The organism is Bacillus sp. X1(2014) (genome assembly GCF_007678255.1).
On sequence record NZ_VEED01000011.1, the window covers coordinates 115344 to 173014 of the forward strand.

Sequence of the window (57671 nt, forward strand, 5' to 3'; positions counted from 1 at the left end):
GTTATATTACACCATTATGAAATTTAGAAAGGAGTGCACTGAATTTTGCCTCGATATCATACCGTAAAACAAGCCGGTGAACATGAAATTATTATACAAAAATCACGATTTATTGCCCATGTCCAAAGAACGGAAACTGAATTGGACGCTCAAGAATTCATCCAAGCTTTGAAAAAAAAATATTGGGATGCTACCCATAATTGTTCAGCCTATCTTATTGGTGAGAATGATCAAATTCAAAAAGCCAATGATGACGGAGAACCAAGTGGTACAGCAGGAGTACCTATACTTGAAGTTTTGAAAAAAAGAAAATTGAAGGATACCACAGTTGTCGTTACCCGTTACTTTGGAGGAATTAAATTAGGGGCCGGCGGCCTTATCCGCGCTTATGGGAAATCCGCATCAGAAGGTCTGGATGCAGTCGGAATCGTCGAAAGAAAGTTGATGCAGATCTTCTATATTACTATGGATTATTCTTGGCTTGGAAAGATTGAAAACGAATTAAGATCTTCCAGTTATATACTTAAAAATATTCAGTACCAAGAAAATGTCGATTTTGAAGTATTTGTGGAAGAGGAGCAGCAACAGGCATTCACCGAATGGATGATTGAATTGACAAATGGACAGGCCGAGATCACAAAAGGAGAAATGACCTATCTAGAATGTGATATTTAGGCATTTCTCATCTCTCACTTTGTCCAAATGCAGGAAATTTCAATTTACAAAAAATTTCAATTTACCAATCTCCATAAATATTATAAAATAGAGTAGATTTTCAACAAAAGCTGACATTTTTCTACTTTATACTAGGAGGCAATCTATGTCTATCAATAGACAGGTTTATAAAAATAAGAAAAAAGGTAAGAAAAAGCGAAAACGAATTTTGCTATGGATCATTATGCCGATTCTATTATTGATTGTCGGTGCAACAGCATACGGCGGATTTCTATATAATAAAGCCGAATCAGTCATGAATAAATCCTACAAGCCGATTGAGCGTGATAGCAAACAGGCGAAGAACGTAGAACTTGAAAATACGTCAATCCTATTTATCGGTGTCGACGATAGTGAAAAAAGAAAGGCAAGCGGCAGTTCTCGTTCCGACGCACTAATGCTGGCTACTTTTAATAAAGAAGAAAAATCTATTAAACTATTAAGTATTCCACGTGATTCCTATGTTCATATTCCCGAAAAGGATATTTATACAAAAATTAATCACGCTCACGCGTACGGCGGTGTGAAACTTACACTTGAAACAGTAGAAGAATTACTTGATATTCCTGTCGATTATTATGTAAAAATGAACTTTAACGCGTTTATTGATGTCATCGATGCCCTTGATGGTGTCGAAGTAGACGTCCCGTTCACCTTCTCTGAACAAGATTCCGAGGATCATGCTAAAGCCATTACCTTGGAAAAAGGCTTACAAGAACTAGATGGTGAAGAAGCTCTTGCATTTGCACGGACCAGAAAAATTGATAGTGATATTCAGAGAGGAATGCGCCAGCAGCAAATCTTTAAGGCGATTCTCGCAAAAGGTTCATCCCTTAAATCGATTACTAATTACACCGATGTTATGGAAGCAGTCGGAAAAAACATGTCAACCGATTTAACGTTTGATCAAATGAAATCATTTATTAGCTATGTCCAGGCTGGATCTGGAATTGATGTTGAATCGATGTCACTAAAAGGATCCGACTCCTATATTGACCATATTTATTATTACCAACTTGACGAAGCTGCTTTAGAAGAAACAAAATCTAAACTGAAGGCACACCTTAACTCAACAACAACAGCAAGTTCGACAGAAACAGAATAAACCAAAGAACCCGGATCTTTAAAGGATCCGGGTTCTATTTATTTTTTGTATAAATTTCAAGTAAAAGAAAACAATAAAAGGGTAATCCACAGTTGTGATTCACCCTTTTAATAGTAACTATTATATTATCTGTTTTTATTCAGAATCCCCATAATGCGAAGGAGCGGCCGATAATTTTTATTGATTAATCCAAGCGTTTCAACAAAGAGCTCAATCGCCAAAACGATTATGGTCATGATTAAGATCGAACCCCATACGGTTGTGATCGTAAAAATAAAGGCTGCAAGACCAAACATGGCACTCATTGCATAAATTAACAGAACCGTTTCGCGATGTGTAAAACCTAGTTCTAGTAAGCAATGGTGTAAATGGGATTTATCTGGAGCTGCTAATGATTTCTTATTATAAATACGGCGGATGATAGCAAAGAATGTATCCGAAATGGGAACACCTAAAATAATGATCGGAACAACAAACGAGATTAAGGTTACATTTTTAAAACCGAGCAAGGAAAGAACTGAGATCATATAACCAAGAAAAAGCGCACCGGAATCACCCATAAAAATTTTAGCTGGATGAAAATTATAGATCAAAAATCCTAACGTGCTGGCAAGAAGGATTGTCCCCATTGCGACTACATATCCATTCCCCATCACAATCGCCATCCCGGAAATAGTGATAAAGGCAATCGAGGAAACACCTGCGGCCAAACCATCCAGACCGTCAATCAAATTAATTGCATTCGTAACGCCCACAATCCAGATGACTGTGATTGGAATACTTAAAACCCCAAATTCTAAGTAGCCGTTAAACGGTAGGTTAATAAACTCTACTTCCACCCCGCCCCACATGACGACGATCAGTGCGGAAATGATTTGTAAGGAAAATTTGACCTTGGCTGACAATTCATAGATATCATCTAACATACCAGTAAGTAATATAATAACTCCCCCAGCAATAATGGCTGCATGATAGGGACTATTTGGTTGGAGAATTAATAGACCGAAAAGGAAACTGATATAAATCGCTAACCCGCCTAATCGCGGCATAATCTTAGAATGTACTTTGCGCTGATTAGGACTGTCCGTTGCTCCTAATTTAAAAGCCAACTTTTTGACAATTGGAGTAATTAAAATGGAGCATAAAAAACATAATATTAAGGTCAGATATAACATAAAGACCCTCCCTATTAGTATAATGCCCCATTAATAAATTTTAGAAACAGGCACATATTTCTAAGTACACTACAACGACCCTATTATAGCACACCCAATTTTGCTTTGGTATAAATTAATAAATTGTTGGAAAATTTCGACTACAAGCAAATAATTAGACTAATCAACGTCAATATCTTCTCTTATAATGTAAGACGTATGACTGCTACAAAAAGTTACATTTTTTTAATCGTCAGTTCTATTCCTGGTAAGTTTTACTTTGAATATTGTTGATAAAAATCTAGGGATGGCAAGCATTCTTCTCCACCTTGAAGGCTGAGTAATCAAGCGATAAAACCATTCGAGATTTATTTTTTGCCAGATTCGCGGGGCACGTTGGACTTCGCCAGCGAGCACGTCGATGCTTCCCCCCACCCCCATAAATAACCCCTTTGAAAAATGTGGGAGATTTTCTGTAATCCATTTTTCTTGTTTAGGAAAACCCAAGGCAACAAAGATAATATCCGGACCTTTGGCTTTAATCTCAGAGGTAATTGTGTTTTTCTGCCAATCAAAAAAACCATGATGACTACCTGCAATATGTACCTGGTTAAATTGCCTTTGGATATTTGTAAGAGCTTTTTGATTTGTTTCTTCCTTTCCACCTAAGAGGTAGATGCTCCAATTTTTCTTATTCGCCTCCTCCAGAAGTCGAATAGTTAAGTCATATCCCGTGACACGCTCATAAATAGGTTGATTCAATATTCTCGAGGCAATAATAATCCCAGCACCGTCAGGGACAACGATATCAGCGGATTGAACAATCGTCTGATACTCTGGATGATCTTTTGCATACATAACAATTTCCGGGTTTGCCGTTACGATGAAGTACTTTTTTTGGTCGTGAATCGCTCTAATTAGTAATTCCACTACTTCATTAAATCTTTTATTTAAAAAGTCAATCCCTAATATATTAACCAAATTAGTTTTCATATTTAGAATCCTCTTAACATTTTTCCTCTAATTTATTTATGTAAAGAAAACTCGCCCACTGGCGAGTTATTTAGATTGTGGCTAAGCCCCTTTGTTTTTGCATTACTTCTTCACGGAATTTTTTCTGTTCTACATCAGTCATTGATTTATATTTCTTTAAGAAGGTTTCGTATTTTGGAATAACCTCTTTAACAGGACCAAATTCTTTTATTTCTCCATACTCAAGCCAAACTGCCTTTTCACAAAATTCCTTTATCTGTCTCATGGAGTGACTAACAAAGAAAATCGTTTTTCCCTTTTCTTTAAAATCAAACATCTTTTTCTTGGATTTTTCAGCAAAAACCTGATCTCCTACTGACAAAGCTTCATCAACGATGAGAATATCAGGATTTACAGTAACAGAGATAGCAAAACCAAGACGGGATTTCATCCCGCTTGAGTACTTCTTAACCGGCTGGTCAATAAATTTTCCAATATCGGCAAAATCAATGATTTCCTGTTCCATATCTTTAATCTCTTTCTTTTTGAAACCAAGCATCAAACATTTTAATTCTATATTCTCCCTGCCTGTTAATTGATTATCAAGACCCGATGAAATTGCAATGATTGAGGTAGTTCCTCTTGTGATGACCTCGCCGGAACTAGGAGGAATCACCCCTGCAATAATATTAGACAAAGTCGACTTCCCGGAACCATTCACCCCAACCAGACCAATTACATCCCCACGATTGGCGGTAAAGGAGATATCCTGAAGCGCATAAAAATCTTCTCCATACCCTCCTGGTAAAATAACATCGAGAAGTTTTTCTTTTGGTGATCTATGCATTTTATACTTTTTAAAAACATTTTTAACATTTACTGTTTCATTCATTTGGATTCACCACCTATTTATAAGTAATCCACAAAGCGATTTCTAAACTTTAAATGCAGGGCAGATCCAATCATGAACAATATAATTATGGTTATCCAAAAATATAAAGTATACTCTGGGTATTCCAGCGGATACCATGTTGTACCTAGTAAAGCTGCCCTATAGCCCTCTACAATATAGTATAGCGGATTAATTTTTAATAAAAAGACATAATCTACTCCCTTTATCATTAAATGATCTACATGCCATAAAAAAGGAGTAACGTACAACAGCATTTTTAATATGGACTGAACTACCTGCTGTACATCCCTGACAATTGTTGAGAGAGTAGAAGTTATGAGTGCAAGTGCTAATAAAAAAAGTAAAGTCGCCAGCATAAAATATGGTAATTGAACAAAATAAAATGTTAATTTATAGTCAGTAAATTGTAAAAAAACAGTGACTACAGCAACTAACATTAAATGCGTATAAAAATTCGCCATAATTACAAATGAGGGAATGACACTCATTGGAAAATTCATTTTCGAGATCAATTGAATTCTGGAATAAATAGACCTAGAGGATGCAGAAATAGCAGGATTAACGAAAAACCAGACAATCATTCCCGTTACCATCCAAATAAAAAATGGAACCTGTATACCATTATCCATTGGAACCTCTCTGCCTTTTCGAATTCCGGCACCGAAAACAAACCAATAAATAGTCAGTTGAATCATTGGATTCAGTATTTCCCAAAATCTGCCAAGATAATTATTCGTATTTGCACTTTTCAATTCAAAGGCAGATAACCTCAGGATAAGGTAAAAGGAACTGATTTGCTCCTTTACAATAGTAATCATCGATTTCATGAAAATTGTCCTTCCTATCGCTAATAATAACCTTGTTCATTATACATTAATTTCTCCAAAGGGACATAATAAAAAACAAAGCTTCGACATGAGAATATCGAAGCTTGTCATATTTTATTAATTAATACCCTTTACTCTTGGATTTAAACCTCTCCCCAGTAAAAATGGTTTGCACAAGTTTTTGACTTGACATACCCTTAGAGTATTGATTCCATTTTTCTGAATATATTTCGACAAGGCTAAGATCAAATCGGTCGCTTTTAATTAATTCAATAATCGAATCTGTGTCCTTGACCATTGGACCTGGTAAATTTTCTTCAAATCCTGCCATGACTCCACGTTCCTGTTTATATTTTTCTAAGTCATAGGTAAAAAAAATCATCGGTTTTCGTAAAAGAGAAAACTCGTATGGAATCGAAGAATAGTCGGTAATTAAATAATCGGCTGCAACAAGCAAATCATTAATTTCATATTGATTTGAAGAAAGGTCAACAACAAAATCCGGAAATTGTGTTGAATAATCAACATTATGACTTATTGCAGGGTGTAATCGTAACATTAAAATATAATCAGTTCCAAGCTCCTTTTCCATTTTCCCAATATCAAGGACTAGTTCAAAATGACCCAATTCATTGTCACGATACGTCGGAGCATACAAAATAATTTTTTTGCTCTTTAATACTGGATGTTTACGGATTAACGATTTGACTGCCTCTTGTTTCGCTTGAGAATTAAAATAAAAATCAGTTCTTGGAATTCCGGTCTGCAGGATATTCTCTTTTTTAAGATGAAAGGAATTAATAAAAATTTCCGCCATGATATCCGAACCGACGACAACTTGATCAAATTTACTGTATACCTTCAGAAATCGCTGTTTTGCTTCACCGGTGCGAGTTTTTATCGATTCATCTTCAAGTCCAAACTTTTTCATGGCTCCTGATGCATGCCATAATTGAATGCATTGGACCTCGTCTTTAAATGTTGCCGCAGCTAAAAAGCCGAAATAATTATCTACGAAAATATGGCGAGATGTGGCTAAGTGGAACACCGCTCTTATCCAATTACTTACTACAAAAGGCAACGCAGTTCCTTCATTATAATTTTTAAACTTATGTAACACCTTTTTTTCACATAGAAAAATCACTTCGGTTTGGATACTTTGCCGAAGGATTTCTTCAAATACATACTGGCTATTATCGCCAAAACTTACAACAAATGTGGTTTTGTTTCGAAGTGGAAATAAATTAAAAAGAGCAAACAAGAATTTAAAGACAAATAAATAAAAACAAATGGCTAGTTCCCTAACCATTTGTGACAGCATTTAAATCTTCTTTTATTTGTGAAGTAGAGATCCCAATGGTTCTTGGCAGGTACACCACTTCGCAATATTCTTTTAGAAAGTCAAATTTGCCTTTCCAATCATCACCCATCACAAAAACATCAATATCATGTTTAATTACATCTTGAATTTTTTGGTCCCATGTATTTTCTGGAATCACTTCATCCACAAAACGGATGGATTCTAAAATTAACTTTCTGTTTTCAAAGCTGTGATAAGCTTGTTTGTTCTTCCCTTTGTTGAATTCATCTGTGGAAAGACCAACAACTAAATAATCACCTAAGTCTTTGGCACGGCTAAGTAAATTTATATGTCCAAAATGTAGTAAATCGAAAGTTCCATATGTTAATACCTTTTTCATTAGAGTATTCCTCCTGCTATTAGTATTCGGAAAAAGCGGCAATATTTATTCAATATCATAAATTATATTTCATTTTCAATGTAGTTGACTTCACCAAACCATTATAAGACTATCAAACTTAAAATTCAAATAAGAACTGAATAATTTCCAACAAAATACCATCAAAAAGACTAAAGTCTTTTGAAAAAGCTGACTTGATAAACAAGTCAGCCTCAAAAATTATTTTAGTTCTCGATTAATGTACATTGTACTTACCCAGCCTTTTTTACCGTTTGCTAATTGGACATTGTACCACTTTTTTGTTTTATCCATGACGATATTTCCTTTGGAATCCAAGACCAAATGGACATAAGTGTTTAAAGTAAGTTTAGAGATTTCCTTCTTATCCGTTGAGGGCTCCGGTCGCACATTGACAGAATCCGTGTCTGTAACCCTTCCCAAGTTAAGGACGGAGAAATAATTATTGTACGTTGAGAAAGCAATTTTAAGCGAATAAACTTTGTTTTTAACATTGACCTTGAGCATATAATCATTTGATTTCTCAAGCAAGGTAAACGTTGATCCTTTTTTAACCACACTCGATAAATCTTTTGCTGCTTTCGCTTGTATTCCTGCTGGAAATGTATCTTTCCCAAGTGGAATTCCCGGGAAGGCCGGAACTTTTGTCTGAATAGCAGCCTTCTCATAATATTTTTGATCGAAAGCCATGATCTTCTGCATGTGATTAGCAATCCCGTTTGCCCAGTAAGGGTCACTCGCATACCAATAGTTCATGCCAATACTTTTACTATCGATCCTTTTTTGTTTGGAGTCCTTTGTGAGTTGTCCAAGGAAGGCTCCTTCAAAATGTGTCCCATTCGGATTTAGGTAATCAGCTTTCATTTTTTGGGCAACATAATTGATACACGACTCAACAGTGGCGAAACGGTATGCCCCAACAAATGGTGCGGAATCGTAGGCACCATAACCAAATAAGTTGTTTTTACCTAAAGATATATTAGAAGTTCCAAAGCCGCTTTCGTGAATGGCATGAGCAGCCAAGTAAAGGGCATTGACGCCATACTTGTTCCCTGCATCAATAAATGCTTGTCCCTTATTAAGCAACACACTAGGTTTATTCATATATTTGACATTGGCGGCGATATAATCATTAATTCTTTTCGCTGTTACCGTTGACTTGGTACGTAAATCAATAAACCGATAATCATTTGATTTAACATAGGCCTTTACATAGCTTTTTGAAACATACCCAGTTTTCCCTTGGTAGGTAACTTGATACCAGTCATCATTTTGTTTTCCCTTCGAGATAACCGTCGTTCCTTTTGGGATCACAGCTAATACTTTTGTTCCTTCACCTGCTTGCCGAAAATTCACATCCCCTGTAATGAGATAAGTGGTTCCTGCCGTTGTAATTACGGTAGGTTTATTTGTACTTGTTACGGGTGAAGATTTGCTGACATCCCCGCTATATATGTACACTGATTTTCCTTTATAGGTTACCCGATACCAGGTTTGACCGATACTGTTGATCACCTTTTGTGTCGAGTATAATCGGTTTGCACTAGCAAGACTGGCAATCGCTTTTTTCTTCGTATTTGGACTTGAATAAAGCTTGGTTGTTTTGTTTGTAAAATAATATGTCCCGCTGGTTTTTGTATATAGATTGTATTCCTTTACAAAACTGCCGCTTACCCAGCCAACTTTCTTTGTATTTCTACCTTTAGATTTGTATGTATAGGAAACTTTGTAATAACTTCCGTTTTTCTCGGTGGCATACACGACTTTTCCTTTAGGAATTGTCAGAATGGATTTGTATTTTGTGCTGGCCCCTGATCGTAATCTTAAATTGGCTGTTGTTTGAAACGATGTTTTACTAATTCGAACAAGACTGGCAGCGTCGGCATGTTCGATACCCATTGGTGTGAACGGGATGGTCCCCCCGCTGCTTAAACCAGCGATTAATAACCCAGTGGATAACACAATGACTTTCCCCATGTTTTTCAATGCCCAGCAACCTTCTCTCTCTATAATGCAATCAATTTTTTATTTTATAAAAATAGCAAAATATCTATTTTAAATCCTTCGTATAAATATAAGCCGCACTAACCCAGCCTTTGGTTCCATTGGCCGTTTTCACCTGATACCATGCTTTCGCCCCATCCATCGTTACTGTGCCATCTGCTTTCATGACAATGGAAACATAATCATTTAACGGCAGCTTTCCTAGCGAGGAATTGGATGTTGATGGACCCGTCCGGATATTTAACTCCGAAACTGTCACTCTTCCTAGATTTTGAACAGATATGTAGTTTTTGAAGTTGCTAAAGTCCACATCATTGGTCCAATATTCTTTATTGTCCACTTTCACCCGCAGCCAAAAGTCATTGGTTTTTTCCAGAATGTAAAAGGAGTTGCCTTTCTTCAGCGTTTTTACTGAATCGTGTACGCCCTTTTTACTATTAAGAACAATTTGTTTATCCGCAGGGAGTGTGACAATCGTCTTAATATCAACTGGAAACACATCTCCGCCACCGGGTATGGACGGCCTCGTTGGGACATCGGTATTGGTATCGGCCTTTGCATAATAGGCTTTATCATAGGAAAGAATCTTTTCCATATGCTGACCAATCACTTTTCCCCAATTCGGATCGCTGGCGTAAAAAAAGTTCATGCCCTCACTACTAGCATCAATTCTTTCATTCGTTAATGTTTTGGTACTGAAACCTAGGTATGCCCCTTGGTACTTCCAATTAGCCGGATTTAAATAGGTTGATTTCATTTCACGGGCAATATAGTCAATACATAATTCCACACTTGCAAAACGGTAGGCAGCTACAAATGGCGCTGCATCATAGGCACCAAAGCCAAATAAGTTGTTCTTGGTAATCGAAATACTAGAGGTCCCATAGGCACTTTCGTGAATGGCATGGGCCGCCAAGTAAAGGGGATTGACCCCATATTTCTTCCCTGCATCAATAAATACCTGTCCTTTATTCGTCAAAATACTCGACTTCCCCGTACTTTTTACATAGCCAGCAATGTAGTTATTAATCTGACTGGCGGTTACAAGGGATGGGGTCCTTAAATCAATAAATTGGTAGGTATCTCTCGTGCCCATTGGATCGCCCGTTATTACCTGTTGCAGGTACGTTCCAAATACGTAGCCGCTTTTCCCTGCATAGCTGACTTTATACCAGCCATTAGACGTTTTGCTGGTTGGAATAATGATTGATCCTCTAGGAATCATGGTTAAAACAGCGGCAGTTGTCGCCGCAGCTTGTCTTAAATTTAATTGATCCGTAACTGCATAGGTCGTCTTCGTTACGGCTTGCTCGGTAATGGTGTCGGTTGGAGGATTTTTGTCCTCTCCGTTGTCTGTTCCCCCCGTCCCGGGCGTTTCGGCAGGCTTAGAATATTTCGTAATATCGCCGCCATAGACATAGCCCGATTTCCCGTTATAGGAGACTTTATACCAATCTCCGATTCTTTGCTTAGAAGAAATGATTGTTTGTTTTGGAATTTTCACTAGTTTTGTATAGGCTTTACCATAGGATGTATACAGATAGGTATCTAGTTTGGCTTGATACTCAGCTGCCGCAAAGGAAGTCAATGTTGCTTTGCTAACCTCTCCGCTATAAACATAAAGTGTTTTTCCATTGTAAGACACCCGATACCAGACCTGGCCGATGCTATTTACTGCTTGATAGGCAGAATAAAGTCCGTTGCCGCTTGCGAGGCTGTATACCGCGCTCTTCTTGGTATCTGGAGTAGTGTATAGCTTTACGGTCTTTTTTGTAAAATAATAGCCTCCGCTTATTGCACTATATTTATAGTATTCCTTTAAAAAAGTACCTTTTACCCAGCCCGTGGTTGTTGCATTTTTCCCTTTGGAAGAATAGGTATAGGTCACCTTGTACCAATCTGTTACTTTCTCCGCACTTATGATTGTCTTGCCCTTTGGAATTGTAAGTAATGTTTTATACTTTGTGCTGGCTCCTGAGCGGATGTTGACGTTATCGGTGGTTTGGTACGTTGTTTTTGCAAATTTAACCGTCTTTGGTGCTGTAGAAATTTTCTTGATATAAGAGGCGCTAACCCAACCTGTATTGACGACTCTTTTTCCTTTCAGGGTGTATTGGTAGGAAACCTTTACCCAGGTGCCTTTTTGTTCAGTGGCTGTGACCGTTTTTGATTTAGGGACTAGAAAGATTGCTTTATATTTTGTTGAAGGTCCTGTTCGCAAATTAACATTGTCAGTCGTTTGGTAGCTGATATTCGCCAATTTTATGGTGCTGGCAGCATATGCCAGCTGCACGTTTGATGAAATAACTGGGGTGACAACATCCCCCACTAATAAACTAGTAGATAAGAGAAGAACTTTCCCGATATTTCTCATTGACACACCTCCCTGTCGGAATTCAAATGCTGTATTTATGCATTTTTCTACAAATATAAAAAAAACTCAAATTTTGCCGAATGTTCCATTCTCCCATTAAATCTGGGAAAATATAACGTTATCAATTCCTATTATCGCTGATAAACTCTTGGTTTTAAATAGTTTCCAATAAATACTTGTTGCAATCATAAAAAATAGGTATATTTACTCATATAAGATAACTAGATCTTTCGGAGAATTTGTCATCAATTGCTGACCTATGTGGGATAAAATGACAAAAACACCCAAATTCCAACCTTGGGTGTTTTCGATTCGTTTATTTTTAATTCTTTAAAATGACTTCACTGACTACTCTTTCGGCCGCATGCCCATCTTCTAGGTAACAAAACTGTTGATAAAATTCATTCATCCGTCCATTTGAAACCTTTGTGTTCACTAGGTCTTTTATAGCAGCAATCACTTCTTCTGTTGTTTCGACGAGCGGTCCTGGTGCTTTTTCTTCAAAATTAAAGTAAAAACCTCTAATATCCTCCTTATATTCCTCAAGATCATAGGTAAAGAATATCATTGGCCGTTTTAGATTCGCATAATCAAAAAATACAGACGAATAATCCGTAATCAGTAAATCACTGATCAAGTATAGTTCTTGGATGTCCTCATGTTTGGAAAAATCCCAAGCAAAGCCTTTATACGCCTCCAAGTCAAAGTTTTCAGCGACTAGATAATGCATCCGGAGAATGATAATATATTCATCCCCGAGTTCTTGCTTAAGTTTTTCCAAATCCAACTGCAAATCAAGCTTATATTTACCTTCTTGATGAAATTGATTGTCGCGCCACGTTGGCGCATAAAGGATCACTTTTTTATCTTCAGGCAGATGATGTTTCTGCTTAAACTCCTTAGCTCGATCGTCACGATCATCTTTATAAAAAATATCATTTCGTGGATAACCCGATTCAATCATTTCTTTATCGAATTTAAAGGCACGCCTAAAGATGTCTGTTGAATAGCGATTTGGGGAAATTAAAAAATCCCAGTTCTGTGATTCCAAATAGAATTCGTGTTTATACTGCTCTGTCGTTATTCCAGCCATGAGTACTTCTTTCATATCATGGGCCAGCTTTTTCAAGGGGGTCCCATGCCATGTTTGCAAGTAAATGGTCTGCCTTGGCTTGGGGATCCACAGGGGCATCCGGCTATTAGTCACCCAAAACCTTGCCCTCGCCATCAAAAACAGCCACTTTACCGAAAAACGTCGTGCATACGGAATTCCTTTATCGATAAAGCCTTTTTCAAAACGAGGATCGACACTCCATATAAGTTCATATTCAGGATGATTTCTTTGCAGATATTCGTAAATCGCCCGAGGATTACAACTATATTGCTTGCCAAGAAAGCTTTCAAACATAATTAGCTTTTTCTTCGCTGGAAGGATGGAAATGAATTGAAATACATATTTGTAAGCCAAAATAAATAACTCTTTAAACGATGCAACCACTGTAAACCGCTCTCCTAACCTTGTTGAAAGAAACACCGATAAGGCTGCTTTTTAAATAATCAGCAGCCTCGTGTTTACTCAAAAACCTATTTATTCATTTTTACTTCTTGATTAACCAGCTTCACTAAGTACTCAAGCAATTGCTCCCTTAGTTCCTCTCTGCTTAAAGCCATTTCAATGGTTGTCTTAATAAAACCAAATTTCTCACCCACGTCATAGCGGATTCCTTCAAAGTCATAGGCAAATACATCTTGAAAACCATTCAAGCGTTGAATCGCATCTGTCAGTTGAATTTCGCCGCCTGATCCTGTTTCTTGATTTTCAAGGAGATCAAAAATCTCAGGTGTTAAAATATATCTTCCCAAAATGGCTAGATTCGATGGCGCTAACTCAACGGGCGGCTTTTCAACAAAGTTTCTCACCTCATACATGCGTCCATCTTGGCGGCTCGGATCAATAATCCCGTAGCGGTTTGTTTCTTCCATTGGAACGGGCTGCACCCCAATAACAGAAGAACCTACTTTATCATACATGTTCATTAACTGCTTTAACGAAGGCACCTTTGCTTGGACAATATCATCCCCTAATAACACAGCAAAAGGCTCATTGCCAATGAACTTTCTCGCACACCAAATCGCATGCCCTAACCCTCTAGGTTCTTTTTGTCTTATGTAATGAATATCAACATTCCCAGGCTTACGAACTTCTTCGAGAAGCTCGAACTTCTCTTTACGAGCTAAATTTTCTTCCAGTTCAAATGCGCTGTCAAAGTGATCTTCGATTGCTCTTTTCCCTTTACCTGTTACGATGATAATATCTTCAATACCTGATTCGATTGCCTCTTCCACAATATATTGAATCGTTGGTTTATCAACGATTGGCAGCATTTCCTTAGGCATTGCTTTCGTAGCAGGTAAAAACCTTGTGCCCAATCCCGCTGCCGGAATTATCGCCTTTTTGACTTTACTCATCATGTGTGCCTCCTAATCACTATATATAACTATTACATCTTAGTGGTCAAATAAAAAGTGAGACTAGTACCCTTACCTTCCTAATACTCGATAAAATGTTTCCATTGCCTTTTTATTGTATTCTTCTGGGATAAATTCATCAAGTTTATTATTTAATTCATTCCTTGCCATTTGATTAAGCCCATCTGTAAGACCATTAATGCTATTTTCCACTAATAATCCATACCGCCCGTTCTCTAATACCGTTCGATTCGCAACAATATCCGTCGCAATAATTTTCATCCCGTGGGTCATTGCCTCTAATAATACCATAGGTTGTCCCTCATAATGAGAAGATAACACAAAACAATCACATTTTGTCATTAATGGAAACGGATTTTCCAATTGTCCAACTAGAAACACTGACTGTTGCAGCTGCAAATCTGCAATTAATTTCTCCAAATGCATCCTTAACGGACCTTCACCAATGATATATAGCTTAGAATTTGCGAAGCCTTGATGAAACTGAGCAAAAGCTTTTATTAAGTTATCTTGACCCTTTTCTGGGGATAGCCTCCCCATCGTAACGAAATTTAAGTTATTGGGTAATGGTTCCTGGATACCGACCTTATTAATTTCATTATATTGTACGGTATAATCCTCACTTCCTAATTGGAGGATTTTCTTTGGATTAATCGAGTTCATGGCATAATCAAATTTAAACTCCTCAGCAAATTCTGATAGATTATTTCTATTGAGCTCCATTGTTCCTGAAGAAACACTTACAAGCTTGTCAAAGCGGTGATAGACGGAAAATAAACCCCTTAAATTTCTTCGATGCGGTTTCCGACCATTGATGGCTCGTTCACTATCAGATAGTAAATCATTATGCATATAACATAATTTTTTGTTCGCATTTGCAGCGAGGATATATTTAGACCAATTCAGGCTATATCCACTAAAATCTATCGCATAGTCAAACTTTGTTCTGCCAAAAACCCTCCGGAACTCTCTCCTATATGCGTTTTCAGGGTACAACTTTTTGGTAAAGGCAGTATGGGCGCCACTATAATGAATGAATTTATCGCGATAGTCCTCATAAAGGCTATTAACCGCAAAATCATCTCGAAAAAGGAACCTGGCCTGTTTATTTACTTTTTCGAGATTTTTTAGTATTTCATCAGAGGTGGGTCTATTCATATAGATGCTAACATCATATTTATTAAAATCGATATTGTCAGTAAGATTTATAAAAGAAGAGGTAATCCCATTATTCCGCAAACCACCTGGATAAATCAGGATCTTCTTTTTATCCGCCTCTAATGGTTGAATGACATTTAAAGGTGTTTTACTCTCATTAAAAATGTATTGGACGATTCTGGGTGTTACATTTCCATCGTCATGCGCGGTAAATTTTTCTTTAGCTGCCTGATATACCGGCGTATAATCGCCGCTTATTTTTGAGATATCCCGAACTGCCGTTGACACTTCCTGAATCGTAAAAAGAGTAGGTCCGGGCCATTTATCCTCGCTCAAATAAACACCACGTTCCTCTTTATATGTTTGATAATCCCATATATAGAATAAAATAGGTTTATTTGTGACAAGGAAATCAAAAAAGATACTAGAGTAGTCGGTTATTAAAATATCCACGACACTTAATAACTCATTTGTATCCACTGCATCAGGTATTAATAAATCTTTGATTTCACTAAATTTCCTAGCCTCATTATATAAAAATGGATGTACTTTAATGAATACATTATATTCTTCACCTACTTGCTGCTTTAAATAGGACATATCACGTATGATTTGATCCATATCATTTTTCGCTTTGGAAACACTGTTCCCTTTCCAAGTTGGAGCATAAAGAATGGTCTGCTTGTTTGGATCAATCCTTAGTGCTAATTCTGCTAGGAGTGATTTGAACACATCTGGATCAGTATGGTAGGTAGAATCGATTCGTGGGTATCCTTCTTGGATAATTTCCCCATGATAGAGACCTTTAAGTTTGTAACTTTCAAGGAATATATTGGTGGTATGTTGATTGGGACTTAACAGATAATCAGCACTAAGAAAATTCCTTATGACATTTTGTGATTGTGCTGGATTACCTGGGATATCATATCCCATACTTTTAAGTGGTGTCCCATGCCAGGTATTAATATAAACCTGTTCATCTTTAGGGATAAAAAAAGATTGGAAGGTAGAGTTATTTATTAGATATTTACTAGTTGCTAAACATTTAAGATATTCCTTGGAATGGCGTTTCACAAAGGTGACATTGTTCAGCCCTTTATAGGGTGCCACCACATTATCTATTTCGCCTGAGCTGTTGATCGACCATATATGTTTGAAATGTTTATATTCAGGGTGATTGACAAGGTATTTAAAGATGGCATAGGGACTATCTGATAAACTCTTTCCATCCCTGCTCTCATAAAAAATAGTGTCATCCATCACGTTCAATTTTTCATAATATCCTCGATACTGATAACTCCTGCGATGACTAGCCTTTCTAACATAATTATAGATTGGTCCAATCATAAATTTTATCCGCTTTTTCATGTAAACCTGCAACTCCCTTATCAATTCAACTTACTTATTTATTTTTGATAACTATTTTTTCCATTTTTAAGTCGTTATATGTAAGTATTGATAATTTCGAAGCATCTGATACTGGTTTTTACCTTTTTTAGAAAAAATAAAAAGCAAATGGATTACAGGATGTTTTCCTGCAACCGATTTGCTTTAAATGTTTATTCTAATACCCTATAGAATGTTCCCATTGCTATTTTATTGTACTCTTCTGGAATAAATTCATCCGGGGTGTAAGTGGGCTCATTTTTAGCCAGTTGATTGAGACCTTTTTCCAGACCCTCAATACTATTTTCTACTAAAAGGCCATATCTTCCCTGTTCCAATACAGTTCGATTGGCGACGATGTCCGTTGCGAGAATTTTCATTCCAAGTGTCATCGCTTCTAATAAAACCATCGGTTGTCCCTCGTAATGAGAAGATAATACAAAACAATCACATTTTTTCATTAATGCAAACGGATTGTCTAATTGTCCCACGAGGTAAACTGACTCTTCGAGTTTGAGTTCTGAAATTAAATTCTCTAGATCTTTCCTTAATGGACCCTCACCTAAAAGATAAAGTTTAGAGGTTTTGAAGTTTTTTTGAAAATTCGCAAAGGCTTTTATCAAATTATCTTGACCTTTTTCTGGAGATAATCTTCCCATCGTAATGAAATTATAATATTCATTCGATGGTTCAGGAAAAAAAACTTTTCCTTTTTGTATTCCTAAAGTTTTGATGATTTGGAAACAACGTTTATTTAACCAGCCAATTTCTTCATTTTCATAGGCAAAATAACAGAATGTTTCATCAAGGGTACTGGCTTCTTTAATAATTGTTACTGTTTTTCCATTATACTTTCGTAAATCATTTATTTCCTTCGCACCTTCAAGTCCATTCACTGTCCTCATGATTACATTTTCATCTGCTAAGTTGATTGTAGCTACCCTCTTTATTGTCTTTTCTGAAATAATAACCGGTTCCTCAATCATCGAAAAGGCATTTTGATCGAGCCAGCCAATTTTTTTCCCATCATGATAAAAAAAGTAAAACGTCCCTTTTACAGTTTTATTACGTTTCGTCACGATTACTTTTTCACCTATTAATGCCTTGGCATCGATGATTTTTCTGCAGCCTAAATTAGGATACGGTTTTGACCATACTTCGTAATCTCCTGGATTTGAAATCATAGCCAGGTCAAATAAGTTCTTTTCCTCTAGTATTCGATGATTGATTATTTGTTTACTCTTTTTTGAATTAGCCAGTTTATACAGAGATATCTTGATGTTCCCCTTGATTCGTTTTTTATTATCGTACTCTTTAATAATCGACAATGCCGAAGAATCAATCCAGCCGATGACAGTTCCATTAATTGAAAACCTGTTATAAATTCCACGCTGCGTTCTAGCCTCTAAATCCACCATAACTTGCACACCTTTATAATCCTTACTTGAGGAAATTTTTTTAACTCCCTCAATTTTATATGGTTTACTCCAAATATCACGGGCATGTACAAACTTTAAAATGGCTATTTTGTTTACTTGCTTTTCATATATAATTCTGTCGGGTAAAAGTTCAAAACATTCTTGATCAAGCCAGCCAACAATACGATCTTCGATACTGAATTTATAATAAACATTTGTTCCAACCCGTGCTTCACGTAATATCGCTACCTCTTTATTTAAAAGGCTGTCTGCAGGTGCTAATTTTTCAGCCCCTGTTAACACCGCTGGTCTATTCCAGATAAAATGATCCTTAGTATTGTTTATAAAGGCCCGTGATTGAAAGGGAATATTACTCAATTGCTGATCACTTTGCATACCATTCCTTGAGTGGTCCATTAATTGGCCAATGCTCTCTTCACTCTCTAATTTTAAAATTTTTTCAGGATTAATCGAATTCATGACAAAATCAAATTTAAATTCCTCGGCAAATTCCGTTAAATTACTTTTATTAAGCTCCATTGTTCCGTGGGAAACACTTACTAGCTTGTCAAACCTATTATAGACAGAAAAAAGTCCTCTTAAGTTAATCCGATGCGGCCGGCGGCCATTGATGACCTTTTCACTATCTGTAAGTATGTCATTATGCATATAACATATTTTTTTCTTCGTATCAGATGCGAGCAAGTATTTTGCCCAATACAAGCTGTAACCACTAAAGTCTATTGCATAATCAAATTGTGATTTCCCTGAAAATCTTTTGTATTCCCTCCGATATGCATTCTCAGGGTAAAGTCTTTTTGTGATATTACTATGTGCCCCTCTATTATGAACAAATTTATCTCGATAGACTTCAAAAAGGCTATATACCGATAATCCATTCCGAAAAAGGAACCTAGCCTTTTTATTCACCTTCGCGATATTATTCAATGCTTCTTTCGATTTTGGTGTATTCATAAAAATACTAACATCATACTTAGTAAAATCAATGTTATCGATCAGATTAATAAAGGATGATGTAATGCCATTGTTCATCAAACCTCCTGGATAAATGAGAATTTTCTTTTTATCCCTGTCTAATTGATTTATGACATTTATTGGCGACTTATTCTTATTAAATACGTATTGAACAATTCTTGTAGTAACATTACCATCATCATGTTTTGTGAATTTATTTTTTGCAGCCTGATATACAGACCTATAGTTTTCACTTATTTTTGAAATCTCTTGAACAGCACCTGCTACCTCTTGGACGGTAAACAGAGTCGGTCCTGGTAGTTCGTCATCAGATAAATACATACCTCTTTCTTCACGATAATCGTCGTAATCCCAGATATAGAATAAAATTGGTTTATTTGTTACTAGAAAATCAAAAAAGATACTCGAATAGTCAGTTACTAAGATATCCACAAGGCTTAATAACTCATTCGTGTCCACAAAATCTGGTATTAAGATATCTTTTATTTCGTCAAATTTCCTGGCCTGGTCATATAAAAATGGATGGACTTTGATATATAAGTTATATTCTTCTCCCACTTGATTCCTCAAATAGGACATCTCACTAATAATTTGAAACATATCATTTTTCGCCTTGGAAACATGGGTCCCTTTCCAGGTGGGTGCATATAGAATCGTCTGTTTTGTTTTATCAATGGTTAACCCCAATTTAGTTAATAAAGATTTAAACACCTCTGAATCTGTATGATAGGTAAGATCGATTCTTGGATAGCCTTCCTGAATAATTTCTCCGTTATATACACCGTTCAGTTTATAACTATCAAGAAACATGTTTGTTGTATGATCATTCGGACTTAATAGATAATCCGCACTTAGAAAATTCCTTACCACATTCTGGGAGTGAGCTGGATTACCAGGGATATCAAATCCCATGCTTTTAAGGGGCGTTCCATGCCAAGTATTAATATATACTTGGTCATTTTTAGGGATAAAAAAAGACTGAAAGGTTGAATTATTAATTAGGAACTTACTAGTAGCTAGACACTTGAGATATTCCTTTGAATTACGTTTGACAAATTTTACATTTTTCAATCCTTTATAATCTGCAATTACCGTTTCTAACTCATTTGAACTATTTATAGACCAAATATGTTTGAAATGCTTATATCCGGGGTGATGTAAGAGGTATTTAAAGATGGCATATGGACTATCTGTTAAACTTTTCCCGTCCCTGCTCTCATAAAAAATAGTATCATCAATTACATTTAATTTTTCATAAAACCTTCTATATTGGAAATTTCTGCGATGATTTGCCTTTTTGAAATAATTATAGAGTGGTTCGACGATAAAATTTTTTCTTCTTTTTAAAACCTTTTTATTCATGAAAATCTACAGCTCCCTTACCAGTTCACTTTCTTATAATTTTTTTTATTAGTTATTCTTACCATCTTTGATGCTTTATATGTACGGAGCTGACAATCTACTTTCTTAAACAACAAAAAAGCAAATCGATGAACAAGTTTCCTTGCCATCCATTTGCTTTTTAAAGACTGCCTATCATTCTTACTCTAATACCTTATAAAACGTATCCATTGCTTTTTGATTATATTCCTCGGGCCTAAAATTGTCAGGTGTATGGTCAAGTTCATTTTTTGCCAATTGATTGAGTCCTTTTTCTAGCCCCTCAACACTATTATCTACTAATAAGCCATATCTTCCATTTTCCAATACCGTTTGATTCGCAATGATATCAGTGGCTAAAATCTTCATGCCAAGTGTCATCGCTTCCAATAACACCATTGGCTGGCCCTCATAGTGAGACGAAAGCACAAAGCAATCGCATTTTTTCATAATTTGAAACGGATTTTCAACCTGTCCAACTAGGAACACCGACTTTTCCATTTTAAGTTCGCCAATTAGGTTTTCTAAATCCTTCCGGAGCAGCCCTTCCCCTAAAATGTAAAGTTTAGAATTCGGAAACCCTTGATGAAACCTAGCAAAGGCTTTAATTAAATGATCTTGTCCTTTTTCAGGTGATAATCTACCCATATTTATGAAATTATAGTTTTCCTTCACAGTCTCGGGAATGACTGTTTTTTCAGAGATTATTCCGTCATCATCTATCTTGCTTAATGTTAAGATTTTTTCTGTATTAATGGAGTTCATCACGTAATCAAATTTAGATTCATCTGCATAGGCAGACAAGTTCCTTTTATTCAGTTCCATGGTCCCAACCGATACGCTGACCAGTTTATCAAAGCGATGATAGACAGAAAATAGTCCTCGTAAATTAATCCGGTGTGGTTTCCTGCCATTAATGGTTCGTTCACTATCTGACAGCAGATCATTGTGCATATAACAGATTTTTTTCTTGGCATCGACAGCGAGGAGATATTTTGCCCAATATAAACTGTACCCGCTAAAATCGATGACATAATCAAAATGTGACTTTCCAAAAAGTCGTTTTACTTCACGAAGATAACCGTCTTCAGGATAAAGTCTTTTTGTGAGATTGCTATGCGCCCCGCGATTATGCACGAATTTATCACAATAAACTTCATGAATATTAAAGACAGCCAGTCCATTTCGAAAAAGGAATCTTGCTTGTTTATTTACCTTTGCCATATTATGAAGGGCCTCTCTTGACGTAGGTGTTTTCATAAAAATACTCACATCATACTTCGTAAAATCAATGTTATCCATCAGATTAATGAAAGAAGTGGTAATCCCATTGTTCATCATCCCGCCTGGATAAATAAGGATTTTCTTTTTGCCGGTGTCGCAATTTTTGATTACATTTATCGGAGCCTTTTTTCCCTTAAAAATGGATTCAGCGATTCGCTCTGTTACATTCCCATCATCATGATGGGTAAATCTATGTTTTGCATTAAGATAGACTTCTTTATAATCATCACGTACTTTTTCAATATTCTGTACAGCATCTGCCACTTCATTAATCGTAAACAATGTCGGACCTGGCAGCTCGTCATCTGATAAGTATCGTCCCCTTGTTTCATTATAGTCATCGTAATCCCAGACAAAGAAAAGGATGGGATTATCCGTGACGAGAAAATCAAAGAAGATACTAGAATAATCGGTGATTAAGAGATCAATCACACTTAATAATTCATTCGTGTCGACAAAGTCAGGGATTAAAATGTCTTTAATCTCTGTAAATTTTCTAGCCTCCGCAAATAAAAATGGATGGACTTTGATTAATATGTTGTATTCTTTGCTGACCTGTTGTTTTAAATAGGTCATATCCGCAATAATTTGATACATATCATTTTTTGCTTTTGAGACATTGGTCCCTTTCCAGGTAGGTGCATACAGAATCGTTTTTTTGGTCCGATCAATTTTCAACCCAATTTTGGCTAAGTAATCGAAATATGGATTTGCTTCCGTATGGAAGGTAAGGTCCATTCTGGGATAGCCTTCTTCAATAATTTCGCCATTATAAATCCCTTTTAGCTTATAACTGTCAAGGAACATGTTAGTTGTATGTTCATTGGGGCTAATTAAATAGTCGGCACTAAGAAAATTGCGGACAACATTTTGGGAAACGGATGGGTTTCCTGGGATATCAAACCCCATACTTTTCAGCGGAGTTCCATGCCAAGTATTGATATAAATTTGCTCTTGTTTGCGGATAAAAAATGATTGAAAGGTAGAATTGTTGATTAAGTATTTACAAGATGCGAGTGCTTTGAGGTATGCTTTGGAGTTTCGTTTGACGAATGTTACATTATCAAGGTGTTGATATGCAGAAATGATAGTTTCTAAATCTTCGAATTTGCTAATTGACCAAATATGATGATAATCCTTATATTCAGGATTATGCAGTAAGTATTTAAAAATAGCATAGGGGCTATCTGTTAAACTTTTTCCATCGCGGCTTTCATATAAAATGGTTTTGTCATTTACAGTACATCTTTCATAGTACTGTGTATATTGATAATTAATGCGGTGGTTTGACTTGGCAAAATAATGATAAATCGGATTAATGATAAATTTGATCCTTCTTTTCAACACTTTCATATTCATGGTACAACCCCCTATCCGACGAAGCGTTGATGAAAAAATACATATATTTCCTAAAAATTATAGCATATTTTTAAATGCCAAACTATATCAAGAAGGTCCCGTTATAGCTGGTATTTGTTAGCCTGATTGTCGAATTCTGTTTGACTGGAACATTGTACTAACCCAGCCAGTTTACTATAATGGATACAAGACCAATCACAAATACAGTTAAGGGGCAGTTACAACATGCTTTTTTCGATGATCATTCCTGTCTATAATGCAGAAAAATATTTACATGAGGCAATTGAAAGCCTTATTAATCAAACAGTGGACTTTAAACAAAATGTCGAAATTATTTTGGTTGATGACGGCAGTACCGATCAATCAAAGGATATATGTCAAACCTACGTCAGCCAGTATCCTAACAATATTACATATGTCTACCGCGAAAATGCCGGCCCCGGCAGCGCCAGGAATACTGGTCTCAATCATGTTTCAGCGCATTCAGATTACGTTGGCTTCCTAGATGCCGATGATCTCCTGTCCGAGGATTCACTTGAAAAAGTGGGCACTTTTTTTTCTCAGCATGAAGATGTTCAACTAGCAGTGATTCCCCTCTACCATTTTGAACGAATTGATACCCCGCACCGATTGAACTATCGTTTTGAGCAAGGAGACCGGGTGATTAATATTCTTGAGGAGTATACGGGGATTCATTTTCATATTGGCGGATGCTTTTTTAAAGCGAAACATTTCCTTGCTAATCCTGATTTGCGATTTGAAACCGATATCAAATTTTGGGAGGATGCTCTCTTTATCAATACCTTTTTACTTGAACACAAGCAATACGGGGTAGTCTCAGAAGCAAAATATCATTACCGCCGACGTGTCGATGAGGATTCACTCGTTAGTAACGCTTGGTATCAAAAATCACGGTACACGAAAATGATTAGACGCTGCTATTTAACATTGATTAACGAATCAAGGAGTCACTATAACGAGATCCTCCCATATGTGCAGTTCTTAATCACGTATCATATACGGTTGTACCTTTTTCCTAAAAACAATCCTATTATCTATGAGGTATTATCCAAAGAAGAACAAGACGAGTTTTTTGAGGAATTTGTTCAGTTGATTCAACTGTTTGATAAGAAATACATCAAAGAACAGGACATGCCCTTTTATTATAAAACCTATTTGTTAAACCTAAGTGAAAATGGCTGGCCGTACAAAGAAAATATAAGTCCCAAGAAGATTGAAAAACAAAAGGTTGTAATAACTGAATGTCATCACCGTGTATTAAAGTGGACAATAAAAGGTCACTTCATGAATAAAGTCTATTTTATGAAGGAAAATGATCGGCTGTTTATCCAAGCGAAAGACAAGATCACGTATTTGCCAAAAGCCGAACTTCCAGGAAAACTGCGAATCATCTGGGGAACCGTCGTCCGAAACTACGAGCATGCCGGTTTTGAAACCACTTTACCCTTCTATACGAGTAAATTTCAATTCGGCCTAGAAACCGAATCCGGCAGAAAATACATGTTAAACGAAGTAAATTTGAAAGAAGTAGAGTTGGATTAATAGTAAAAAGGGTGAATCCAAAATGGATCCACCCTTTTTTCATTATTGATAGACAGGAACATCATAGAGCAATGTGAATTGTGTTAACGTACTTAACATCTGTGCCATTCTCGTTGTTTGTTTTATAGCCCAGCCAATATCTGTTGCATATTGATGGGATGCATAACCATAGGTATCCATCGCTTCTGGATTCCAGCGCATTTTATAGAGGGTGTCTTGCCCTGCATGAATGTAATTTTCAGCAGCAAATTTTGCACCGCCTATGATCGCTTTCTCGACAGTCGTCCATCCCTGTTCATAGGCGAACTTGGCACCATAGTAATCTGGATTGCTGTCATAGGCACCGACACCATAGACATTATAGACCGTTACACCATTCACTTTTATCCCCGTGGCTAGATTGCTTTTACCATTACCAGTTTCTAAGAGCGAATGACTAATGAGGTAGATTTCATTAATATGGTAGGTTTGTGCCGCTATGATATAAGAACTTCCCTTACCAGCTAAAACCCCTTTTCCATAAAGAATTCGGTTATTCAACTCGGTTGCATTTGTCCCCGCTGGATGCGACAAGATTAAGAATTGCAAATAAGTATCCGAATTGGAACCAAAATTCAGCGGATTCAAATAATATTCAATTTCTGAGGTCGTTGCGGACAACCACTCTGCATCCCTATCGGTTACAGGCGAAGCATTCTTTTGCATATTTACCGCTTGATCTAAAGTCAAATCATAGACCGTTTTTCGTTGTTCACCAATATCTGACTTGTTAATATAGCAGATCACAACTTTTCCATTTACCGTAGAATAGGATTTATACCAGTGTTCACTATAGTTATAAAATTTTAGTATCATATTCTTCGGATAATCTCTTAGAATCTTCGAATCTCTCGAAGGCAATGAATAAACATGAGTAGATGATCTTAATGTCAGCCCTTGTAAAGTAGTATTCGAGAAGGTAGCTTGCTCTAGATCGTCCTTATGAATATAAACCGTCTGAACAGTCCCATTTACTGTTACATACGACTTTTTCCAATGAGTTGTATACGAATAATATTTCAAAATGGTGCCTGGTTTATAGCTTTTCAATACTTTCGCATCCCTTGATAGAGAAGCGTATAATTTGGTAGGATTTACAAGCGCAATTCCTTCCTCTTTTTCTGATTGATTAACTAGCTGGTCCACTTCATCCTTTGCAAGATAGACAACAGTTGGGACCCCATTATAAGTCACTGTTGACTTATACCATTTTGATGAATAAGTGTAATACAATAACTTTGCGCCGGAGCGATAGGTTTTTAAAACCTTTGACCCCTTCACTGGAGCAGAGTACATGTTTGTTGGATTTGCTACCGCAATCCCCGATTGTTTAACTGGATTCGTTATCGGTTTTTCAACATCGTCTTTATGAATATAAATCGTACGGATCTGTCCATTCACAGATACGGCTGATTTATACCAATCAGATGTATAGGTATAAAAAGAAAGATAGGAATCTTCTGCAAATGTTCGTAGTACTTGAGCATTTCTTGATGGTGAGGCGTACAAATTAGTAGGATTCTTTTCAGCAAAACCTTGTTGTTTAACTGGATTAGCAATAACCTGCTCGACATCATCCTTGTTAATGTAGACGGATTGCAGCACACCATTAACATTCACGCTTGATTTATACCAACCTGATGTATAGGTATAATATTTTAATAGAGAGCCTTCGCTATAAATTCTTACAACTTTTGAACTTCTCATTGGTGAGGCGTACAAATTAGTTTCTGCCTTTATTGCAATTCCCTCTTGTTTTTCAGGATTGTTGTCAGCTTGTTCAATATCATCCTTATGGATATAAACGGTTTGATATTTACCATCGACATTCACACTCGTTCTATACCATTGTGATGTATAAGAATAATAGAGTAAGAATGAACCCTGGCGGTAGGATTTTACCACATCAGACGTTTTTGCTGGTGAGAAGTATAAATTGGTCGGATCCTTTAACGCAATCCCTTCAGATTTAACCGGGGTTGAAGTGATTAAATCAATCTCACTTTTTTGGATATAACCTAACTGATTGGTGCCTTCAACATTGGATGTGGTAACATACCAATCAGCTGAAAAATCATACACTTTTACAGAAGTACCTTCCATATACGATTTAATGGGGGTAGAATCTGTAGATGCTTCTCCATACACAACAGTCTCAGGCTGAATGGTGATCCCCGTAAGCTCGACCTCAACAGTCGCCATTACAGCAGCCTTAGTCATATTGTTTTTTTCTATCATCGCATTTGAATCTAACTGATCTTTCTCAACTGTAGTTGTTGTTTTTTCAGTAACTGCTTCGTTCTCAACGGCCGTAGATGATTCCTCAGCTTCTGTTTTCTTTTCAACATCAGCTGCTGTATCCTCCGTAACTGGATCCTTCTCAACCGTAGCCGCTGTATCCTCTGTAACTGGATCCTTTTCAACCGCAGCCGCTGTATCCCCCGTAACTGGATCCTTTTCAACCGTAGCCGTTGAATCATGTTCCGTATCGACAGCAGTTATTGCTGCCTCCGTCGCACTCCCCTCTGCAAACGCAGGTAAAGGGCTCATTGTTGTGAACAATAAGCCTGCGATAGCGGCATGCCCAACAATTTTTCTAACCTTCTCCATAATACCTCCCTAAAAGTGGTAAATAATTTTTTAAGAGACCGAATGTCCCTTCAGTCCTCTACAAAGTTTGACCTTGAAATGAGAATCCTCGTGTTCTCTATAAATCTAGCAAAATCTAAATGTAAAACTTCAAGAACATATTTCAGTAGACGAACTAATTTCTATTGTAACAATATAGTTATATAATTTTAATCTATTTTTACAAATTACGACAAATTACTTATACCAAAAACGACAATTTATGGGGCTTTTATATTAGAGTCGCAAAAATAAAGAGCTATTCCCAAATTGGAAAATAGCTCTTTTGAATCTTGCCCTAGATTATTTATTTATATTTTTAGGTTGATTTATTTGGCGAATCGCATCATAAACCCGTTTACAGTTATCTTGATCCGTAAAAGAGTAAAATTGATTCACTCGTTCTTGGAACGGTGCTTCCATTTGGCAATTCTGATTCATATATTGAATAATTCTGTCTGCCACCTGCTCACTTTCGGTCAAGACATCACCAAACCCCATCGTTTGATAATCAAAATAACCTTCTGCCAGATGGTTCATTCCAAATTGATAATAAACTACCGGTTTCTTTAAATAAGCAAAATCAAAGGCAACCGAGGAAAAATCCGTGACCAGTAAACTGGATTGATTAAAATTATCACGATAACTGTTATTCATGTCCGCCACTTCAATCGAATCATCAATCTGATAATCCTTCAACTGCTGTCTGATATTAGGGTGTGGGAAAAAGACAATCTTATAACCCTTTTCCTTTGCTGCATTTAATAACTTATCATTGTTCAGCAGATCATTAAAGGCTTTAAAGTACTCTGATTCCTTAAAAACAGGATTATATTCGCGCGTTCCAGTGATTGGATTTAGCTTTGCTACCAAATCGCTGCGCCATGTCGGCATGATGAGAATCCGCTTCTTATCATCATTTTGCAATTTATCAAAGCGCGGAAACCCAGATAATAAGACCTCATTTTCCGTGTAATCATAATGACCATTTACAATCGAATCGTATTCTTGGTTGGCCGCCGTGATAAATAAACGAATATTCTTTTTATATTTATTTAACCAACTCGAAATATCGTCCTTAGTGATGCCGTGTTGCAGGAAAATAAAATCATATGTAAATAAATCCTTAAGGTACTTTTTCATTTTCCCAAATGGATTGACAATAAACTCATCGGCATGAGAGGAAATCAATTTGTCAGCCAGTAATAAATAACGTTTATGCTGGCGCGACCCATACGGAATAACATTGCCAATCTTTTGAAGGCGTTTAAAATCTTCACTATCTTGATTTATAACGAAGTATTTCTGAATACCGTCTTGTTGCTTTGTCGCATATTCAAACAAGACTTCCGCATTATCATCGGCTTTGTTTACTCGGTCCATAAATAACCAGATGGGCTTCTTTTGAAAGAAATGCTTTTGGAGTAAATGATCTAACCTGACCATTAATGCCTTTCTAGAGCCTGGTTTATTCATTTTATATAAAGTTTTAAGAACAGCAATTTCTTTCCCGCGGATTAATGTAAATTCGCTTTTTCTAACCAGGAATTGCTTCTTCTTTTTTTGATAAGTAACTACGTATCCATTTTTATTAAAATAAGAATAACTATTATCTTTTAAATGGCTTTGCCCGCTAAATAACACATCTAACTTTACTTTGCTCTCCTGAACGATCGCATAAAAAGTAATTTTTAGTGATTTACTCTGTTTTCCTATTTTAGCTAATGGAAAGTTGAATTTAATCCCTATGGCCTTTTTTATGTTTTTCCCAAAGACATTAATATCTTTATAAAAACGTTCGACAATATGAGCCTCAATCATTTCGCCATTAACGGCAGCAACAATTTTTGTATCACTATTTTCAAAAAGGGAAGTAAAATGACCTTCTATAAAAAGCTGCTTACTTTCAATATTGATTAACTCTACCGCAAATTGATGCTGGTCCAAAGCATCCATGACCTGATCGCCGTGTAATAAGACCGCATTATTAGGTGAATGGAATGGTTGGTAAAAATCAGCAGAATCCTGACCGGACTTAATTCGTAACAAATAATTTTTCCGATACATATTTAAATGCTTTTGTTCCAGAATGATATCATCATCGATATAACTTAGCAGGTCTCTAAGCTTTTTGAGGAACTTTTCCGTTTCTTCTGCAGTCATGAGTACATTTAAATCATTATTATTAAGACGCCACTGCAAATCATACATAATCATGTATTGGAAATATTTAGGGACAAACCCTAAAATCTCCAGTGACATATTAATAAACGTAAACGAAAAGTTCTTCAAACTGTGTAAATAATAATCCTTATCCTGTAAGGCCTGCTGGGTTGCAGAAGTATTGGTGCTTCGTTTACGGTAATGGTATTTAGCCTTTTTTACAACACCATATTCACACTTCTTTAAAATAATCCGATTTAACCATTCTGCATCTTCCCCATATTTTAGGGTTTCTTTAAATCTTTGCTCACCAATTGCCGTCCTTCGAACAAACGAACTTGATGCAGACATTTGAATAAAGCGATGGTCCTTTAGAATATTGATGATTTTATTGGATGCGTATTTATAGTTAAGTAGATGCTCACCTTTAGCTTGGTCAAACCAAAAGATGGGTATGGAAACAACATCGATGTCTTTGCCTTGCTTTTCAAAAAAGTTATAGACCTTTTCTAAGGCATTTAATGATAATTTATCATCTGGATCGAGGAAGTTAACATATTTCCCCTTTGCCGCCTCTAACCCCGCATTACGCGCACTACTTACCCCTTGGTTTTCTTGATCAATAAAGACAATATTATTCGGATACTTTTTTTGAAACTTTTTACATAGTTTCCCGCTTTCATCTATGCTTCCATCGTTAATCAAAATCAATTGAATATGCCTGTCGAAGTTTAACGTTTGGTTAATAATACTTTCGACAGCTTCTTTTAAATAATCTTCAACATTATACACCGCCATAATGATCGAAAAATAAAAATCATTATAGGACCGATTTTCTAGCTCCAAATTTACTACCTCCGAAAGAATAGATTAGAAAAAGGGCAAACATCAAGTTTACTGATTTTCACCCTGCCCTGGATGTTTAAAATTTGTTAATGCAGGGGTTACAAATATTGAGTTGATATTATATAGCAGGACAATTTGGTCAATATTGTTTTTCTCCACATATTTTTCGATGGGCATTTTATTGTAATGACGTAGATCTAATACATGCGTTTCTTTATAGTGTGGAACAAGAAATTGAATAAATGCATTGGCATAAGAATCCTTGATCACTAATACCTTTTTTCCGTTTGTTTTATTAGGATTGGTAATTAACAATTGAGCGTAATCCCCACCTAAATAAGCTTGATAACGGTTGGTGTAGGGATCTTCCATTGTTAAAAAATCCATATTATATAATCCACTTCTTGTGCGATTTCCCCATTTCGTCGTAAACGGCTGATCTTTTTCTTTCAGCTGAGCCACTAAAATCGTATCAGTCTTCTTAGCATTGGCACTTGTTGTTTTCCGAGCATCGGAACCCAAAAACGGTTTTCCAGATAAGTTCCATGTGTAATCGTTATATTGGTAAACCTGGTTATCGGTTTGCTCATTTGCATTAATCTCCGACATGACATTTTGATACGCATAAAAGGCAGCTTTTGCCTGCCAATGATGGTCTGAATAGAAAAACATATAGTCTTCTTTCATATGCTTAGCCAGGGCGCTGCGGGAGTCAATCGGATGGGACGCTTTCCCAAGCTCTTTATAAAGAAGGTTCATATTTTTTTGACCAAAGCTTGGAAAATAGGCAGGAAATTTATCCTCCATCATGGTTGATTTATTCGGCATTAATGCGGTATACACACTGATGTTCTTTTTAGCAAGGTTTGTCGCAAGTTCATTAATTCTGGCCGCTGTTTGTTTCGCATCAGCAGGGGTGACCTCAGCAATTTGTGATAACAAATACCCATCATCCGCCACATAGACATCCTCAATTATATTTTGTCTGAAGAAATTCTTATTAATTAAGGCGTTCGTTTCAATAAATGAATCACGCATCGGAAATTGATCATTGTAATACTGCTCAAACCGCTTGGAATACTCCCCAGTAAGTAAATTATCCTTATTTAAATCTGGCCTTTGCGCTAGCTTTCGATTTTCTAGTAACGACATAGACTTCGATGGGGTCACAAATGTAAAGATTAAGAAACCGAAGATCGTTAACAGAAAAATAGCTATGACGGCGAGGCCTTGTACATTAGCTTTTTTCATAATTCCCTCCATACTCATTAAAACCGGAAATAAATAAATGGATTGAAGGTGGACGATACCACGCTAACAAGCGTTAAAAAGAAAATAACAGCATAACTTGCTGTGACCACAAAATCTCTGCCGCTGGCGATTCCTGTTGTCCCCGGTTTTATAGCTTTGTCTTTGAGAACTTGGAATACAGGCGTGGCCGCAATCATAGCAATCAATAGGACGATTCCATATTGGGATAGATAAAAGCTTGCCTGCTGGTCCCAAATCGGGTTGCCGTTCGCAAAAAACATCACTTTTAAATAATTAAACCCATACGTAAATGTCTCGGCACGGAAGAATACCCACCCTATCAACACGGCAATAAGGGCGTAAAGATGTTGGAATACCCTTGGAATACTTTTGATCCATTTCAATAAAAATGCTTTTTCTAACATAATTAACACTCCGTAATAAACACCCCAGGCGATGAACGTCCATGCGGCACCATGCCAAATCCCGGTCGCTAGCCAGACAATGAACAAATTACGGTAGGTTTTATATGTTCCACCGCGGTTTCCACCTAAAGGAATATATAAATAATCCTTAAACCAGGTACTTAAGGAGATATGCCATCTTCTCCAAAATTCCGTTGCGGAACGCGAAATATACGGATAATTAAAGTTCTCAAGAAAATCAAAGCCAAACATTCTGCCTAAACCGATTGCCATATCGGAGTATCCCGAAAAGTCAAAGTAGATTTGTAATGAATAAGCAATGATACCAATCCACGCCATCCCCACCGACATTTCACCTGCAGGCATAGAAAACACTTGGTCGGCGACCCAGCCGCAATTATTGGCTAGAATCATTTTCTTAGCTAAGCCAATGATAAATCGTTTCGTCCCATACGCAAATTTCGATAATGATTCTTTCCGTTCATCGATTTGGTGAGCCACTGTGACATAGCGGACAATCGGCCCGGCAATCAGCTGTGGAAACAACGCCTTATACATTGCCATGTTGATGAGATTTTTTTGCGCTTTCGCATCTTTTCTGTACACATCAATCACATAGCTTAGTCCCTGAAAGGTAAAAAAGGAGATTCCTAACGGGAAAGGGATATTTCCTAATTCAATCGTTGTTCCAAACAGTTCATTAATGTTATCGACAATAAAATTGGCGTATTTGAAAACAATCAAAATGGAAAGGTTCGCAAAAATAGTTACCCCCATTACCCACTTAACCAAGACATGTTTTTCCCTATTTTGATCAACTAACAGGGCAAAAACATAATTAAGTACAATGGAGAGAAACAAAAATAACACAAACTTTGGTTCACCCCAGGCATAAAAGAACAAACTCGCCAAAAGTAAGATAGTGTTCCTTAACTTCCGGGGGGCCAAAAAATATAAAGTTAACGTGAGAGGCAAAAATAAAAATAAAAATACGGTTGAACTAAATAGCACGATTTTTATCCTCCGTAATTCTCTGATTGTTTTTGAACGGATGGGTCCTCACCCAGCAGGACTCTTTTGACTACCTTCTCCGTGGATTTCCCATCATGCCAGCTGCAGAATCGTTCATAAAATGCAGCGTATCTATCAGAGTACTGCTCATTTATCTCATCAATGTTTGCAATTGCATCAATGACGGCATCACTTGTCCGCAGCAATGGTCCTGGGCCTTCATTTTCAAAATCCAGATAGAACCCTCTTAATTGGTCCCGATACTTATCCAGGTCATACGTAAAGAATAAAATCGGGCGCTTAAGATTGGCGTAATCAAAAAATACAGAAGAATAATCAGTGATAAGAATATCCGAAATCAGGTATAATTCAGCAATATCATCATACTTTGAAAGATTGAATGCAAAACCATCCAAGCCGTCCACATTAATATCATCCGCAATAAAATAGTGCATCCTTAGTGCGACCACATAGTCATCCCCAAGAGTTTCCTTCATTTTATGTAAATCCAGCTGCAGTTGAAATTTATATTTGCCAGGCTCATAAAAGTCATCGTCCCGCCAAGTTGGTGCGTATAGTACTACCTTTTTGTTGTCAGGTATTCCAATGTTTTTCTTTACTCTTGCCACAATTTCTTCTTTTTGTGGTGAGTAAAGAATATCATTTCTTGGGTAGCCGAACTCCAGCATTTCGTTATCAAACTTAAAGGCGCTTCGAAAGATTTCCGAAGAATAGCGGTTCGGCGATAATAAATAATCCCAGGCACGTGACTGCATATAGAAATCCCGCTTATATCTTGGATTGGCCGAATAGACATCCTTCATATCAAAAACCAATTTTTTAAGCGGGGTACCATGCCAGGTTTCTAAAAAGACATTTCCCTCGCGTTTAACAAGATGCAGCGGCTGCCGCATATTATTAATCCAGTATTTCGATACCGCAAAATAGTAGTAATAGGCAAGGCTGAATCGTTTTACAATTTTTGCATTCCCTGGGATTTGACGATGTTTATCATTAAATACCCAGATACATTTATAATCAAGATTGTTTTCAATGATATATTCGTAAATATTACGGGGACTATCCGAATAGTTTTTTCCTAAGAAACTTTCAAAAATAATGTAATTATCTTTCATCGGGAATCTTAAGAAAAATTTATTATAGATGTACCTTTTAAGCCTAGTGAACCCTTTTATCGCATTTTTAAAATCCCTTGCTTCAACATGGAATCTATATCCTTTGATGAATTTATTTTTATTTCCAGCCCGTAACTGGTTGACTTCCCTTTTAATATGACTAGGCTGAGAAGCAATGCTCGCTGGATTAAGTATTTTCATCGCGGACGACAATAAGTGAAAGAATTCATCTAGGTGTTTTTGATCTTTAAAGATATTAATAACCTGGCGTCGATAAAACCTGAGAAGCAGCCCGTCCAAATATTCCTTAACTGGTTGAGACGTTCCATACTGCTGATTCATTTCCATATAGACTTTAATAAAATCACGGGTTCTCTCTTGAATAGAACGTTGAACGAGACTCGGATTAGAAATCGGATCATTACGAACCCGTTGAAAATATGTACGGATATTTAAGCTTGGTAAACTTTTGACGTATAAGAGAAACGGGATGATCCCTGATATATCTGTGGCGCCTTCCGTTCCCACATAAAAGCGAACCATATGTTCTTTGATAAAACTGCTCCGAATCAATACATTTAAAATACTTCCGCTATGGAATATTTTTTGACTTGGTTTAGGGGTCACGATGACTTCTGACGGCTGTGGAACCTCTAAATCCGTTGGCCTCAATAATCGCTTGGTTCTCCCTGCAATTGCGGGTGCTTCTTCAATATGAGCCAAAAGGATTTCAATCGCTTTTTCTGCTAGGATGTCTTCACTATCTAGAAAAAATACAAACTCCCCTGTCGCAGAACTCAAGCCTTTATTCCGTGAGTAGGCTACTCCCTGTTTCGATTCATTTTTTAAATAGACAATTCTTTTGTCGTCTTGCAACGTTTCGATGTATCCTGTATTTTCTGCATCCGAACCATCATTTATGATAATAATCTCCAAATTCATGTAGGTTTGTGATAATACGGAATTTAAACAGTCTCCGATGAATTCCATGGAGTTATAATACGGGATTATGATTGATACCGTCGCTTTTTGTTTAGTATTCATACTTTTTCTGTCACACTCCCTGAAATTTCGACAATATTCCTATTAGATTTTAACAATTAATCATTGTTATGTATAGAATTTGTTAATTTATACAATTTTATCTGTTCCTAAGATGATTTGTGTTATGAAAATAATAGAAAATCAAGTAAAATGATTGGGGACATACTGTAGATAGACACCATAAGGAGAAGGACCAACATATGAGAAAGTATTACTTAGATTGGCTGCGTGTTTATGCCATTATTGCAGTCGTAATGATTCATGTTAGTGCTGGCGTTGTTTTAATTAACCTTTTTAAGCATAACTCTAGCTTTTTTCTGGCTGGAAATCTGTATGAAACACTTTCACGCTATGCCGTTCCCATTTTTTTCATGATTAGCGGTGCCCTCATGTTGGGTAAACGAGAGGAAATAAAGATAAAAGGATTTTTGATGAAAAGGACAAGTAAAATTTTAGTCCCTTTGGTCTTTTGGAGTATTTTTTATTATATATACAAAGTATCTAAGGGAACCTTTGAGTTTTCTGTGCCTCACTTTTTCCGTTATTTATTAACAGATCAAATTAACTACCATTTATGGTTTATGTATGTGATTTTAGGTCTATATTTGATTACACCTATTCTTGCAATTTTCATCAAAAATGCCAAACGGGTAGAAATTGAATACTTTTTACTGTTATGGGGAATCGCAACAGTGATAAGTGCATTTGTAGGGTATTTCTTCGGATTTACCTATAAATTAGAACTGAACCATGTCGCTGGAAGTATTGGATTTTTTGTGCTGGGCTATTACCTTGATCATTATGATTTCACAAAAAGAGCAAACCGAAGTATATACATAGCAGGTTTAATCGGGTTCGTGCTGACCTTTGTCTTAACCCATTGGTATACAAAAAATAACAATGGCCAACTTGATACGTACTGGTATTCCAACTTTGCGCCTAATGTCGTGTTGGTTTCCATGGCGATCTTTTTAGGAATGAAGTCGCTGAATATAAGGAAGGCGCTTCCTCCAGTGCTTAATTTACTCAGCATCTATAGTTTTGGAATCTATCTTGTCCATGCGTTAATTATCTACTTACTTAAGGATTACTCACTGTACCTTGATAGTAATCAGAATCACCCATTGATATCCGTACCAATTAATATTGTCGTGATCCTCACAATAAGCACGCTTGTAGTATATATCATTAAAAAGATTCCATTGCTAAATAAGCTTATACCCTAACCACATCAAAAAGGCTGCACATGGCAGCCTTTTTCGTTTGAACTATTGTTTTCTAATTTAAATATCTTCTACCGGTAAGATTACAATCTTTTGTCTTTCCAAAAATTCTTCACAATATGTTTTTGCGGATTATAGACTTCTAGTGTATAACCTTCTTTGCGAAGGTAATCAATAATAATTGGAAGCTGCTGGGCTGTTCCTTTTGAATCATGGAACAGGATTACGATTGGTCCTTTTTTACCTTTGAGACCTGATTTAACTCTTGATGTAATCGTCTTGGGACTTGTTCGATTATATTTCCAATCAAGTGTATCAATGTCCCAGTCCCACATCTTAAAGCCCTTTTTTGCTAATGCATCCCGTAATGGTTTCTTCATATAGGGTTTGCTTCCATAAGGCGCGCGGGTTAACAAACTATTAAACTTTGAAACTCTTAATAAAGTTTGCCGTGTTTTTTCCATTTCAACTGCAACATTTTTAGAGCTGCCGTGATATAATTTTTGAACACTGTGGGAAACACTATGTAATGCTGGATAATTTCCTTCTTTAATCATCCTCTTAACGGTTTTCGGATTCCGTTTAATATTACCTTCAATCATAAAAAAGGTCGCATGCGCTTGTTTCTTTTTCAAAATATCAAGTATTCTAGGCGTGTATTTATTTGGTCCATCATCAAAAGTCAGATAAACAACCTTACTAGCTTTTTTTTCGTTTGCGTATGTTTTATTTGTTGAAAAAAAGCAGGAACTAAGTAGCAGCAACATCGCTAGAATGACTGTGGTTGTTTTTTTTAACATATCTTTTTTCCCCCTCTAAAATAAAAAACTCTAAATCTTCTATTCTAAGATATGCAATTGACGCTTTTCCTTAAGTCTCGTGCAAAAGAAAAATCCTCAATGATGAATAATCCTGCATTATTCCAAACAACCTATGGATAAAATTAGATCGTTTTCCTGAGGTGAATGATATATGGAAGATAAACCATTTATTTTTTCTAGAAATATGACCGCGATTGCAAAGGGACTTGCCATCACTTTAATGGTATATCACCATTTATTTGCTTTTCCGAACCGTATTGCTGCTGTCGATTACAAACCGATTATGATGGTTGATAACTTGCCCTTAGACCAGCTCATTGGTCAATTTGGAAAATTATGTGTGGCTATTTTCCTGTTTTTAAGTGGGTTGGGTCTTTATAAAAGCTTCGAATCAAAAAAACATTTTACCTTTCGTCAGGGGTTTATAAGAGCAATCAACTTTTTCACCATTTATTGGCTTGTCTTTTTTATTTTCATTCCGATTGGGCTCAAATATTTTGATGATACGGTAAGGTATGCGTGGAATCCTAAACTTTTTATTTATAATTTATTCGCCCTTATTCATACCTATAATGGCGAGTGGTGGTTCATATCTGTTTATATTGAATTGGTCCTGTTTTTCCCGCTCATCATAAAATTGATTGAAAAATGGCCCGTACTGACAAGTTACCTCTCATTTATTTGCCTGTTTCTTGCAGCGTTCTTTCAACATGTTGATGATTTTTTTCCTACACTGGAACTAGCACAAATTGCTATTAATCATCTAAGTACGTTATTCACGTGGCAAATCATGTTCATTACCGGAATCTACTTTTCCAAATACTCGTTATTTGTAAAGATGAATACTTTTTTCTCGAAAATTCACTTAAATAATAAAATTGTGTTTTTACTGCTGCTTGTCCTCTGCTTTTATATACGACAATACACATACCCATTTATTATTAAAACCAGAGGTCCTGAAATAGCTGGAATCTATAACTACTCAGATTTTATTCTTTCACCCATCGTAATCTTTTCTTTTGTTAAGCTCGTTCAAAATATCACCATTCTAGAGAGGTTATTTCTTCTATTAGGGAAACACTCAACGATTATTTGGCTGACACATACCTTTTTTATTTATTACTTTTTTCAAGAAATGAGCTTTGCACCTTACTATTCCACTCTAATCGTGATTTGGGTGTTTATCTTAACCATCATGGTTTCAATCGGAATTAACTTCCTAATCCGTCTGGCTCATATTCCATTTTTCAAAAGAACGAGGATGGGAACGTCATAATAATAGGCTGTGTTAAAAGCAATTGTTGATTTTGCCACTCTGTTGATTGGATCGGAAGGCGCGAAGACTCCTGCGGGAGGACGGGGCAGGGGAGACCCCGCAGGAGCGCAGCGACGAGGAGGCTCCCCGGACGCCCGCGGAAAGCGCAGCGCCTGGAGAGGAAATCAACAGACTAGTTTAACAAAGCCTAATAATAACTAATCGCTTGACTTCCAAACTGTTTCCATCCCTCAACAAATGATTTGATCGGGCGCTTTTTATTCTTCGTTCCATCTAATGGATCATTAAAATAAACATATTTGGAATCATAACCAGTAATCACAACCGAATGTTCTTTATAGGTAATCCGAACCGTTCCATGTGAGGTATACCATGTTTGCCAATACGAATTTGGAACACGGCTGAACCAGCTCGTATTAATAATCCAGACCGGATGGCCAGCACTTACGTAACTTAAAATCGGTTCAAATGGCTTACCGGTCAAGTTTTTGATCCGATTCGGTTTATATCGTTCTGCTAAAGCTTCAATCGGCTTATTAAAAACACCTAACCCTGGTTTATTAAAGGTATACATGTTGCCGACAAACCCATAATTGGGATGGCCAAAGTAAATTTTACCGTTTTTTCGTTTCATGGTAGCTGGGTCCTTTTTCACTTGTTTGGCGAGTGTCATTTTATTTGCTTTGGTACCAGAATAATTCAACATCATCGCTAAACTCGTCACTTCACACCCACGCGGCAACTCAGGCATTTGACGAATGACCGACACATTCAATTTCTGCTTTTTCAGCTTAGGCTGTGACTTAACAATCACTTTTCTCACTAGACTTTTATTTTTGGCCTGATCGACAGCGTATACTTCGATGACGGTTTGTTTTTTTTGCTGTGGAATCGGAAAAGAATAATTCCCGTTTTTATCTGCTGCTTTCTTTAAGTAATATTTTGAGTTCCTTTTTACATATACGATTGAATTTGCCTCTGCCTTCCCTTTAATCGTAAAAGATTTATTGGTCAGATTATTTATCGTAGGCATTTTTGGCGGCGTTTTATCAATCGCAATGGCTGCCTCTGCCTTACCCGAATTTGCTGCCAATAGCAGCAAAACAAACAAAGATACGATCCATTTGATTCTCTTCATCTCTTGTCAACCCTTCCTATTAGAATGATGTAAAAAAGCTAGGGGTGGATGCTCCCTAGCTAAGACGATAAACTTACATGCTTACACTAAGATCGGTAATATATTTACTAGCGACATATCCAACTCTTCCACCTATATCAACAACATAGTAATCTTTATCCCTTTTGAAAAAATAGTAATCTTGATTTTTATTAATATAGGCAATGACCTTACCTGAAGTGGATTTGTCGACAACAGGTGTTTTCTCCTTCATCTTAATGATACCGATTTGGGGAAGATTGGCAGCCCAGCCGCTTACCGTTGCTTTCTTTAAGGCAACCACCGATTTCTTTTCAATATAACCGGTTCCCTTTCCAAATTTGACTCCAAACCACGTACCCTTCCTAGAGATAATTTTCAGAGTTTGGTATTTTTTCAATGTTCCAATCGCGGCTGATTTGCTGTTATTTTGATAGATGGTTACATCTGCTTTACTCTTAAAATATGGAGCTGACGCCTTCGCTTTATGATTCTTATTAACAATTGCCGCTACACCAGCAATCACCTTTTGTGACTTCTCATAGGAAATACCTCTTGTCATAATCGCTAATACGTAAGGGTTTTTGTCGTACACAATGGCCACATCGTTATAAATTCTATCCATTGGAATCATCCCTACCTTGTGGGCCACAGCTGTGCCCTTAATCCCGCGCGGTATCGTTGTATTATAGACGGTCTTTTTCAGATAGCTGACAAGTTCTTTGCCTAGCGGGCTTTTATTAGAAAATTGATAGAGCCTTTTCGCATAAATCGTTAAATCTTTTGCGGAAGTTAAATTTTGCCCATTCGGATAGGCATACTTGCCGCCAACGCTTTTCATATATTTAATAAAATTTTGTTGTCCGACTCGTTCCTTTAACATGATAAAGGCAATATTATCACTATAAATCATCGCTTTTTTGACCAAATCTCGAATCGTGTATGACGTCCCAACCTTAGCTTTTTGAATGACGCCACTGCCGCCATAGTAATGATAGCTCTTGTATTTCAGCTTCTGATTTAAATTGATCTTGCCTTTAGCTACTTGCTCCATAATATAGAGTGCAAGCGGCAGTTTAATCGTACTTGCCGCACGGCTAGAGGTCTTCCCTTTAATTTGAAACGTTTCCCCTGTAACCAAATCCTGATACTGGAGCGTAACCAGACCGCCAGATTTTTTTATGTACTTGTTTAGTTCAACCGATACCTTCTTAGAAAAATCCTGATGCGCTGTTAATTCTGCAGCACTAGCCTGTTGGCTCGGTATAATCATGGAAAATACGAAAATAGCAATAATTATTCCTAGTAAAAAACGTCCCGCCTTCAACTCTTTCCCCATCCTTCACAATATTCTAACAATATACTAATTTTAACAAGAATATCCATATTTTTATATACTTTTCAGAAAATGATTTTCATTTCAAACAGATGGAACTACCATAGAAGTGAATAAAAATGCACACGTAAATTCATCTATATGAATTACGTGTGCATAGGCCTTGCTTAGTATAGATAAGCAGTATAACTTAGACCATCAAATGTATAGTAAACCTTACAATACCTATAGTAACTAAAGGAGTTACAGTGACTTTCTTTGTTGCACATGTATTTCCTGCTTTATCCTGAGCAGTGACTGAAAGAACTTTGCCTGCTTTTTGTTTGGAAATCTTAACAATATTACAAGGGCAGGAACGAACTTGGAAGATCCTTTTAACTGAGGTACAACAAGAACAAGGTTATGATCAAGCAACACAGCCTGGTTCGGACAATTTATATCTATTGTAACGACCTTTACTCTGGCACACAGCATCACCTTTAACCATGCAGTATTAGGTTTGAACACGTTACCTTCTGGTTTTGTTGAAGCAACGATCTCCTTTAGTAATTTTTTCGTGGCTTTAGAGAATATTTTCCACAAGGAGATTAAACACCGCTAGGGTATCACATTTCTCTTAGTTTGATTCATGGGCTTGGGTTTGCTAGTATCCTAAAGGAAATGGAAATAGCGAAAATTCATCTTGCTGTTGCATTAGTTAATTTTAACCTGGGTATTGAAGCGGTGCAGTTAGCAATTGTTCTTTTTTCTAGTGCCATTACTTACTTGTATAACCTAAAGAGTTCGCGCAGGATTGTCCAAATGGGTTCATTGATAATATTTATTTTAGGAGCAATTTGGCTGGTGGAACGAATCTTTTCATAATATAAAAAATCCCTGAAACTTTTTCAGGGATTTTTCTTGCTGCTTATTTCTTTACTGTTACTTTAGCAGTTTTACTTACATTGCCAGCTTTGTCGATTGCTACGACTTCAACCACTTTGCCAGCTTTTTGTTTTTTGATTGAGACCGAGAACTTGCCATATTTGTCTGTCGTTTTAGAACCAATCACTTTGCCGCTCACTTTAACAACGACATTTGAATAGGCTTCTGCTTTACCGGTTATTTTGGTAGTTTTCACCGTTATTTTATCTACAGAAGGTGTGCTTGGAGCTTTTTTATCAATTGCAAATTTGACAGTTGTTTTGTTTCCAGCAGCATCAAATACCACTAATGTGTAGCTTCCATCAGTCTTCACTACTGTTTTCGTTGGAATAGCTCTTCCATTTAATAAAGCTTTACCTTCATTAAAGTATATGGTTACATCCTTTTTGTAAAGTCCGTTGTTAGCAACGCCTGTTACGACTGGAGCTTTTTTATCAATCGTAAATTTCACAGTTGTTTTGTTACCAGCAGCATCTGTTACTACTAGTGTGTGGACTCCTTCAGTTGCAACGAGTGTTCCACTTCTAAAAGTTTTACCATCTAACGTTGCAGTTCCTTCGTTAAATTTAACAACTACATTCTTATTGTAGATTCCATTATTAACTACACCGCTAACTACTGGAGCGATTTTATCAAGAACTAATACTCTTGTTGTTTCACTCTTATTACCTGATGGATCAGTCACAACTACAATTAAACCAGTACCTGCAGTTTGAACTGGTATGGATACCGAGAATTTACCATTTACATCGGTCTTTGCGGTGCCTAGAACACCTCTCCAACTAGTTACAGTAACTGTAGAACCAGCTTCAGCAGTTCCAGATACCACTTTATCTTTGTTACTTACTGCATTTACGACAGCTTTATTCGGAGCAATCACGTCAAGAACGAATGTAGATCCAATTGGACTTAAGTTGAATGATAAATCAACAGAGAATGCGAATAACGGAGTACCTTCTTTAAGTGGTGCCATTAATGGAACACTGAAATTACCGTTTTCATCAGCTGTTAAGTGTACCTTCAAATTGAATCCATTTGTAATATAGACATGTGTTCCTGGTTCTGCACCATGACCTTTAATTTCAGTAGACATATTAGTAACTGGGTCAAAAACAGGAGCATTTGGATCAGTTATATCTTTAACCGCTAAGCGAACTTCTTTTATGTTAAGTGCTTTATCGGTAATAGTAACGACAACTTCAGTTCCTGCTTTTTGAACTGGAATGTCTACAGAGAAGCTTCCATCTTCAGCAGCAGTAGTTGTTTTACTAACCTCACCTGCAGTTACTGCAACAGTTGCACCTGCTTCAGTTTTACCAGTGACAGCTGTTGATTGATCTGTTACTTCATTTATATCAGCAGTAACTTGTTCATCAAGGATAATTCTTCCTTCAATACCTGCAGTGATTGGACCTTCAATTGATTTAACATAGTCAACTAAGGCATCTAAGTCAGTTGTCCAAACCTTACGTTCTTTACCTTGTTTAAGGATTGTGAATCCATCTCCGCCATCAGCCATAAAGTTATTTACTGATACAGTATACTCTGCAGCTGGGTCAATTTTAGAACCATCTGGAAGGAAGATGTCTACAACTTTTTGTCCAAGTGGCAATTTATCAGACCAAGTGTATTTTAAGCCAGAAATTTGCATAATCCGGTAACGGTCTGCTTGGAATTGTTGATTGATTAATGTTCTTACTTGATCTCCAGTAATCTTTAAGCTAACTACATCATTACCAAATGGTTGAACGGCGAATAAGTCACCCCAAGTAACGTCTCCAGCCTTTTTGATTTCATCACGAACGCCACCGATATTCATAAATGCAAACTGAGTACCAGTTTTAGCACGCATACTGTCGGCAATTAGGTTACCCATTGGAGCTTCGCCTGCTTTGTTTTGCGTACGTGAAATAGGTGCAGTTACAGTTCCTACAACTTGTTGTGTTTGTGGAGCAATATCTGCTTGATACTTGTCGAGTTCTGCCTTAATTTTTGCATCAGGTGTAATGTCGTCTCTGAACGTTGATGCTACTTCAGCTGTTTTTGAAACAATATCTTTCGTTACTGGGTCAATTGTAAGGTCAACATCAGAGAATGCTGTACCATAGGAATAAGATTGAACTAATAATTTTCCATCAACAGTCGAGTTTAAGTATTTATGGTCATGAGCACCATAGATTACGTCAACTTCATCATCAATGGCACTAGCCATGTCGACAACTTTACCTGTTGGATTCGTTCCATTTGTTGCTGATGTACCAGGATCATGGGCAAGAACTACAATAGATTCTACACCTTGTCCTTTTAACTCAGCCGCATATTTATTGATTGCTTCGACTTCGTCAGTGAATTTTACACCTGCCACACCGCTTGCAGTTACGATACTTGGTGTTTCAGTGGTAACAACACCGATGAAACCAATCTTAACGCCATCAACCTCTTTAATGGCATATGGTGGTAAAATTAATTCACCCGTTTTTTCATCCTCAACGTTGGCTACTACATAATCAAAATTGGCACCTTCAAATGCACCATATTTCGTTTCTGTTTTAGGATGAGCACCACCATTGATTAAACGTTTCATTTCTGCTACGCCTTCATCAAATTCATGGTTACCGATTGTACCAACATCAATACCAATTTCGTTCATGAAACGAATTGTTGGCTCATCTTGTAAAAGCGCAGAAACCGGACGGCTTGCACCTACTAAGTCTCCCGCTTGTAACATTAACGTGTTAGCAGGATTTGTTGCTTCTCTTTGTTTTAGATAGGCAGCTAGGTATTCAATACCACCCATAACCTTTCCTGTTGCCTTATCTGTGGTTGAATAATCTAATTGACCATGGAAGTCATTGATTCCTAATAATTGAACATGTACATTTTGGTTTAATTCGTAAAGTTCGTATCCTGCTTTAGTTGTTGATGCACCCAGGTCAGTTACCTCTGGCTGTTGTCCAAGGTATGCCTTAGCATCCGGAGCAGAGTGGAAGACAACCTTTGCTACTCCGCCAATCGGTGCAATCTTCCAGTTGTTATCTGCAACAGGACTGATGTTACCTTTTGCACTGATATAATCCATAAGGATTTGACGGTTTTCGAATGGAGAATCCACAACAGGTTTTAAATTCTTCAATTCCGCTAGACCGCCGCTTCCGCCAGCACGATAGTTATTTGTTGCAATGATGAATTTTTGGTCCATCTTAACAGGAGTTCCATCCATCATTCTGAGGTTCACAACGCGCTCACCTTTTGGCTTCGTCACATCAATGTCGTATTTCACACCATCAATGACATCATAATTGTAAGGGCGGAAATCGTAATCAAGTAAATCTTGCGGTTCTGCATTATTCGGGTCAATTGTATTGAATTGTTTCGCTGACTCTTCAATCCATCTCTTTACTTGATCGCCTGTAACTTCAAGAGCCTTTAATGTGTTATCGAATAAGTATAAGTCCGCTGCACTCTTAATAGTAACATCGCCTTTAGCAATGTTTGTATAATCGGCTACGCCGCCGCGGCCGCCTTTAAATGGAGCTGCTGCTGCAAGGACTGGATAATCCTTATATTCTGTGTTCGCAATCGCCTTTTTCACATAATCCATTTGCGCTGCGTTAACAATTTGTGTGGAAGCGTCATCCATGACACGGGTAAAGAAGCTATGCATTGGAATCTCTGTCGTACCAATTTTTCCACGTACATAGGCAAGTGTTTGGTCATGAACAGCCTGTGCATCACTAACAATTGTCGCGTCTGATGCAGTATCAGCAGAAACTGGACGGTTAACCGATTTAGAATTAGCCTTATCAACAGTCCACTTGCCATTTGCATCTTGTACAAGTGCTAGGTCAAGGACACCTAGGTTATTTCCCCAGAAGCCAGCTTCAACCGCTTGAACTCCATTGATAGTACCTTTAGTGTTATCAATTCCATCCTTGCCTGTAAATGATGCATCTCCAGGGAAGTTTACGTGTGCATGTCCGAAAAGCATTGCATCAATGCCAGGTACCTTTGTTAAATCATAAACAGCATTTTCCGCTGCTTCTTGACCTTCTGCAGCAATATCACAGCCTGAGTGTGCAACGGCAACAATGACATCTGCACCTTCCGCTTTCATCTGAGGGATAAATTTATTCGCTTGGGCAACAATATCTTTTGTAATGACATTCCCAGTTAAGTTATCTTTATCCCACTGCATGATTTGCGGTGGTGCAAAGCCGATCACCCCGACCTTAATTGTGGACACATTACCAGCGCTGTCCTTAATCGTTTTATTAATAATTTGGTATGGTGTAAAGTAGTTAACATCATTATCAGGGTTAGTATCATGGTCATCTTTATAAATGTTAGCGTTTACAATTGGAAACTGAACTTCTTCCTGAACATCTTTTAAATAGGCTAATCCATAGTTGAATTCATGGTTCCCAACAATACCTGCATCATATTTTAAATAGTTCATTGCCTTATAAATAGGATGAGTATCATTTGGTCCAAGTTTATTTACTTTTGCTACATAACTTGCAAGTGGATTTCCTTGAATCGTATCACCTGCGTCAAATAGCATAGAGTTGTCTACTTCAGATCTAGCTTGTTTGATTAATGTTGCTGTTTTTGCTAAACCATAATTTGTTACAGGTGCATCTTTGAAATAATCGTACGGCAATACATTAGAATGCAGGTCCGTAGTTTCCAAGATTCGTAGTGTAGCCGTATTCCCTGTTCCTTCAGCTTTTGCAGCCTGTGGGAAAATATTCAATGGAACAGTAGTAAGCGCTAATGCTGTTGCTAGAGAAGTATTAAGCATTCGTCTTTTCATGCTTCTTTTTATCTGTCTCTTCACACTTTTTCCGCCCTTCGACAAAATAAATAGTATTGCATGACTATTCTACTAATTTTTTCAAAAGAATAATAGGTATTTGTTAAAAAATTTATCAAATAATATAAAAAATTTTTTCCATTTCGAGAAATTTGTTAAATGAAGTATAGGAAAAAATTTTTACCAGAAAATCCAGCTAAAAATATGTAAGTTTTTCAAATAAATGTATTAAATTTCGATAAAATCTGCTAATCTATTATATGGTTTAAAATTTCGTTTTGGAGGAAAAATAGATGAGAGCTGAGAAGAAAACAAAGAAAAAGAATACATGGCTCCGCGTTACTGGAATAGTTTTATTAGTTCTAATAATTGGAATTGGGGCTTATGCCTATTCAGTATATAGATCATTAACGACTGCAGTAGAAACAATGCATCATCCAATTGATCGAGTTAAATCAGACAAACGTGTTGAAGAAGTATCATTACAAAACAAACAACCTTTTTCTGTATTACTCTTGGGCGTGGACCAGCGTAAAGGTGATAAAGGCCGTTCAGATACAATAATTGTACTTTCTGTCAACCCTAAATTGAATTCTGTAAAGATGCTTAGTATCCCGCGTGATACACGCACTGAAATTGTAGGTAAAGGAACGCAGGATAAAATTAACCATGCCTACGCTTTTGGTAATGAGGAAATGGCGATGAACACTGTGGAAAACTTTTTGGACATCCCAATAGATTATTTCGTAAAGGTCAACATGGAAGGTTTTAAAGATATCGTTGATGCGGTTGGCGGTATAACCGTTGACAATGATTTAGATTTTTCTCAAGGTGGTTACCATTTTCCAAAGGGTCAGGTGACTTTGGATGGCAAAAAGGCATTAGCCTTTACTCGTATGCGCCATGAGGATCCTCGCGGCGATTTTGGAAGACAATTACGTCAACGTGAAATTATTCAAGGTGTCTTAAGTGAGGGAGCAAGTCTCTCTTCACTTACAAAATATCAGGATATTTTTGCAGCACTTGGCAGTAACGTTAGAACGAACCTAACCTTTGATCAAATGATGGACATTCAGAAGAATTACAGAAGTGCGGCGGGTAACGTCGATCAAATGACCATAAAAGGTAAAGGGACAAAAATCAATGGAATTTATTATTACGTTGTTCCGGATAACGAAAAACAACGAATTCAAACAGAATTGAAAACACAATTGGAAACTAATTAAGTTAAAAACCCTCGGTCTATGATTTTAGACCGAGGGTTTTTTAACTTATTTAGTAATTAACTCATTTATCTCATACCAATATTCATTTCCTAATGAATCGCGATATTCGATCAAATAGTAATACCAAGAAGATTTCGAAGGCTTGGTATAGACAATCGTATTCGAACCAGACTTCACCGTATATTGCTTTTGCGCAACTTGCGAACTGCCTTCATAGTTATACACATGAACGGTAGCCGTAATCTGCTGCGAAGTGTTTATTTTCAGCTGTAATTGATCGTTATAAATTTGATCGGAAGCTAAGTGAAAGCCAAAACTATGTGAAACTAACCATGCTGGGTTACCTATTGAAGTCATTTTCCCTTTAACAGACTTTTGCCCGAAGGCATTCTTAGCGGTGATGACATAATAATAAGTGTCATCCTTTTCATCGCCGCTAAGCCAGCTAAAATATTGGCTGCCTTCATTTACCGTTTTATCTTGTTCAATGGTTTTAATCTTTTGATTCGATTGATTATAAATTTCAATTGTTACATTTGCTGCCCGTGATAGTTTGTAATGTACCTCACTGCCTTCACCTGGATAGAACATGACGACAGCAGGATAACTTATTTCGATTTTATTAAGCGCGACATGGACATTTCCCGAGTAGATTTGAGTGATATTATACTTATCAACGACTTTAATTTTAAACTGATATAGACCATCGTTAAGCTGGTTGTTGGTATCATCCGTCCCATTCCATGTAAACGAGTGCTGCCCCGCTAATTCGGCTGCATCTGTTTTAATAGTAGACAGGCGTTTACCGTTTTGATAAATTCCAATTGTCACCTTTCCAGGCTTGTTTAAGGTATAGCCGATGGTTATGGTTCCTTTTGTTTTTAAATAATAATCTTTCCCCGTCGCAATAGAAGGCACACGCCAGTCCTGCAAGATCAGCGAAGCGCTGTTCATCTTAGTTAAATTCCCAGCCAAATCCTTTAACTGAACGAAGTACCGATAATTCCCTTCAGGTACCAGTTGATTTTTATCATTTTTCCCATTCCAACTGGCGGTGATTGTACCAGGGTTGGCTTTTTTGTTAATCAATTTCTTAATGATGGTCCCTTTTTCATTGACGACAGAAACGACCATATAACTGGTTTCTTTTATATTCACTTTTATGGTGTTAGTAGTTTTTGTATTCATTTTAAAGAGTGTGGATGAAAGCGTGATTTTCCCTGTTGGCCGGACACTGTCTACTTTTATCTGAACCTTTTTTGATTTTCCTTTTTTATTGTGGCTATCTGTAAATGACCATACGACCTGGTATGTCCCATCCTTCACTAGACGCCCTTTGGTTGTTTTCCCATTCCATGCTAGTGAATGTTTTCCGGCTGCAATGGTTTTTTTGGAAAGAATCTTCTTTACCGTTTTACCAGACTTATCCGTCACAATAGCAGATACCTTCACTTTTTGTGTCAACTCATAAGGAATGGTAACCTTTCCACTTACATTCGGAGAGTAGGAGTAGGTGCCTGACACCAAAATGGCTGGTTTCGTATGATTAACCACCTTCATCACCGTGCTTTTATAAAAGCTGTCGGAACCTTTGCTGATTTTCACTTCTACTTTATAGGACCCCGTCGAAACAAACTTTTTATTTGTTGATGTTCCATCCCAAGATACGGATATTTTTGCTCCTGTTGAGGTTTTATTAGATAGTATTTTCCTGACCGTTTTTCCGTGTGCATCTTTAATTGATAAAGAAACTTTGGTTTTACTTGTGGTTTTAAAAGAAAATGCTGCTTTGTTTTTCCCTGTCATGGTATAGGTTTTCGGAGCCGTGATGGTGGATATTGGGGCAGGTGTATTAGAAAGAGCCTTATATGCATCAATTCTTCCATACCCGTAATCCTCATCCCATCCCTTGCTGCCGAGGTCAATTGTCGACTTTTTAAGAATCGTTTCAACCTGGCTGGCACTTAAAAATGTGTTCTTTGCCCGGACGAGCGCAGCAATTCCTGATACCATCGGTGCAGCCATGGATGTCCCGTCATAAGAAGCATATGTGCTTCCCGCTATCGATGAATAAATATCCACCCCTGGAGCAGCAAGGTCAATATAATTTCCATAGTTTGAAAAGCTGGCAATTCGATCGTTTCGATCAGTTGCGCTTACACCCAACACACCTTCAGATGCGGCAGGATACATCGGAAAAAATGTACTAGAATTACCGGCGGCAGCCACGAGGACGACACCTTTTGATTTAGCATATTTTGTAGCAGACTCTAGTAAATAACTATAACTATCATCACCGAGGCTCATATTGATAACATCTGCGTGGTGGGCAACGGCATAATAAATGGCTCGGATGACTGTATCCGCACTTGCCTGATTTCCTTGAAAAACGTTAATTGGCATAATCTTTACATCTGGAGCAATCCCAGCGATTCCAAACTTATTAAAACTTGCAGCGATAATGCCAGCTACATGTGTAGCATGTTCATCGGGATCATAACTGGAAGAACCATTTACCGCATTATAGGGGCTGACAATTTTTCCTTTTAGGTCTGGGTGATCCTTCTGAACCCCGCCATCGATTACTGCAACGGAAATTTTCGAAGACCCCTTTGTTTTGTCCCATGCTTTTGGCAGTTGGAGTTTAGTAAGGTACCATTGCCGGCTATAGCTCGGCTCTTTGGATACATATGTCTTTTTGTATTTGTAGTTTGGCTCTACTAATAGCACTTGTTTATTCGTTAATAACTGTTTCGCAATCGCGGCTAAATTCGCACCGGGAGTGACTTTAACTAAGGAGAAATCCTTGCCATCTAACGGAGTTTCTTCTCTTATATCTACTTGTTTAAGCAAGTCCTCGCGTGCTGTTTGTGTTGTATCGGGCGCAAATTTGACGATTAGCTCTTCGGCAATATATTCCGCCTTCTCCTTAAACAAGGCATCTGGATCAATTTTCTTTGGATGGGCATTGATCCCATCGGCACTTGCATCCGAAGACATAAAAAGTAAGCTGAGCACCATCAAGCTCAGTGAGTAAATAAATTTCACTAGTTATCCCCCATTATATTTCTCGTAAAATGTCATTCTATTTTATTAATCTATTCTATCATTTTGTAGGTAGATTAGGGTGCATTGAAAGTAATATTATTTAATCTGAAAAGAGGAAATCGGCGATTTGCTGATTTCCTCTATAGGGGTAAAATTTAATAAACTTTTTTTGATTATTTAATTGTTAAAGTTCCATCTTCATCAGAAGTATTATAAGCATTTAGTCCAGATTTTGTGCCGAGATGAAATTCAACTTTCCCCTTTCCTCTATTAATATAGCGGATATAATATTTACCAGCTTTGTATGTATGCCATGCAACTGGTTTTCCAAAGTACTTTCTCATTTGACTAGCTGTCACTTTGGTAGAAACCCATTTATCAATCAAAACAACCTTTTGCCCTGATGTAATTTTGGTGTAGGAACTTCCATAAAAGAAACCGTAAGCTGCATTTTTTGTACTATAGAAAAGATATGCTTCAGACTGGCTTACCTTCCCTTTTTGTTTCTTTTTAAGTGTTTTGTAGGTCAAGTTAACATTCCCATATACCCCTTTTAACTTTCCTTTCTTAGCTAGCGCAGCAAATTCCTTATTGACATACGTACTAGCGGATGTAGTGTTTGGCTTTACTGTTGCAAACAAAAGAACAAAAGCCATCACTATTAATGTAATTCGAATCAATTTACCCATATCCTAACCCCCAAAAAATACCATTTTTATAATATTATACTATATTCAGGAATTGATTAAAATACTCGGAAACCTTCAAACCTTCTATTAAAAACTTGTAAATTTATTCTTTAAGTATTGTAAAATAATTCCAAAATACACAATCGTCCACCACTCGTGGACATAATAGTAGTTTTGTCCACGAGTGGTGCCTGACACCCTATAAAAAACTGAATGACACCTTATTATAACGGAATTGTCATGAAACTAGTAAGCTATTGAAATATTTATGTAATATTATTGTGGTAACTTTTATATAACAGTAGAAAGGGGTTTTAGTTTATGAAGAAATTCCTCGTCATGTTTGGTTTGGCAGGTATGATATTATTTGGAAGTAATCACGGCGCATCAGCAGCATCCAATACATATAAAGTTAAGAGTGGCGATTCACTTTATCGTATTGCAAAAACATATAAAATCTCGGTAAATACATTAAAAAAATGGAATAACCTTAAATCAAATACAATTCACCCAAATCAAAAGTTAAAGATATCTGGCACGACGGCTAGTAAACCTGTTAAGAAAGCAAAAACTACTACAACGAGCTCAAAGAAGCAAAAAGTTGTAAAAACAATTACTGTTAGCGCTACTGCCTATACAGCAAATTGTAAGAATTGTTCTGGTATCACGGCTTTAGGTTTAAACCTAAAGAAAAATCCAAAACTTAAAGTAATCTCTGTTGACCCAAAAGTCATCAAGCTTGGTACAAAGGTTTATGTTGAAGGATATGGCTACGCGATCGCCGGTGACACTGGCGGTGCGATTAAAGGGAAAAAGATTGATATCTTCGTTCCTTCTTATAAGAAAGCCATTCAATGGGGAAGAAAAACAGTGAAGGTTCAAATACTAAAATAATTAAAAACTAAGTCCCAAGGGAATTTATTCTCTTGGGACTTTTTTGATTTAAGTTGATAGGTTATTTTTACATTACTTCTACAAAACTTATAAAAAACAGCACCCTATCATGATTGATTAGGTGCTGGCTTTTACATTTATTTAACTGTAACAATCATTTCTGCACTTATATTTTTTGCAGCATCTGTCGAAGTTATGATTAAACTAGTATTGCTTAATTGAGGTTTAATAACAACTTTGAATTTCCCATATTGATCAGCAATTCCAGTTCCTATTACAGTGGTACCTACTTTAATCGTAATAGTTGACTTTGCTTCCGCTGTCCCAGTGATTTCCGTTGTAGTGTTATCAGGAACAGTGATTACATTTGGTGCTACTGGTGCTTTTTTATCAATTGTAAACACCACGGTGCGCTTATTGCCAACCGCATCTTTTACCACTAATGTGTGCTTTCCGTCTGTTTTAACCACTGTTTTAGTTCTAACTGCTTTTCCATCTAGTGTCGCGGTTCCTTCATTAAAGGAGATGGTGACATCTTTGTTATAGAGAGCATTATTGCTGACACCTGAAACCACTGGAGCGGTTTTATCAATGGTAAACACGACGGTAGTTTTGTTGCCGGCCGCATCAGTTAACACAACTGTATGCTTACCTTCTGTTTTAACAACTGTTTTTGTTTTCACTGCCCTACGATCGATTGTCGCTTTACCTTCTTTAAAGGAGACCGTAACATCCCGGTTGTATTTAGCGTTATTGGTGACTCCGCTTACGATTGGAGCAGTTTTGTCCTTTACAACCACTGTTTTCGTTTTACTGATGTTCCCCGATTTATCCTTGGCTGATAAATATAGTTTTTTGCCAGCCTTCTGTTTCGGAATCGTTACTTTAAATTTCCCTTTTGAATCTGCTTTTTTTGTGTATTTTTTTGAGCCAATTTTAACTGTTACAGTTGCTCCCTTTTCTGTTACGCCAGACACTTCTTTTGATTTGTCTGAAACAGTACTAACGGTTGGGAAAGTTGGAGCTTTGATATCGATATTTTTGTAGTATGGAGCTGCTAGTTGATTAAAGGTCTTACTTGATCTAGTAATGACCACTTTCGCCCCGATCTTTACCTTGCTGTATAATTCAACTACCTCTTTATTATGCATTCGGATACATCCACCCGAGATATATTTCCCAATCGAACTTTCATCACTATTCCCGTGAATTGCATACGGATAGCCGCCGTTTTCTTGTTTACTTAACCCCAACCAGCGTTTTCCAAGTGGATTGCGAGGATCGCCGCCAGGAATATTATGTTTATAATAAGGTCTATTTTTAATCTTTTCCCTTATGTAAAAAGTTCCTTCAGGTGTAAGTTTAGATGTTCTGCCTGTTGCAACATTGTATGTTTTTACTAATTTACCATTCTCATAAAATGCTAGTTTATTAATCTTTTTGTTTATAATAATTAATTGTTTCTTTGATATAGTGCTAGCCTCAGCCTGTTGTGCATTCGGAAAAATCGAAAACCCTAAGCATAAAATAATAAATCCAATTAGAAAACGTCTAACCACAAATGAACCCCCCTGTAATTTCCATTTATTACTACAATATTACAATATTACTACAATACCATAATTAATGTTTTAATAGAAACAGATAAACCTTATATTTATTTCGGCAATTTATTACAAATTTCTCAAATCATATGTCGACAAAAAGAACCATTAAAAGTGTTTTACACAGACCAATATAGCTACATAGTTCGAGTTATCTTGATGCTACCACTACAGTTATCTCGTCATTTCTCGGGAAATAACAGCATTTTTCTTATTGACTGACACCCTTCTTATTAAACATTTAGAAAAAATTGGAGAAAATATGGATTTTATGTATCCCTTTGTAGTAGGATAGTAATAGTTTCAAACTATCCTAGAATTATTGGAGGGCAGCAAGATGCTGACTACCGCCCAACAAAAAGTGAAGCAGGAACTGGAAGAATTGCAACTTAAAGCCTTTATCCATCCTAATGATAAAACAGTGTCTCCTAGTAAAAGACACTCATCTAAAAAGAGAATCATATTAATAACGGGATTCATCCTATTGATGGTCACTTGCTCACTCTTTTTAAAAAACTTTTGGACTCAAAAGGAACTAGGGATAACCTCCTATTTAACGAAAGTTTATGACTATAACCACCAAAGTGAAACAATACTGAATAACTTTTTGAATGGTACTCTTGGTAATTTAGCTCAAAGTTTAGCAGAACAAGAAAATCTTTTAGTTAAAGTAAAGAACCTAAAGACACCATCTAACTTTCAAGAACACCAACAGGATTTAATAGCTGTAATCCAACACCGTCTAGACATGATGAAATATCTAAAAGGCCCCATACATTCCGACCAGATTCAATTAAGTCAATCTTTAATCGAACTCCGTGTGAAGCAGGAATTAGCTGCTGATAGTTTAATCAAAGGTTTTAAGCAGGGAAAAATAAAGTATAAACAAAAAGAAAATGGGACCGTTCAATACTGGATAAACTCCAAATCCTATTCTCTAAAAAATTAAAAGAAAAGAGGCCGCCGTAATTTACCGGGAGCCTCTTTCCTTTTATTCTACCTTTTGCGACAAGCCCTCCAACTGCTCTTCCTCAACTGTCACAATCTGTTGCAAAGATGGTTTTTGATGTATTTTTTCAAAAATAACAAGACACACGTGTACCAGTAATATACCCAACGTGAAATATTCCACTGCATAATCGATATAGTACCATGAGAGTGTCGCCGTTATGTCATATACTGCATGGACAATAACTGTCAACCAAAGGTTCCGCGTCCATAATAAAATTATTCCAAACAAAAATCCCATATTGGCGAAGGTTACGATCGCCCCAATTCGAATCGCCAATGGCTGTTCGGTATCGAGCGTATGGTCAATCCCGAATAGAATAGAAGTGATAAACAATGCAGCCATAAGGAATACATCCCTTGATCCCCTCTCCCAGCGCCGTGGAAACACCTTTTTAAAAACTAGAAGCAGTAGAATCATATAAGCAAGCCGCCAAACTTCTTCCAGGCCAGCCAATAGATCATTATAAATATCCGTACCAATCGAATCTATTTTTTCAAAAAGGTCCCCAATCCTTTGCTCTTGAAAGGCAGGAACTTCCGGTTCATCCACTTCAAAGACTTGCGACTCCGTGTAATCTTGAACATATTGATTATAATCATCGTTAAAATCTTCAAAGGTGAGACTAGAATAGACATTAACAAATGTGCTTCCCAGAAAAAAGAGCAAAAAAGCTCCAGTGAATTGAAGCATATACTGGCGCGGGCTTTTTAAGTGAGCCTGCTTACCTCTTAGTCTAGGATAAAGCTTCAAGCCGATAAAAATTGAGGATACCATGACCGCATCATATAATGTACTGGCCAAGGAGCTGTAACGGGTGAGATAGAGGAGAATTTCCGCACCAAATGTGACAATAAGCATGGCAAATAGTAGTTTTTTTGAAATCAGTTTGGTTAAATTTGTTGTCATCCCTATCATTCCCTCCTAAAAGTTTCGTGGAGAAATCTGTTTCCCCCTTACCTGCCTAAAATTTTTACAGCAATAATTCCAAATGCATTCATAAAAAGCAGGAATAAGAAACAGAAAAACGTCCACTTCCCTTTTCTCGACACGAAATGATCCCCTCATTTTTTCAAAATTATATTAGTAATAATTTAGCATATTAATAGTTAATATTCACCCCTATAATCTTTCCAAAGCTAAGAAAATTATTGTGATTTTTAATGTCAAGCGTACATATGATTGTACAAGCAATCGATTAATCTAAATAGTTAGGAGTCTTGTTAAATGAAACGTCTTATTCCTATCATTATCTTAATCGCAGTTCTCTATCTTTTATCAGCCACAAATCCTAAACGATCTGCCTATATTGACTGGGTTAACCACAAAACCATGGATAAATCCTCGAGCCTGATCGAAAAAGGAGTCTTATCCTTAGCAGGAGAATCCATTTTTGATGCAGGAACCACACAGAAGGACTATTTTTTATTCTCCATCTACAAAACTGACTTTTCTGAAGTAGGATTTGGTAAAGTTACTTCAATTGGCATATTAAATAAATTTATTACAATTAAAAGTTCTGAATGACAAAGAATATAAAAAGAGACCAAATGTTGTGGACTTACTCCCTCGTTTGGTCTTTTTTCGTTTATTCAACTTCTTCCACTTGAAAAACTGGTACCCGGACGGATTCGCCATTTTCGTTGATAATATCTTCATAGCTATTAAACATTCCAATGACTGTATAATTTTGATAGACGATGAAATCGGTCTCTCCCTTTAATAACGCATACGTTTTCTCCCATTGTCCTGTGCTATCATTAAAGGTTTCTGTTAAGGTAACCAACGCTCCGCCATTTTGTAAGGTATCAGCGAAGGCGGTAAAGCGAACTTTTTTTCCAAAATAGTTTGCTATATCTTTGACTTCAATATCAACATAATCTATTTTAATTTCAGTAAACTGATATTGACCCTTACCATCAGGTTCGAAAAAAGCAATCTCTCCCTCGCCCTCCCCAACCGGATTATTGACGACTAAAACATGATTTGGGCCAATCGTTAACTGATCGGCTTCCACATCGAGGATTTTCACCATTGACCCAGATCGGACTTCATAAGCCAAATAATGATGCTTCCGCTCTGATGACTTTGCATCAATATAAAGAACTGGATAATCAGAAGGACTCAAACTGCTTTGAATAACGAGCTTATTGATGACGGGAGCCCCTTCGACCGATCCCTCTGTTACTGACATCGCTTCTTCACCCGTTAACCTTCCATAATAAATACCGCCGTCAGTGGAGATTGCAGCAACAACGCTATCTGCCCCCCACTTGTTGCTTGCCTTCACCATC

38 protein-coding genes and 2 pseudogenes (1 of these 40 only partly in view) are annotated in these 57671 nt (G+C 36.9%); 13 read left to right on the forward strand and 27 right to left on the reverse strand.

Going from position 1 to position 57671, the window contains the following annotated elements; genetic code table 11:
* Positions 1–42: 42 nt before the first annotated feature.
* Positions 43–675 carry a YigZ family protein gene (locus FS608_RS19490; protein WP_144554128.1) on the forward strand — a complete coding sequence of 211 codons (633 nt, stop codon included), beginning with the start codon at positions 43–45 and terminating at the stop codon, positions 673–675.
* A 145-nt stretch (positions 676–820) separates the two neighbouring features.
* Positions 821–1819, forward strand: a complete 999-nt coding sequence (locus tag FS608_RS19495) for an LCP family protein (RefSeq protein ID WP_144554131.1) — start codon at positions 821–823, stop codon at positions 1817–1819.
* Positions 1820–1944: 125 nt separating this feature from the next.
* Here the strand turns inward: FS608_RS19495 and FS608_RS19500 are convergent, their stop codons facing one another.
* The 13 genes and pseudogenes from FS608_RS19500 to FS608_RS19560 all read right to left on the reverse strand — a co-directional run bounded on the left by FS608_RS19500 (position 1945) and on the right by FS608_RS19560 (position 23252).
* A complete protein-coding gene (locus tag FS608_RS19500; protein WP_144554133.1) occupies positions 1945–2994 on the reverse strand; it encodes a glycosyltransferase family 4 protein in 1050 nt (349 codons plus the stop codon).
* 225 nt (positions 2995–3219) lie between these two features.
* The gene (locus tag FS608_RS19505) at positions 3220–3966 is read right to left on the reverse strand and encodes a WecB/TagA/CpsF family glycosyltransferase (protein WP_144554135.1); all 747 of its coding nucleotides are present in this window, start codon (positions 3964–3966) and stop codon (positions 3220–3222) included.
* Positions 3967–4051: 85 nt separating this feature from the next.
* Positions 4052–4837 (reverse strand): annotated as a pseudogene (gene tagH / locus FS608_RS19510) (teichoic acids export ABC transporter ATP-binding subunit TagH); the annotation flags it as partial.
* 17 nt (positions 4838–4854) lie between these two features.
* Complete coding sequence (locus FS608_RS19515) at positions 4855–5685, reverse strand: ABC transporter permease (RefSeq protein ID WP_144554139.1); 831 nt, start codon at positions 5683–5685, stop codon at positions 4855–4857.
* Positions 5686–5806: 121 nt separating this feature from the next.
* The gene (locus FS608_RS19520; protein WP_260871743.1) at positions 5807–7006 is read right to left on the reverse strand and encodes a CDP-glycerol glycerophosphotransferase family protein; all 1200 of its coding nucleotides are present in this window, start codon (positions 7004–7006) and stop codon (positions 5807–5809) included.
* Positions 6987–7385 (reverse strand): glycerol-3-phosphate cytidylyltransferase, encoded by a 399-nt coding sequence (gene tagD / locus FS608_RS19525; RefSeq protein WP_026567721.1) that lies wholly within the window; start codon positions 7383–7385, stop codon positions 6987–6989. Before tagD ends, FS608_RS19520 begins: the two co-directional genes overlap by 20 nt.
* Before the next feature lie 219 nt (positions 7386–7604).
* Positions 7605–9380 (reverse strand): SH3 domain-containing protein, encoded by a 1776-nt coding sequence (locus FS608_RS19530; RefSeq protein WP_144554143.1) that lies wholly within the window; start codon positions 9378–9380, stop codon positions 7605–7607.
* 73 nt (positions 9381–9453) lie between these two features.
* On the reverse strand, positions 9454–11781 hold the full coding sequence (locus FS608_RS19535; protein WP_144554145.1) for an SH3 domain-containing protein: 2328 nt from the start codon (positions 11779–11781) through the stop codon (positions 9454–9456).
* A gap of 322 nt (positions 11782–12103) precedes the next feature.
* Positions 12104–13246: pseudogene (locus tag FS608_RS19540) on the reverse strand (CDP-glycerol glycerophosphotransferase family protein); the annotation flags it as partial.
* A 119-nt stretch (positions 13247–13365) separates the two neighbouring features.
* A complete protein-coding gene (gene galU, locus FS608_RS19545) occupies positions 13366–14250 on the reverse strand; it encodes a UTP--glucose-1-phosphate uridylyltransferase GalU (RefSeq protein ID WP_026567716.1) in 885 nt (294 codons plus the stop codon).
* A gap of 72 nt (positions 14251–14322) precedes the next feature.
* Entirely contained in the window at positions 14323–16797 is a 2475-nt protein-coding gene (locus tag FS608_RS19550; protein WP_144554147.1) for a glycosyltransferase, read from the reverse strand.
* 191 nt (positions 16798–16988) lie between these two features.
* Positions 16989–20591: a CDP-glycerol glycerophosphotransferase family protein gene (locus FS608_RS19555; protein WP_144554149.1), complete on the reverse strand. Its 3603-nt coding sequence runs from the start codon at positions 20589–20591 to the stop codon at positions 16989–16991.
* Between the two features lie 180 nt (positions 20592–20771).
* On the reverse strand, positions 20772–23252 hold the full coding sequence (locus FS608_RS19560; protein ID WP_144554152.1) for a glycosyltransferase: 2481 nt from the start codon (positions 23250–23252) through the stop codon (positions 20772–20774).
* Positions 23253–23477: 225 nt separating this feature from the next.
* On the opposite strand from FS608_RS19560, the gene FS608_RS19565 reads away from it, so the two are divergent.
* Complete coding sequence (locus tag FS608_RS19565; RefSeq protein ID WP_144554154.1) at positions 23478–24815, forward strand: glycosyltransferase family 2 protein; 1338 nt, start codon at positions 23478–23480, stop codon at positions 24813–24815.
* A 42-nt stretch (positions 24816–24857) separates the two neighbouring features.
* Here the strand turns inward: FS608_RS19565 and FS608_RS19570 are convergent, their stop codons facing one another.
* From FS608_RS19570 to FS608_RS30430, 5 genes are all read right to left on the reverse strand, one after another.
* Positions 24858–27464: a glucosaminidase domain-containing protein gene (locus FS608_RS19570; RefSeq protein WP_144554156.1), complete on the reverse strand. Its 2607-nt coding sequence runs from the start codon at positions 27462–27464 to the stop codon at positions 24858–24860.
* A 321-nt stretch (positions 27465–27785) separates the two neighbouring features.
* Positions 27786–30491 carry a bifunctional glycosyltransferase/CDP-glycerol:glycerophosphate glycerophosphotransferase gene (locus FS608_RS19575; protein ID WP_260871744.1) on the reverse strand — a complete coding sequence of 902 codons (2706 nt, stop codon included), beginning with the start codon at positions 30489–30491 and terminating at the stop codon, positions 27786–27788.
* 48 nt (positions 30492–30539) lie between these two features.
* Positions 30540–31742, reverse strand: a complete 1203-nt coding sequence (locus FS608_RS19580) for a DHHW family protein (protein ID WP_186328819.1) — start codon at positions 31740–31742, stop codon at positions 30540–30542.
* Between the two features lie 17 nt (positions 31743–31759).
* Positions 31760–33178 (reverse strand): MBOAT family O-acyltransferase, encoded by a 1419-nt coding sequence (locus FS608_RS30425; protein WP_186328820.1) that lies wholly within the window; start codon positions 33176–33178, stop codon positions 31760–31762.
* A 5-nt stretch (positions 33179–33183) separates the two neighbouring features.
* Positions 33184–35358 (reverse strand): bifunctional glycosyltransferase/CDP-glycerol:glycerophosphate glycerophosphotransferase, encoded by a 2175-nt coding sequence (locus FS608_RS30430; protein ID WP_186328821.1) that lies wholly within the window; start codon positions 35356–35358, stop codon positions 33184–33186.
* A gap of 200 nt (positions 35359–35558) precedes the next feature.
* Between FS608_RS30430 and FS608_RS19590 the strand changes: the two genes are divergently transcribed.
* Positions 35559–36584 (forward strand): acyltransferase, encoded by a 1026-nt coding sequence (locus tag FS608_RS19590; protein ID WP_144554160.1) that lies wholly within the window; start codon positions 35559–35561, stop codon positions 36582–36584.
* An 80-nt stretch (positions 36585–36664) separates the two neighbouring features.
* Here FS608_RS19590 and FS608_RS19595 read toward each other — a convergent pair whose 3' ends face one another.
* The gene (locus FS608_RS19595; RefSeq protein ID WP_144554162.1) at positions 36665–37381 is read right to left on the reverse strand and encodes a polysaccharide deacetylase family protein; all 717 of its coding nucleotides are present in this window, start codon (positions 37379–37381) and stop codon (positions 36665–36667) included.
* A 172-nt stretch (positions 37382–37553) separates the two neighbouring features.
* Between FS608_RS19595 and FS608_RS19600 the strand changes: the two genes are divergently transcribed.
* Positions 37554–38678 (forward strand): acyltransferase family protein, encoded by a 1125-nt coding sequence (locus FS608_RS19600; protein WP_144554164.1) that lies wholly within the window; start codon positions 37554–37556, stop codon positions 38676–38678.
* A 9-nt stretch (positions 38679–38687) separates the two neighbouring features.
* On the forward strand, positions 38688–38879 hold the full coding sequence (locus FS608_RS30875; RefSeq protein WP_260871745.1) for a hypothetical protein: 192 nt from the start codon (positions 38688–38690) through the stop codon (positions 38877–38879).
* Here FS608_RS30875 and FS608_RS19610 read toward each other — a convergent pair.
* Positions 38866–39816 (reverse strand): C39 family peptidase, encoded by a 951-nt coding sequence (locus tag FS608_RS19610; protein ID WP_144554166.1) that lies wholly within the window; start codon positions 39814–39816, stop codon positions 38866–38868. The two genes, FS608_RS30875 and FS608_RS19610, sit on opposite strands and share 14 nt — an antisense overlap.
* Positions 39817–39889: 73 nt before the next feature.
* Positions 39890–41107 (reverse strand): serine hydrolase, encoded by a 1218-nt coding sequence (locus tag FS608_RS19615; protein ID WP_222127382.1) that lies wholly within the window; start codon positions 41105–41107, stop codon positions 39890–39892.
* A 386-nt stretch (positions 41108–41493) separates the two neighbouring features.
* Here FS608_RS19615 and FS608_RS31360 point away from each other — a divergent pair, with 386 nt between their 5' ends.
* From FS608_RS31360 to FS608_RS19625, 3 genes are read left to right on the forward strand one after another with little or no spacing between them, the layout of a single operon-like run.
* Positions 41494–41619, forward strand: a complete 126-nt coding sequence (locus FS608_RS31360; RefSeq protein WP_260871746.1) for a hypothetical protein — start codon at positions 41494–41496, stop codon at positions 41617–41619.
* 23 nt (positions 41620–41642) lie between these two features.
* On the forward strand, positions 41643–41771 hold the full coding sequence (locus FS608_RS31800; protein WP_395947795.1) for a hypothetical protein: 129 nt from the start codon (positions 41643–41645) through the stop codon (positions 41769–41771).
* Positions 41772–41830: 59 nt separating this feature from the next.
* A complete protein-coding gene (locus tag FS608_RS19625; RefSeq protein ID WP_144554170.1) occupies positions 41831–42034 on the forward strand; it encodes a hypothetical protein in 204 nt (67 codons plus the stop codon).
* A 43-nt stretch (positions 42035–42077) separates the two neighbouring features.
* Here the strand turns inward: FS608_RS19625 and FS608_RS19630 are convergent, their stop codons facing one another.
* Entirely contained in the window at positions 42078–46907 is a 4830-nt protein-coding gene (locus FS608_RS19630; RefSeq protein WP_483861892.1) for a bifunctional 2',3'-cyclic-nucleotide 2'-phosphodiesterase/3'-nucleotidase, read from the reverse strand.
* A 293-nt stretch (positions 46908–47200) separates the two neighbouring features.
* Between FS608_RS19630 and tagU the strand changes: the two genes are divergently transcribed.
* Entirely contained in the window at positions 47201–48133 is a 933-nt protein-coding gene (tagU, locus tag FS608_RS19635) for a polyisoprenyl-teichoic acid--peptidoglycan teichoic acid transferase TagU (RefSeq protein WP_144554175.1), read from the forward strand.
* Between the two features lie 45 nt (positions 48134–48178).
* Here tagU and FS608_RS19640 read toward each other — a convergent pair whose 3' ends face one another.
* Both FS608_RS19640 and FS608_RS19645 read right to left on the reverse strand, forming a co-directional pair.
* On the reverse strand, positions 48179–51181 hold the full coding sequence (locus tag FS608_RS19640; RefSeq protein ID WP_144554177.1) for a S8 family serine peptidase: 3003 nt from the start codon (positions 51179–51181) through the stop codon (positions 48179–48181).
* 173 nt (positions 51182–51354) lie between these two features.
* On the reverse strand, positions 51355–51870 hold the full coding sequence (locus FS608_RS19645) for a hypothetical protein (RefSeq protein ID WP_144554179.1): 516 nt from the start codon (positions 51868–51870) through the stop codon (positions 51355–51357).
* A gap of 321 nt (positions 51871–52191) precedes the next feature.
* Here FS608_RS19645 and FS608_RS19650 point away from each other — a divergent pair, with 321 nt between their 5' ends.
* A complete protein-coding gene (locus FS608_RS19650) occupies positions 52192–52764 on the forward strand; it encodes a 3D domain-containing protein (protein WP_144554181.1) in 573 nt (190 codons plus the stop codon).
* A gap of 137 nt (positions 52765–52901) precedes the next feature.
* On the opposite strand, the gene FS608_RS19655 is transcribed toward FS608_RS19650, so the two are convergent.
* Positions 52902–54323 carry an Ig-like domain-containing protein gene (locus tag FS608_RS19655; protein ID WP_144554183.1) on the reverse strand — a complete coding sequence of 474 codons (1422 nt, stop codon included), beginning with the start codon at positions 54321–54323 and terminating at the stop codon, positions 52902–52904.
* 382 nt (positions 54324–54705) lie between these two features.
* Between FS608_RS19655 and FS608_RS19660 the strand changes: the two genes are divergently transcribed.
* Positions 54706–55317 carry a hypothetical protein gene (locus FS608_RS19660; RefSeq protein ID WP_144554185.1) on the forward strand — a complete coding sequence of 204 codons (612 nt, stop codon included), beginning with the start codon at positions 54706–54708 and terminating at the stop codon, positions 55315–55317.
* Between the two features lie 42 nt (positions 55318–55359).
* Here the strand turns inward: FS608_RS19660 and FS608_RS19665 are convergent, their stop codons facing one another.
* Positions 55360–56286: a CPBP family intramembrane glutamic endopeptidase gene (locus tag FS608_RS19665; RefSeq protein WP_186328824.1), complete on the reverse strand. Its 927-nt coding sequence runs from the start codon at positions 56284–56286 to the stop codon at positions 55360–55362.
* Positions 56287–56604: 318 nt separating this feature from the next.
* On the opposite strand from FS608_RS19665, the gene FS608_RS19670 reads away from it, so the two are divergent.
* The gene (locus FS608_RS19670) at positions 56605–56904 is read left to right on the forward strand and encodes a DUF4359 domain-containing protein (RefSeq protein ID WP_144554190.1); all 300 of its coding nucleotides are present in this window, start codon (positions 56605–56607) and stop codon (positions 56902–56904) included.
* A 61-nt stretch (positions 56905–56965) separates the two neighbouring features.
* Here the strand turns inward: FS608_RS19670 and FS608_RS19675 are convergent, their stop codons facing one another.
* Positions 56966–57671 carry the 3' end of a hypothetical protein gene (locus FS608_RS19675; protein WP_144554192.1) on the reverse strand. 1076 nt of this gene lie beyond the right edge of the window, so only the last 706 of its 1782 coding nucleotides appear in the window; the start codon falls outside the window, past its right edge; it ends in the stop codon at positions 56966–56968.

Excerpts from the sequence above, each read along its gene's own strand:
- FS608_RS19495 (WP_144554131.1), top strand. The coding sequence starts at position 821 with ATGTCTATCAATAGACAGGTTTATAAAAATAAGAAAAAAGGTAAGAAA.
- FS608_RS19500 (WP_144554133.1), bottom strand. The coding sequence starts at position 2,994 with ATGTTATATCTGACCTTAATATTATGTTTTTTATGCTCCATTTTAATT.
- FS608_RS19505 (WP_144554135.1), bottom strand. The coding sequence starts at position 3,966 with ATGAAAACTAATTTGGTTAATATATTAGGGATTGACTTTTTAAATAAA.
- FS608_RS19515 (WP_144554139.1), bottom strand. The coding sequence starts at position 5,685 with ATGAAATCGATGATTACTATTGTAAAGGAGCAAATCAGTTCCTTTTAC.
- FS608_RS19520 (WP_260871743.1), bottom strand. The coding sequence starts at position 7,006 with ATGCTGTCACAAATGGTTAGGGAACTAGCCATTTGTTTTTATTTATTT.
- tagD (WP_026567721.1), bottom strand. The coding sequence starts at position 7,385 with ATGAAAAAGGTATTAACATATGGAACTTTCGATTTACTACATTTTGGA.
- FS608_RS19530 (WP_144554143.1), bottom strand. The coding sequence starts at position 9,380 with ATGGGGAAAGTCATTGTGTTATCCACTGGGTTATTAATCGCTGGTTTA.
- FS608_RS19535 (WP_144554145.1), bottom strand. The coding sequence starts at position 11,781 with ATGAGAAATATCGGGAAAGTTCTTCTCTTATCTACTAGTTTATTAGTG.
- galU (WP_026567716.1), bottom strand. The coding sequence starts at position 14,250 with ATGAGTAAAGTCAAAAAGGCGATAATTCCGGCAGCGGGATTGGGCACA.
- FS608_RS19550 (WP_144554147.1), bottom strand. The coding sequence starts at position 16,797 with ATGAAAAAGCGGATAAAATTTATGATTGGACCAATCTATAATTATGTT.
- FS608_RS19555 (WP_144554149.1), bottom strand. The coding sequence starts at position 20,591 with ATGAATAAAAAGGTTTTAAAAAGAAGAAAAAATTTTATCGTCGAACCA.
- FS608_RS19560 (WP_144554152.1), bottom strand. The coding sequence starts at position 23,252 with ATGAATATGAAAGTGTTGAAAAGAAGGATCAAATTTATCATTAATCCG.
- FS608_RS19565 (WP_144554154.1), top strand. The coding sequence starts at position 23,478 with ATGCTTTTTTCGATGATCATTCCTGTCTATAATGCAGAAAAATATTTA.
- FS608_RS19570 (WP_144554156.1), bottom strand. The coding sequence starts at position 27,464 with ATGGAGAAGGTTAGAAAAATTGTTGGGCATGCCGCTATCGCAGGCTTA.
- FS608_RS19580 (WP_186328819.1), bottom strand. The coding sequence starts at position 31,742 with ATGAAAAAAGCTAATGTACAAGGCCTCGCCGTCATAGCTATTTTTCTG.
- FS608_RS30430 (WP_186328821.1), bottom strand. The coding sequence starts at position 35,358 with ATGAATACTAAACAAAAAGCGACGGTATCAATCATAATCCCGTATTAT.
- FS608_RS19590 (WP_144554160.1), top strand. The coding sequence starts at position 35,559 with ATGAGAAAGTATTACTTAGATTGGCTGCGTGTTTATGCCATTATTGCA.
- FS608_RS19595 (WP_144554162.1), bottom strand. The coding sequence starts at position 37,381 with ATGTTAAAAAAAACAACCACAGTCATTCTAGCGATGTTGCTGCTACTT.
- FS608_RS19600 (WP_144554164.1), top strand. The coding sequence starts at position 37,554 with ATGGAAGATAAACCATTTATTTTTTCTAGAAATATGACCGCGATTGCA.
- FS608_RS19610 (WP_144554166.1), bottom strand. The coding sequence starts at position 39,816 with ATGAAGAGAATCAAATGGATCGTATCTTTGTTTGTTTTGCTGCTATTG.
- FS608_RS19615 (WP_222127382.1), bottom strand. The coding sequence starts at position 41,107 with ATGATTATACCGAGCCAACAGGCTAGTGCTGCAGAATTAACAGCGCAT.
- FS608_RS19625 (WP_144554170.1), top strand. The coding sequence starts at position 41,831 with ATGGAAATAGCGAAAATTCATCTTGCTGTTGCATTAGTTAATTTTAAC.
- FS608_RS19630 (WP_483861892.1), bottom strand. The coding sequence starts at position 46,907 with ATGAAAAGACGAATGCTTAATACTTCTCTAGCAACAGCATTAGCGCTT.
- tagU (WP_144554175.1), top strand. The coding sequence starts at position 47,201 with ATGAGAGCTGAGAAGAAAACAAAGAAAAAGAATACATGGCTCCGCGTT.
- FS608_RS19645 (WP_144554179.1), bottom strand. The coding sequence starts at position 51,870 with ATGGGTAAATTGATTCGAATTACATTAATAGTGATGGCTTTTGTTCTT.
- FS608_RS19650 (WP_144554181.1), top strand. The coding sequence starts at position 52,192 with ATGAAGAAATTCCTCGTCATGTTTGGTTTGGCAGGTATGATATTATTT.
- FS608_RS19660 (WP_144554185.1), top strand. The coding sequence starts at position 54,706 with ATGCTGACTACCGCCCAACAAAAAGTGAAGCAGGAACTGGAAGAATTG.
- FS608_RS19665 (WP_186328824.1), bottom strand. The coding sequence starts at position 56,286 with ATGACAACAAATTTAACCAAACTGATTTCAAAAAAACTACTATTTGCC.
- FS608_RS19670 (WP_144554190.1), top strand. The coding sequence starts at position 56,605 with ATGAAACGTCTTATTCCTATCATTATCTTAATCGCAGTTCTCTATCTT.